Source organism: Acinetobacter sp. UBA2581 (genome assembly GCF_002339435.1).
Classification (GTDB): domain Bacteria; phylum Pseudomonadota; class Gammaproteobacteria; order Pseudomonadales; family Moraxellaceae; genus Acinetobacter; species Acinetobacter variabilis.
The window spans coordinates 1-57671 of the sequence record NZ_DDLD01000121.1; the positions used below are offsets into that span (position 1 = coordinate 1).

General features: G+C 42.6%; 56 protein-coding genes and 1 pseudogene (1 of these 57 running past the window's edge). 16 read left to right on the forward strand and 41 right to left on the reverse strand.

The annotated features are described in order from the left end of the window. A partial coding sequence (locus tag B3Q46_RS15635) for a putative nucleotide-diphospho-sugar transferase (protein ID WP_286716661.1) occupies positions 1–670 on the reverse strand: 670 nt, incomplete at its 3' end. Between the two features lie 287 nt (positions 671–957). On the opposite strand from B3Q46_RS15635, the gene B3Q46_RS15640 reads away from it, so the two are divergent. Both B3Q46_RS15640 and B3Q46_RS15645 read left to right on the forward strand, forming a co-directional pair. Continuing rightward, positions 958–1857: a glycosyltransferase gene (locus B3Q46_RS15640; protein WP_004278322.1), complete on the forward strand. Its 900-nt coding sequence runs from the start codon at positions 958–960 to the stop codon at positions 1855–1857. 92 nt (positions 1858–1949) lie between these two features. Further along, a complete protein-coding gene (locus tag B3Q46_RS15645; protein ID WP_071850414.1) occupies positions 1950–2852 on the forward strand; it encodes a lipopolysaccharide biosynthesis protein in 903 nt (300 codons plus the stop codon). Positions 2853–2882: 30 nt separating this feature from the next. Here B3Q46_RS15645 and B3Q46_RS15650 read toward each other — a convergent pair whose 3' ends face one another. From B3Q46_RS15650 to mazG, 16 genes are all read right to left on the reverse strand, one after another. After that, a complete protein-coding gene (locus B3Q46_RS15650; protein ID WP_175966678.1) occupies positions 2883–3821 on the reverse strand; it encodes a glycosyltransferase family 32 protein in 939 nt (312 codons plus the stop codon). 76 nt (positions 3822–3897) lie between these two features. Further along, complete coding sequence (locus tag B3Q46_RS15655) at positions 3898–4659, reverse strand: glycosyltransferase family 25 protein (protein ID WP_175966676.1); 762 nt, start codon at positions 4657–4659, stop codon at positions 3898–3900. Between the two features lie 9 nt (positions 4660–4668). Then, entirely contained in the window at positions 4669–5640 is a 972-nt protein-coding gene (locus B3Q46_RS15660; protein WP_175966674.1) for a Stealth CR1 domain-containing protein, read from the reverse strand. A 41-nt stretch (positions 5641–5681) separates the two neighbouring features. Further along, on the reverse strand, positions 5682–6404 hold the full coding sequence (locus tag B3Q46_RS15665; protein WP_175966672.1) for a glycosyltransferase: 723 nt from the start codon (positions 6402–6404) through the stop codon (positions 5682–5684). 128 nt (positions 6405–6532) lie between these two features. Beyond that, positions 6533–7459, reverse strand: coding sequence for a branched-chain amino acid transaminase (locus B3Q46_RS15670; RefSeq protein WP_004278329.1), 927 nt, complete (start codon positions 7457–7459; stop codon positions 6533–6535). A gap of 24 nt (positions 7460–7483) precedes the next feature. After that, positions 7484–10234, reverse strand: coding sequence for a bifunctional [glutamate--ammonia ligase]-adenylyl-L-tyrosine phosphorylase/[glutamate--ammonia-ligase] adenylyltransferase (glnE, locus tag B3Q46_RS15675; RefSeq protein WP_175966670.1), 2751 nt, complete (start codon positions 10232–10234; stop codon positions 7484–7486). Positions 10235–10320: 86 nt separating this feature from the next. Then, positions 10321–11589 (reverse strand): sensor histidine kinase, encoded by a 1269-nt coding sequence (locus B3Q46_RS15680; protein WP_005232098.1) that lies wholly within the window; start codon positions 11587–11589, stop codon positions 10321–10323. 654 nt (positions 11590–12243) lie between these two features. Next, positions 12244–12777, reverse strand: a complete 534-nt coding sequence (gene yjgA, locus B3Q46_RS15685; protein WP_005232100.1) for a ribosome biogenesis factor YjgA — start codon at positions 12775–12777, stop codon at positions 12244–12246. 2 nt (positions 12778–12779) lie between these two features. Beyond that, a complete protein-coding gene (locus tag B3Q46_RS15690) occupies positions 12780–13049 on the reverse strand; it encodes an HPr family phosphocarrier protein (protein WP_034169914.1) in 270 nt (89 codons plus the stop codon). After that, positions 13046–13897, reverse strand: coding sequence for an RNase adapter RapZ (gene rapZ, locus B3Q46_RS15695; RefSeq protein ID WP_005232102.1), 852 nt, complete (start codon positions 13895–13897; stop codon positions 13046–13048). The genes B3Q46_RS15690 and rapZ overlap by 4 nt, the downstream gene beginning before the upstream one ends. An 18-nt stretch (positions 13898–13915) precedes the next feature. Then, positions 13916–14764 carry a pantoate--beta-alanine ligase gene (panC, locus tag B3Q46_RS15700; RefSeq protein ID WP_005232104.1) on the reverse strand — a complete coding sequence of 283 codons (849 nt, stop codon included), beginning with the start codon at positions 14762–14764 and terminating at the stop codon, positions 13916–13918. Position 14765: 1 nt separating this feature from the next. Then, on the reverse strand, positions 14766–15575 hold the full coding sequence (panB, locus tag B3Q46_RS15705; RefSeq protein ID WP_175966668.1) for a 3-methyl-2-oxobutanoate hydroxymethyltransferase: 810 nt from the start codon (positions 15573–15575) through the stop codon (positions 14766–14768). Between the two features lie 52 nt (positions 15576–15627). Then, positions 15628–16113 carry a 2-amino-4-hydroxy-6-hydroxymethyldihydropteridine diphosphokinase gene (gene folK, locus B3Q46_RS15710; protein WP_005232107.1) on the reverse strand — a complete coding sequence of 162 codons (486 nt, stop codon included), beginning with the start codon at positions 16111–16113 and terminating at the stop codon, positions 15628–15630. Next, entirely contained in the window at positions 16110–17585 is a 1476-nt protein-coding gene (gene pcnB, locus B3Q46_RS15715) for a polynucleotide adenylyltransferase PcnB (RefSeq protein ID WP_005232109.1), read from the reverse strand. Before pcnB ends, folK begins: the two co-directional genes overlap by 4 nt. Positions 17586–17721: 136 nt before the next feature. Continuing rightward, on the reverse strand, positions 17722–18150 hold the full coding sequence (locus B3Q46_RS15720; RefSeq protein WP_005232111.1) for a ComEA family DNA-binding protein: 429 nt from the start codon (positions 18148–18150) through the stop codon (positions 17722–17724). Beyond that, a complete protein-coding gene (mazG, locus tag B3Q46_RS15725; protein ID WP_005232113.1) occupies positions 18110–18922 on the reverse strand; it encodes a nucleoside triphosphate pyrophosphohydrolase in 813 nt (270 codons plus the stop codon). The genes B3Q46_RS15720 and mazG overlap by 41 nt, the downstream gene beginning before the upstream one ends. Before the next feature lie 89 nt (positions 18923–19011). On the opposite strand from mazG, the pseudogene B3Q46_RS15730 reads away from it, so the two are divergent. After that, positions 19012–19787: pseudogene (locus B3Q46_RS15730) on the forward strand (SDR family oxidoreductase). 25 nt (positions 19788–19812) lie between these two features. Here the strand turns inward: B3Q46_RS15730 and B3Q46_RS15735 are convergent. After that, positions 19813–20433, reverse strand: coding sequence for a 4'-phosphopantetheinyl transferase family protein (locus B3Q46_RS15735; RefSeq protein WP_051069686.1), 621 nt, complete (start codon positions 20431–20433; stop codon positions 19813–19815). Positions 20434–20786: 353 nt separating this feature from the next. Here B3Q46_RS15735 and B3Q46_RS15740 point away from each other — a divergent pair, with 353 nt between their 5' ends. Continuing rightward, a complete protein-coding gene (locus tag B3Q46_RS15740; RefSeq protein ID WP_228761287.1) occupies positions 20787–21266 on the forward strand; it encodes a hypothetical protein in 480 nt (159 codons plus the stop codon). A 56-nt stretch (positions 21267–21322) separates the two neighbouring features. Here the strand turns inward: B3Q46_RS15740 and der are convergent, their stop codons facing one another. The 14 genes from der to B3Q46_RS15810 all read right to left on the reverse strand — a co-directional run bounded on the left by der (position 21323) and on the right by B3Q46_RS15810 (position 36316). Next, positions 21323–22735 carry a ribosome biogenesis GTPase Der gene (der, locus tag B3Q46_RS15745; protein ID WP_005232122.1) on the reverse strand — a complete coding sequence of 471 codons (1413 nt, stop codon included), beginning with the start codon at positions 22733–22735 and terminating at the stop codon, positions 21323–21325. 176 nt (positions 22736–22911) lie between these two features. Continuing rightward, the gene (bamB, locus tag B3Q46_RS15750) at positions 22912–24060 is read right to left on the reverse strand and encodes an outer membrane protein assembly factor BamB (protein ID WP_005232124.1); all 1149 of its coding nucleotides are present in this window, start codon (positions 24058–24060) and stop codon (positions 22912–22914) included. After that, positions 24057–24755 (reverse strand): YfgM family protein, encoded by a 699-nt coding sequence (locus B3Q46_RS15755; protein WP_005232125.1) that lies wholly within the window; start codon positions 24753–24755, stop codon positions 24057–24059. Before B3Q46_RS15755 ends, bamB begins: the two co-directional genes overlap by 4 nt. Positions 24756–24785: 30 nt before the next feature. Further along, positions 24786–26081, reverse strand: coding sequence for a histidine--tRNA ligase (hisS, locus tag B3Q46_RS15760; RefSeq protein WP_005232127.1), 1296 nt, complete (start codon positions 26079–26081; stop codon positions 24786–24788). A 3-nt stretch (positions 26082–26084) separates the two neighbouring features. Further along, a complete protein-coding gene (ispG, locus tag B3Q46_RS15765) occupies positions 26085–27206 on the reverse strand; it encodes a flavodoxin-dependent (E)-4-hydroxy-3-methylbut-2-enyl-diphosphate synthase (protein WP_005232130.1) in 1122 nt (373 codons plus the stop codon). A 23-nt stretch (positions 27207–27229) separates the two neighbouring features. Further along, the gene (locus tag B3Q46_RS15770) at positions 27230–28015 is read right to left on the reverse strand and encodes a helix-turn-helix domain-containing protein (protein ID WP_005232131.1); all 786 of its coding nucleotides are present in this window, start codon (positions 28013–28015) and stop codon (positions 27230–27232) included. After that, positions 28006–28806, reverse strand: a complete 801-nt coding sequence (gene pilW, locus B3Q46_RS15775; RefSeq protein ID WP_175966667.1) for a type IV pilus biogenesis/stability protein PilW — start codon at positions 28804–28806, stop codon at positions 28006–28008. Before pilW ends, B3Q46_RS15770 begins: the two co-directional genes overlap by 10 nt. Before the next feature lie 14 nt (positions 28807–28820). After that, positions 28821–30056, reverse strand: a complete 1236-nt coding sequence (rlmN, locus tag B3Q46_RS15780) for a 23S rRNA (adenine(2503)-C(2))-methyltransferase RlmN (RefSeq protein WP_005232136.1) — start codon at positions 30054–30056, stop codon at positions 28821–28823. Positions 30057–30177: 121 nt separating this feature from the next. Beyond that, on the reverse strand, positions 30178–30609 hold the full coding sequence (gene ndk, locus B3Q46_RS15785; RefSeq protein ID WP_004782097.1) for a nucleoside-diphosphate kinase: 432 nt from the start codon (positions 30607–30609) through the stop codon (positions 30178–30180). A 109-nt stretch (positions 30610–30718) separates the two neighbouring features. After that, on the reverse strand, positions 30719–30919 hold the full coding sequence (iscX, locus tag B3Q46_RS15790) for a Fe-S cluster assembly protein IscX (RefSeq protein WP_005232138.1): 201 nt from the start codon (positions 30917–30919) through the stop codon (positions 30719–30721). A gap of 88 nt (positions 30920–31007) precedes the next feature. Further along, complete coding sequence (locus B3Q46_RS15795; RefSeq protein WP_004782094.1) at positions 31008–31559, reverse strand: phosphatase PAP2 family protein; 552 nt, start codon at positions 31557–31559, stop codon at positions 31008–31010. 1417 nt (positions 31560–32976) lie between these two features. Beyond that, a complete protein-coding gene (gene ilvC / locus B3Q46_RS15800) occupies positions 32977–33993 on the reverse strand; it encodes a ketol-acid reductoisomerase (RefSeq protein WP_005232140.1) in 1017 nt (338 codons plus the stop codon). 107 nt (positions 33994–34100) lie between these two features. Continuing rightward, a complete protein-coding gene (gene ilvN, locus B3Q46_RS15805) occupies positions 34101–34592 on the reverse strand; it encodes an acetolactate synthase small subunit (RefSeq protein ID WP_004782091.1) in 492 nt (163 codons plus the stop codon). Beyond that, positions 34589–36316, reverse strand: a complete 1728-nt coding sequence (locus B3Q46_RS15810; protein ID WP_034580267.1) for an acetolactate synthase 3 large subunit — start codon at positions 36314–36316, stop codon at positions 34589–34591. Before B3Q46_RS15810 ends, ilvN begins: the two co-directional genes overlap by 4 nt. A 682-nt stretch (positions 36317–36998) precedes the next feature. On the opposite strand from B3Q46_RS15810, the gene B3Q46_RS15815 reads away from it, so the two are divergent. The 4 genes from B3Q46_RS15815 to holA all read left to right on the forward strand — a co-directional run bounded on the left by B3Q46_RS15815 (position 36999) and on the right by holA (position 41916). Beyond that, positions 36999–37349 (forward strand): DUF4124 domain-containing protein, encoded by a 351-nt coding sequence (locus B3Q46_RS15815; RefSeq protein WP_005232144.1) that lies wholly within the window; start codon positions 36999–37001, stop codon positions 37347–37349. Positions 37350–37469: 120 nt separating this feature from the next. After that, positions 37470–40091: a leucine--tRNA ligase gene (gene leuS, locus B3Q46_RS15820; protein WP_005232146.1), complete on the forward strand. Its 2622-nt coding sequence runs from the start codon at positions 37470–37472 to the stop codon at positions 40089–40091. A gap of 283 nt (positions 40092–40374) precedes the next feature. Further along, the gene (locus tag B3Q46_RS15825) at positions 40375–40908 is read left to right on the forward strand and encodes a hypothetical protein (protein ID WP_005232148.1); all 534 of its coding nucleotides are present in this window, start codon (positions 40375–40377) and stop codon (positions 40906–40908) included. A 9-nt stretch (positions 40909–40917) separates the two neighbouring features. Continuing rightward, positions 40918–41916, forward strand: coding sequence for a DNA polymerase III subunit delta (holA, locus tag B3Q46_RS15830; RefSeq protein WP_005232151.1), 999 nt, complete (start codon positions 40918–40920; stop codon positions 41914–41916). Here holA and B3Q46_RS15835 read toward each other — a convergent pair. After that, complete coding sequence (locus B3Q46_RS15835) at positions 41913–42302, reverse strand: bacteriohemerythrin (RefSeq protein ID WP_224214010.1); 390 nt, start codon at positions 42300–42302, stop codon at positions 41913–41915. The genes holA and B3Q46_RS15835 overlap by 4 nt on opposite strands. 443 nt (positions 42303–42745) lie before the next feature. On the opposite strand from B3Q46_RS15835, the gene B3Q46_RS15840 reads away from it, so the two are divergent. From B3Q46_RS15840 to B3Q46_RS15850, 3 genes are read left to right on the forward strand one after another with little or no spacing between them, the layout of a single operon-like run. Next, entirely contained in the window at positions 42746–44101 is a 1356-nt protein-coding gene (locus B3Q46_RS15840; RefSeq protein WP_034580270.1) for a MacA family efflux pump subunit, read from the forward strand. 2 nt (positions 44102–44103) lie between these two features. Then, positions 44104–46080, forward strand: coding sequence for a MacB family efflux pump subunit (locus tag B3Q46_RS15845; RefSeq protein ID WP_005232157.1), 1977 nt, complete (start codon positions 44104–44106; stop codon positions 46078–46080). 10 nt (positions 46081–46090) lie between these two features. Continuing rightward, a complete protein-coding gene (locus B3Q46_RS15850; protein ID WP_005232159.1) occupies positions 46091–47503 on the forward strand; it encodes an efflux transporter outer membrane subunit in 1413 nt (470 codons plus the stop codon). 55 nt (positions 47504–47558) lie between these two features. On the opposite strand, the gene B3Q46_RS15855 is transcribed toward B3Q46_RS15850, so the two are convergent. Continuing rightward, positions 47559–49373, reverse strand: a complete 1815-nt coding sequence (locus tag B3Q46_RS15855; RefSeq protein ID WP_104426618.1) for a tetratricopeptide repeat protein — start codon at positions 49371–49373, stop codon at positions 47559–47561. 104 nt (positions 49374–49477) lie between these two features. Beyond that, on the reverse strand, positions 49478–50248 hold the full coding sequence (locus B3Q46_RS15860; protein ID WP_005232164.1) for a tRNA threonylcarbamoyladenosine dehydratase: 771 nt from the start codon (positions 50246–50248) through the stop codon (positions 49478–49480). Positions 50249–50446: 198 nt separating this feature from the next. Here B3Q46_RS15860 and B3Q46_RS15865 point away from each other — a divergent pair, with 198 nt between their 5' ends. Then, positions 50447–50695 carry a hypothetical protein gene (locus tag B3Q46_RS15865; RefSeq protein ID WP_005232166.1) on the forward strand — a complete coding sequence of 83 codons (249 nt, stop codon included), beginning with the start codon at positions 50447–50449 and terminating at the stop codon, positions 50693–50695. 34 nt (positions 50696–50729) lie between these two features. Here the strand turns inward: B3Q46_RS15865 and orn are convergent, their stop codons facing one another. After that, positions 50730–51284: an oligoribonuclease gene (orn, locus tag B3Q46_RS15870; RefSeq protein ID WP_004782074.1), complete on the reverse strand. Its 555-nt coding sequence runs from the start codon at positions 51282–51284 to the stop codon at positions 50730–50732. 124 nt (positions 51285–51408) lie between these two features. Here orn and rsgA point away from each other — a divergent pair, with 124 nt between their 5' ends. From rsgA to secB, 4 genes are all read left to right on the forward strand, one after another. Beyond that, positions 51409–52467, forward strand: a complete 1059-nt coding sequence (gene rsgA, locus B3Q46_RS15875; RefSeq protein ID WP_005232167.1) for a ribosome small subunit-dependent GTPase A — start codon at positions 51409–51411, stop codon at positions 52465–52467. Positions 52468–52560: 93 nt separating this feature from the next. Continuing rightward, entirely contained in the window at positions 52561–52968 is a 408-nt protein-coding gene (locus tag B3Q46_RS15880; protein ID WP_005232169.1) for a rhodanese-like domain-containing protein, read from the forward strand. Positions 52969–52989: 21 nt separating this feature from the next. Next, positions 52990–53244: a glutaredoxin 3 gene (grxC, locus tag B3Q46_RS15885; protein ID WP_004782071.1), complete on the forward strand. Its 255-nt coding sequence runs from the start codon at positions 52990–52992 to the stop codon at positions 53242–53244. A 35-nt stretch (positions 53245–53279) separates the two neighbouring features. Further along, positions 53280–53738 (forward strand): protein-export chaperone SecB, encoded by a 459-nt coding sequence (gene secB / locus B3Q46_RS15890; protein ID WP_004782070.1) that lies wholly within the window; start codon positions 53280–53282, stop codon positions 53736–53738. A 51-nt stretch (positions 53739–53789) separates the two neighbouring features. Here the strand turns inward: secB and B3Q46_RS15895 are convergent, their stop codons facing one another. The 5 genes from B3Q46_RS15895 to B3Q46_RS15915 all read right to left on the reverse strand — a co-directional run. After that, complete coding sequence (locus B3Q46_RS15895; RefSeq protein WP_005232171.1) at positions 53790–54188, reverse strand: cytochrome b562; 399 nt, start codon at positions 54186–54188, stop codon at positions 53790–53792. A gap of 186 nt (positions 54189–54374) precedes the next feature. Beyond that, entirely contained in the window at positions 54375–55181 is an 807-nt protein-coding gene (locus B3Q46_RS15900) for an enoyl-ACP reductase FabI (RefSeq protein ID WP_005232173.1), read from the reverse strand. Between the two features lie 128 nt (positions 55182–55309). Further along, positions 55310–56131 (reverse strand): TatD family hydrolase, encoded by an 822-nt coding sequence (locus B3Q46_RS15905; RefSeq protein WP_034169895.1) that lies wholly within the window; start codon positions 56129–56131, stop codon positions 55310–55312. Then, entirely contained in the window at positions 56128–57090 is a 963-nt protein-coding gene (locus tag B3Q46_RS15910; protein WP_005232176.1) for an RsiV family protein, read from the reverse strand. The genes B3Q46_RS15905 and B3Q46_RS15910 overlap by 4 nt, the downstream gene beginning before the upstream one ends. A 49-nt stretch (positions 57091–57139) precedes the next feature. Beyond that, positions 57140–57671, reverse strand: the 3' portion of a protein-coding gene (locus tag B3Q46_RS15915) for a hypothetical protein (protein ID WP_005232178.1). Its footprint extends 296 nt past the window's final position; 532 of the gene's 828 nt are visible here — the last part of the coding sequence; its start codon lies off the right edge, out of view; it ends in the stop codon at positions 57140–57142.

The window sequence follows — 57671 nt, forward strand, 5'->3', positions numbered from 1 at the left end:
CTTTCGCAAGAGATCTATTATGTCGTTTAACAATCTTTTTAGTACTTTTTGACAGTAGAGAAGAACGCATTATCCATTGATAAATTGAATTTCTTTGCTCATATTTCTGTATCCAACGCTTATCTCTACTTGCTTGTAATTGTTCAATACTAGGTTGAATCTTATCCCCATATAAATTACGAGATGTATCAAAAATAAATGTATAGTTTGGTGGTAGCTTTTTTAATGTAATAAGGCCTGCATCATGCCACTCATCAACCAAGTTTTGTAAAATAATCTGATCCCAAATAGTTGGATTTTGCAACATACGCTTCTCCCATTCATCCATCAGAGAATGTGCATTTTTAGTGTCATTTATAAAAATAGTACTACTAATTAAACGCTTATTATCTATGTAATGTACTGCAATATCTTCTTCAATTGCATTGAAGTATGGCCGGATATCCTCAAGAATTATAGCATCAGCATCAACAAATAAAAGTGGGCCATGAGTTTCACGACGCATTTGCGAAATAAACACAGGCTTAAATGCAATAATGGTTTGCCAGTCATCTTTTGAAAATTGCTTTAATAGAATATGAATATTAAATTTTTTTGCTGATTCAGCTAAAATTTGAGCATGCTTCGTATATAGTTTATCATCTGTATGAAAACCAAAAACTGTCAACATTAAGAATCCTTTTAATTTTCTACCAATTTAAGTTTAAAATCATAGATAAAAGTGTGATAAAAAACTATAATTTTAAATTTTTTTCGTAATTATATAACAATATAATACACATAAGTTATTGTAATTTATTTAAAAACCAAAGAAGTCATTGAAATAAATTCGATTATTTTATTTAAGTTTTAATTATAATAGAATAAATAAAAAACATAGTAAATCTTATGTAGTCTTTGTTTTTATATAGTCTTTGTTTTAATATACATTATCATATCACAAAATAATTGATAAAAATGAGTCTCAAAACAATCAAAATTTTTATAGGCTGTGACCCAAACAACTGTGATTTAGAACAAATGATGGTTTTAGACTACAGCATTAAAAAACATACCCAGCAGCCTGTAGAAATTATTTGGATGCAACTTTCGCGTGATCCTTCTAGCTATTGGTATTCTGATCCGAAATCGAATCAAGGATGGAGAACAGAAAACTGGGCGACACCTTTTTCCGGATTTCGGTGGGCTATTCCAGAGTATTGTCAATTTCAAGGTAAAGCCATTTACATGGATACAGATGTCATTGTACTCGATGATCTTGCACTACTCTGGGAACATCCTATTGAAGCCAATGCTATTGTGGCAGCCAAGGGGGGGGGAAGCTCAGCCCGTTTATGCACTTGTGTCTGGGATTGTGAAAAGGCCAAACATTTTCTTCCTAGAATTGAGGAATTAAAAAGTAACCCTGCCAGTCATCAAAGTCTGATGAGACAAATTCAAAAAGAACCGTCATTGGTTCAAGCTTATAATGATCATTTTAATTGCATCGATGGTGAAAATCTAAGTATCAACGAGATTAAAATTTTGCATTATTCCGATATGGGCACCCAGTTTAGTCACAAATATTCAATTCCTCGTCTTCAACACAATAATTCAACACATTGGTTTGATGGCGAAATTATTCCTCACCCCCGAGCGGACCTGACAACACTTTTTGACCAATACTATCACGAAGCCCTTTCTGCCGGATACCAACTTGAGGACTATACAATTACACCCTACGGAAAATTTCACAAAGCATCTCAAAAAAAATACTCGGGCAATAACATTACTCGGTCAGAAACATCCCAGCCTTGGTTTAAGAGGCTCCTGAGCAAGTTTAAAACCAAGCGTGATTCATTTAATTTAGATCATTAACCCTCTAAGCAACTGAATCATCTTATCAATTAGATTATTCTCAAATAAACTTGATATAACTCATAGAAATAAGCTATGAAAGAGACAAGAATATGTGTGGTTTAATTTTCAACCATTTCGTTCGAAATTTGACAAAATATACCTATAAACTTTTAAAACCGAGTACTTACAAACACAACAGACGCTATTGGCCTTTTTACCGTGTGGTTCGTAATGCATCGGGTCAAATTGATCAAGTTTTTTTTAGGAATACCTTAATTGCAGACCATACGCTTAACTTAAAGAATAAACATTCAAAATGTATGCTGATCGCAACAGGACCATCGATTAAAAAGATTCCTGATAAATTTTTTAAATATGAGAAACTGGACTATATTGGCGTCAATGGAGCAATCGCTTTGAATGAGGTCACTTTTCAACACTATGTCATTATTGATCATGATTTTGTACAAAATCGTTTTGATCTCGTTGAGCGGGTTTTAGACACAGCATGCAATTTTTTCACCACCGCACGTTGCTTAGACTATATTCTAAGAAAAGTAAAAATCGAACAGATTCGTTGCCAATTTAAAATTATTGAAATCACGAGTAACTGTAAAAATGAACTTTTTATGGGAAACACTATTCATGTTGATGAAAAAGTTAAGAGTAATTACTTCTACAATGGTTTTGGCTTTTCTACACACATGTATGACACAGTATTTGACTACTATACCGTGGCTTATACCGCATTACAGATTATGTCAGGATTAAATTACCAACATATCTATATTGCAGGTGTGGATATGAATAACTTCGACCTACCACGATTTTATGAAACTTTAGATGCAAAACAACCTACCTTATTAAACCAGCACACCCAATCAATCATAGCGGCATTTGAAACAGCAGCCTATTTCTTTGAAAGTCAAAAAGTGTCTGTTTATAATCTTTCACCCCATAGTCTTATCAAATCATTTAAGAAATTAACGCTCGAACAAGACACCATCCTCTAAGTGGTTCAGATCATCCAACCTGATAGAGCGTTAAGATAAGGTTTTACTCTGATCATCATGGAAATCTAGCAGTGAATCTTGAAAATACATTCCTTTTTCATAAAATTCGCCTATATGTTTACGCTCTTTACCGGCAAATTTAATCAATTTAGGGTATTCACCTGAATGATGATTGATTGCCATTTCAATTAATGTTTTTTCTTTGACCCATTTATTTTTTACCTGATAGTAAAAGGCATTTTGATCACAATCAATTAAAGTAATACTAGGCAATGCTTTCAGCATAATCACCTGACACACTACATAGGAAATCAGGTACTCTAAATTACTAATCTTTTGAAATATTCTCTCATAATTTGGCACAGCACGTTTAATTTCATTGATATATGTTTTAGGGCCAACCTGCATGGCGTTCACCAACTCATCAAACCAATCTTTAAAAAACCTATTGTTAGGAGCCGTTGCTAAAAGCCAATTCTCGATGACTGGAGAATCAATATTGGTAGTGTTTTTTTTACGATAATAGGCAAAACTTTCGGTCTGATTTTGAGAAACCAACTCTTGAATCCAATCTAAATTTTCATAAACGATAATACTTGCATCTAACCAGATTCCTCCATAAACATAAAGTAATTTAAATCTGATTAAATCAGCTTTATGCTGAGGTAGATGAATATTTAAAGAATCAAAATCTATCTGTATAAATTGATCAACAGTTGTTGGTGTTAAAAAATGAACCTCATAATTTGCATTTATTAGCTTTATATTTTCTATGCATTTTTCCACAAATAATGGTACATCCCCCTCCCAATACAGCCAAATCAGCTTAGGTATTTTAACTTCTTCTGGCTTTGGATTAAGCGTAATCATATTTGCGTAATTATGAATTTTTAAATTCGTGCCTCTAATCTTGTAAAAATACATGATATAAAACTTAAGCATATAATAAGTTTTTTTAAATATTTTCATCTAAATTATTTCCAACATGCTCATTGATTTATTCCTTTAATGATAAATATTCAATTATTAAGATATTCGATGAATTTTAAGAATTTAGCAGATATTTTAGTGCATGATAACGATCACGCCACATACGCTTCTGCTTTTTAAAGCCATAGGAGCTGCTTCTATTTTCAAGTGCTTTACGAGAAATCCCCTGAGTAGCAACTGTTCCCAAAATATCACTATCGACCCCTGCTGGCTTCACTAGTGGTGGCCAAATCCCTAAACCTTTGCCATTTTGACTTAACCAAGACTGGAAGAAGATATCAACCGGCATATTTATAGTTTTGCCTACCTCAACAAAAGACTGTGCTCCCTGCCGCGACCAGATTAACCCTAAGCCACGAATTGGGAAATAAAAAGCATGCCATAGACTTATATCCCCTATTTGCGTAATATCTTTTGCTAGTTTTTTCTTTTTTGCAGCAATATTAATAAGATACCAGTTTAAATCTTGATGTTGGTGCAAATATCCAATGATGCTGTCAATTTTAATCTTAAAGTCACTATTAATTTTAAGGTCATCTTCCAGAACCACTAAATAATCTGCATCAGTGGCTAAAAATTTTTCAGCGCATCCATAATGACTTAAATAACAACCTAACTCGGAATTCATTAAACTACGACCTAATACCTTATTAGTTTGATCGTCATTATAATTTATGAATTCAGAGAGTGCTTTACCCCGACCATCATAAGCAGCAAAACGTTCAAACCTCCAGCCCACACTATTAAGCTGCTGAGTTGCTGCAGCTAGACGCTCATCACTTCCGTCTAAATTAATTAAATAAGTTACAACTTTCATGATTAACTCTTAATGCTGAATAGATAGAGGTAAATAGTTTTTAAATTTAGCAATTAAAGCAAAAGATACCTTTTCTGCTTCTTTTGGATCAAATTGATCTAAACTCTGAATACAACCGAATTTAACAGCTGGATTATTCAGGTCTGATAAAAATGTAGATACTGAAGCTTCATTTTTTAAGTAAGCAATATTTATATCATTACACAAGATTGTTTTTTCTTCTCGAATTTTTAAATGATTATTCAACCCTACTGGTAAAAATTGAAAAGCACTTCTAAAACGATGCTTAATCTGTTGAGCTAATGTTGTAGGGTATTTTTGAAAATACTTTTGTAGTACATTACGATCCAATATATGGGGACGATGATGAATTTCATAATATTTATTAAATCCACATAATTCAGCACTAAGCATTTGAGCAATTGTATATTTAGGCTGTAAAGGTTTACCAAAATATTTATTAAGACCTTTACGTAGATTAAATTTTGCTTTAATTAAGGAGTTATTTTCCCAATGTCCATAGACTTTTATCTGGTCACCAACTAAAAAATCATCTAATTCAGATGAGACATTAAAAAAGAAATCATCATTCAAATAAATAAAATACTTTGATAACCCTGGAATATTCCAAAGCATGGTTTCAATACTTAAAGAATTAAATGTAGGCAAGTATTGCTCATGACCAGCAAATATTGTTCTATGATCAATTATTTTTATCTGCTCAGGAGCACATAATCCCTGTTCGAAAAAATCATGAATATGTGCAGGCTGCTGTTCATCCGTAATAATATAAATTGTTCCAAAATAGGGAACATATTTAAGAATTGAAGCAATTGAAAAATAGATTTCATCATTACTAGCAAATCGAGTTTCTTCTGCTGAACCTTTTACGATATTAGTAGATTGAAACTGTTGCCTTTTAAGTCGATGCTTTACATCATTGCCATCGACCCACGCAATAACAAAATCTATTTTTTCCATAATACTTCTAATCAATAATTAGCTTGAATAAACTCTATAACTTACTGCCAAGCATCCTTAATCCACTGCGATGGCAATACATAACGGTACCACTTCCCACCACCACCATTCACTGCATCGGGCGGATTAATTTCACCATGGAATACAATAATTTTAGCACCTTCAGGTTTTACCGGCGGCTTAAAATAAGCCATCGGAATTTTTTGCAGGCAATGATATTTATAGCTCTTGCACCAGCTTTCTGGCCAGTATGTCTGTTTACCTTCACGGTCTACGTACCAAGACAAATAGGCTTGCTCATTACGGAATTTTTTACGGATTTCATCAAAGTTTTCACGGAAATAAGGCAAAAGTCCCGGGAAAGCACCCAACTTAAACCGGTAAACCGAACTATTACCGGTAATACGCCACGGCCGTTTCCAATCATGGATAATCAGGAAGTCGCCCGGATAGGTAAAGAACTCATCGATATTATCGACAATCACTACATCAAGATCTAGAAATAATGCATTACCTTCCAAACCATACAGATCAGGCTCAAAAGTGGACAGCTTGTTCCAGCCACGCTCAGGGGCACCTTCAGGCAATGCCAGAGGTGGAATAGGGAAACATTGTACTGCAGAATCAATGCCTTCAGTACGATCCGTCAGACAGACCATTTTAAAGTCGAATGTCGTATGTCGTTTAACCATATTGTATAAACGATTGACGTATTCCGAACCGTATTTGGTTCCCCATTTCATACAAATAACGATGTTACTCATTGCGTATGCCTAAGCTCATCTTAAAATCTTCTTGATGCTGAATATGATGACATAAGTTCAGCAGAATAAGTACATCCGTTAAAAAAAACCTCTCAAATGAGAGGTTTTTTCAATCAGTAAATTCTTAATTACTTCACATACGTTAACCAGTGTGCATATTTCGGGTCTTTGCCCTGAACTGCATCAAAATAAGCTTTCTGGATTTGTGTGGTGATTGGACCACGTACACCTTCACCAATCTGACGGTCATCGTATTCACGGATTGGTGTTACTTCTGCAGCAGTGCCGGTAAAGAATGCTTCATCTGCGATGTAGAACTCATCACGGGTAATACGGCGTTCAATTACGTCATAACCCAAGTCTTTAGCAATCGTAATAATCGTTTGACGGGTAATACCATCCAGCGCACCACCTGCGATATCAGGCGTATGAATCACGCCATCACGCACCAGGAATACGTTTTCGCCTGAACCTTGGCATACATAGCCTTGTGGGTCGAGCAGCATTGCTTCATCATAACCTGAATGCGCCACTTCCTGATGCGCAAGAATCGACAAGGTGTAGTTACCTGATGCTTTTGCTTTACACATGGTCACGTTCGGATGATGGTGGGTAAATGAAGACGTTTTTACGCGAATACCCTTCGCCATCGCTTCTTCACCGAGGTAAGCACCCCAGCTCCATGCCGCAACTACGGCATGAATGGTATTGTCAGTTGCAGCGATACCGAGTTTTTCAGAACCAATAAAAATAATTGGACGTAAATAGCAAGACGCTAATTTGTTTTCACGAACAACATCAATTTGAGCCTGTTCTAATGCTGCTTGATCAAATGGAACTTTCATTTGATAAATTTTTGCAGAATTCAACAAGCGCTTCGTATGTTCTTTAAGACGGAAAATAGCCGTTCCATTCGGGGTTTCATAAGCTCGGACGCCTTCAAACACACCCATGCTGTAATGCAAAGTATGTGTTAATACGTGAGTTTTTGCCTCACGCCAGTCAACTAGTTGTCCATCTTGCCAAATGAAACCATCACGATCAGCCAAATTCATGCCACAAACTCCAATTTCTCACAATTATTCACTATCCAGTGCAAAGTCTGCACTTGGATCAATCAGTCTTTGCCATAACTTGCAAACGGTCATTCGGGTATCGTGCCAGTCGCTTGCAGACACTTGCATGGATTGATTTGCAAGGGCTAAGCGGTGGCTCTCGGCGCGTTCACGGAGATAAGCTTGAATCAGAGCAGTCGCATCGTCGCTGGATAAGCAACCTGATTTTGCGGCATCCTCAAGGATTCTTACATTGTCGGAGTAATGGGCGAGATCTTTATTCGTCCCACTCCAAGCTAACACCGCATACTGTGCCATAAATTCGATATCAACGATACCACCTGCATCTTGTTTTAAATGAAAAATCCCATCTTTTTTTTGCTCTTTGGAAGAACCCAGATGATCTTTCATTTTCTGACGCATTTTCAGAACTTCACTACGTACATGACAGATATCGCGTTTCTGGGTAAGAATCTTACAGCGTAGTGCTTCAAATGTCTCTCTCAGGCTATCTTCCCCAGCAATGGAGCGTGCACGTACTAAGGCCTGATGCTCCCATAACCATGCATTTTTCAACTGATATTGCTCAAATGCTTTCAGACTAGTGACCAGTAGCCCTGCTTCTCCAGAAGGACGTAGACGGGTATCGACTTCATAGACACGCCCATCCAGTGTTTGTGTGGTCATGAGCGACATAAACTTCTGTGCCACACGCATGGCAAACTCAAAACCGCTAATCGGCTTGAGACCGTCCGTATCTGCCTGCTCACCCATATAATGAATGAAGACTAGATCCAGATCCGAACCATAACCCAACTCAATGCCACCGACTTTGCCATAGCCAATGACGGCAAAAGCCGTATGTTCTATTGAGCAGCGCTGCCCTTCTGCATCCAGCGGAAAACCATGTCGTTTGGCCACAATCTGATAGGCCAGATGCAGCCCAGCATTCACCGAGACTTCTGCAATATCTGTTAAGGCATCCGAGACTTTCATTAAAGGACTTTCTGCCAGTACATCACTGGCAGCTACCGCAAGGACATTGGATTTTTTAAACAGGCGCAGCACTCGCATCTGGTCTTCGACTTGGTCAATTTCAATTCTGAGCAATTGCTGACGCAGGCTGTCTTCCAGATCCTGACGTTTAGGCAATTCGAAATCCATCGACAGGAACTCATCCAGCAATACCGGATAATGGGTAAGTTCCTCACAGATCCAGGGGCTGACAGTCGCCATCTTGACCAAACGCTGTAAAGCACCTTTACTTTCAATCAGCATCACCAGATACACCGTACGACGCATGACTGATTCAACCAATGGCATCAGGCGAACCAGTGCAACTTGCGGTTTATCTGATTCTAGAATCGCCTCTATCAGATAAGGCCAAAACGTTTTTAAACGTTGAATGGCTTTAGCTGGCAATTTTTTTAAGGCATGACCATGCCAGAATTCATGCACCAGATTTTTTGCATGATCATCCAAGACTTCATTCAGCTGTTGTTCCAACTGAGAAAAACTTTTGCCTTGAGGCTCTGGTCCATTTTCCTTGATCAAGTGCTCAAACTGGTAAATCACTTTAGCGCGTTTTTGATCCAGCACTTCCATAAAGGCGGACCAGTCTGCAAAGCCTAAAGTATCCACAATACGTTGACGTAAATCTGGCTCAGTCGGCAAACATTGGGTTTGTTGATCATGCAGCGCCTGAATAGCATGCTCTACCCGACGAAGGAATAAATAGGCATCTTCGAGATCAGTCACCGCCTGTTCATCCAGAAGTTCAGCCTCATCCAGATGATTCAAGCTGACCAGACATTGCCGATCTTGCAGCTCTAACTTGGCTCCGCCATAAATCAGCTGAAAAACCTGCACGATAAATTCAACCTCACGGATCCCGCCTGCCCCAAGCTTGATATCGTCTTCAATATTGCGGCGCTGTACTTCACGCTCAATCATTGCTTTCATTTCACGCATCGCTTCGAAAGCACTGTAATCGACATATTTACGGAAGACGAAAGGACGGGTCATATCCAGCAGTTCATCACCTTCTGGACTCGGATTGACGATGCGGGCTTTGATCCAGGCATAACGTTCCCATTCGCGGCCATGCTGGCTGAGATATTTTTCTAGTGCGGCATGACTGATGGCTAAAGCAGAACCATCACCCCAAGGGCGCAAGCGCATATCGACACGAAATACAAAACCTTCAGCAGTGATATGATCCAGCAGATAGATTAACTTTTGTCCCCATAGGATACAGAACTGCTGAACGTCAATGCATTTACGCCCATCCGTTTCACCCTGTTCATCAAAGGCAAAAATCAGGTCGATATCACTGGAAAGGTTGAGTTCCTGAGCGCCCAGTTTGCCCATCGCAATAATAATAAGATCTTGAACTTTACCGTTATAACCAACTGGCTGACCATATTTGGCGACTAGAGGAATACGGGCAAACTCTTTGGCAGCGCAAATGCAGGCATCGGCGAAATCAGACAGCTCGCGAGTCAGCGTGATGACATTGGTAAGTTGATTGGCATCCTGCCAGATCCAGCGAAACATCAGACGAGCACGTAGAATACGTAAACTACGCATCCACATGGTTTCATCACTGATATTTAATAAATTGGCCTTAATTAAGTTTTGAATCTGTTCAGTGCCGAGTGATCCCTGAAACTGATCAATTGCATAATCCTGATTCAATAGATCTTGATGATTGGCCAATACCTGTTCTGCATACTGACTGGCTCTTAAGGTTTTCTGCAATTGTACCGCGTCCATCACTCGGTGATTCCCTCAAAACTTTTATTTAGTTATAGCAGGAGTTCAGGCCGAGTGGGAACGGTTTTAAAAGAAATTTATGATTTTCAGGACTTTTCAGTATGCAGATCTTCAAGTACCAATGCCTGATGATCATTGGTCACTTTAGGTAAATACACAATAAAGGTGGTTCCAGCGCCTTCTTTAGAATCTACGGCAATCTGTCCATGGTTCAGATCTACAAAACGCTTACATAGTACCAGACCTAGACCTGCGCCTTTCTCATTGTCTGTGCCTTTTAAGCTCACCGTGAGATTTGGTCTAAACAGATTTTCCATCTGTTCTTCAGTCATACCGAGACCAGCATCCTGAACAGTGATCTTGACTTGCTCACCTTCCATTTCAGCAGCCAGAATCACCTGTCCACCCTGATCCACTGGAGTAAATTTCAGAGCATTCGATACCAGGTTCTGCAAGACCGAAGTAATCATGTTGATATCAGCATGTACCTTGATATCTTCAGGAACCTGGTCAATCAGCTCAATATTCTTTTTCAGCGCCAGACTTTTCAGTACATCACAGACAATTTTAGTAGACTGTTTTAATTCATAATTAATCGGATGATAAACAAAACGTCCACCCTCTGCCATCGCCCAGGTCAACAGACTTTCTAACAAGTTATACGTCGATTGAGCCGTATCATATAAATAATCAGAAATACTCTGGATACTGGATTCATCCAGAGTGTCACGTTCCTGCGCCAATACTTCCGAGAAGCCTAACAGGCCATGGAAAGGTGCACGCAGGTCATGAGCAATAATCTGGAAGAATTTGGTTTTACTAAAGTTTTGTGCACATTGTTGTTCGTATAACTCTTTTAGTTCAGTATGCTCTTCATTCAGTTTGACTCGCTTGACTAAAGTTTCAGCAAATTGCTGAACAATAATAATATCTTCCTGATCAAACCCTTCAGTCTGATCATCAAAGAAAACCACCTGCCCTAAAGACTGCCCTTGAGCTGATTTTAAATTAAATGCCACCAGCCGCTGATGGGCGACACCAAGGCTTTTTACGTAATCTGATAATTCTGCATATGCAGGATGATTTTGATCGATCACATCCATTTCTTGTAAATATTTAGGGATGTCCACATTCTGTGGTACGTGTAAACCGCGAAAACCGAGCGGACAGCTGTGCCAGATATAGGGTTCCGTATGGAATCCGATGATACAGGTCTTGGCGCCGAGTACTTTACGCGCGACTTTACAGAAGGTGTCTAATAAATTGTCAGAGGTATAGACACCTAAAATGAGAGATATACGGCACGAGCTTAACTGCTCCGTATTCTGACCGATCTCTAGCAGTTTTAGTTCCATGTCTGCCTCTCTGGATGTTATGGAATAGAGAATAAAAATTACAACCGACTAAATTGATACAATCAATAACAAAGATTCTATATTTACTCAACGTTAAAATCTCATTTATGGACCAAAGGATTTGTTAACTTATTTCTCTAAAGATACATTCATTGTTTCAATGCATTGATATTTAAATATTAAGAATTACTTGAGAAAATATTCTCCTTATAAAAAATTACATATAATTATTTGAAATTCCTGAATTCATTTCAAATTGTTTCGATATCACCTTAATATCCAAATTATACGAAGATAAAAACAGCTCACTTTTCTTCTGATCTTCAGGTAAATAAAAGCCTTTGAATTTTCAAATATATAGATACTACCTATTGTCACTTTCTAGAAAAGTAGAGCGCTGATAATATTAACTTTGACCTAAATCTATTTCTACCTTTTAAATATTCTTAACAATCATAAAATATTGAGAAATTTAAATAGTTTATTTATGCACTAAAACCTATTTCTTAAGTAATCAAAAATATTAAAAGTTTACATTTTTTTACAGTTAACAATGACTTATAGGAACATTCTTGAATTCTTATAAAAAATTAAAATTAATTAGAGTGAATAAAAAAGCGACAAAATGTCGCTTTTCTTTAATTCAGATTACAATCAGTTATCTGAAATCAGGGCAACTTGCTGCACATAGTTAAACAGCTTTTGCTTTGAGGCTGCCACTTCTTCTTCCGGTGCCTGATTTTTTAGATCACGATGCACACGTAAATAATGCTGACGTAAGGTATGACGCTCTGTCGCATTATAGGTTTTGGTAAATTCGTTAATCGCAGGATCACCATCTTTCACGATACGGTCAACCCAACGCTGCAATTGTGCTGTCTTTTTCAAACCCTGTTTCGGAGTCAGATAAGACAGAATCACGGTTTCATTTTCATTACGGAGTAATTTACCAATACGTGAAAATTGACGACGGCGTGCTTCATGTGAACTGATTTGCTGGACATCCAGCAAAGCTTCAATCAGACGCTCTTCAACGGGTAAATTTTTAATTTGTTTCGCACTCAGTTCTGCCAACTGTGCGCCTAAAGCAGCCATACGCTGAACTGCTTTTTTCTGTTCGGTTTTACTTGCGCGTCCCTCTAAAGATTCAAAGTCTTCTTCAGTTAAACTGCTCGGTCGACGTGCCACGATTAATCTGCCTCATAAAATTTTGCCGCAAACAGTGCCTGAATTTCAGATAAAGCCTTTTCCTCATCTGCACCTTCAATCACTAAGCGTAAAGTTGTTCCTTTGCCCGCACCAAGCATCAGCAAGGACATAATATTTTTGGCATCAACCAATTTGTCCGACTTGCCAATCTGGATACTGGAACGAAATTTGGTGGTAACTTCAATGAGTTTACCTGACGCACGCGCATGTAAACCTAGTTTATTAATTACGTCAACAGTCGTATCAATCATGACCAGTGCTTCATTTCTCGGTGGAGGACTTGAATAGACCATTTTGCCTCAAGCGCTTTTTTTAGTCTATCCACAATATAAACAGAACGATGTTGGCCGCCAGTACAACCAATTGAGATGGTCATATAATGACGATGACCCTCAGCAAAGGTCGGCAGCCATTTGTCTAAAAAGTGATAAATATCCTGAAACATGTCTTCGACCTGATCACTTTTCTCCAGGAATTCCTGTACTGATTGATCGAGGCCTGAGTATTTGCGCAGTTCGAGTTCCCAATGCGGATTCGGCAAATGACGGACATCAAAAACATAATCAGCATCCAAAGGAATTCCATGCTTATAGCCAAAAGATTGCAGAATCACAATCAGGTTATCGGTCTGCCCCAGCTTGTACAGCAAGGTATGTTTCAGATCATGCACGCTTTTATCGGTGGTATCGATATGCACTGTGGAACGGAGTTGGATCGGCATTAGCAGGACTTTTTCTTCCTGAATACACTGATGCAGGCTCTTAAAACGAGCAGCCAAAGGATGCGGACGGCGTGATGCACTGAAACGGGCAATCAGCTCCTGATCCTGCGTGGTCAGATAGATGACATCTACCGTACCATGCTGTTGCAACTGTTCAAATACATGGTCGAATTCCTGCAAATCTGCACGGGTACTACGTACATCCACCCCAAGCGCTAACTGTTCCAGATTATTTTCACAATCCAGCTTCGCCACAATTTCAGGAAGTAAGGCCAAAGGCAGATTATCAATACAGTAATAACCCAAGTCTTCAAGTACCTGCAATGCAGAAGATTTACCTGAGCCAGATTGTCCTGTCATAATTAAAATGCGCTTCATGCCTTACGATCCTTTTACTTATCCAGCTGCGTATTTGATCTGCAGATTATCAATCAGACGAGTTTTTCCTAATTTTGCCGCGATCAGAATCACGACATCCTGATTAAACTCATCAATTTTCTGTAATTCCGGTGTACGGGCTTCTACATAGTCCACTACCAGACCTGCATCTGTCAAAGTTTGGCGGATACCTGCCAGTGCTTCCTCCAAAGTTTTACCTGCATGTAACTGCTGCTCAGCAGTTTTCAGACTTTGAAAAATAACCGGTGCTGTCGCACGTTCCTGCTCGCTTAGATAGCCATTGCGTGAACTGAGTGCCAGACCATCTTCAGCACGGGCAATTGGTACACCAATCACTTCCAGCGGAATATTGAGGTCTTGAACAAACTGACGAATCACAGCCAGTTGCTGATAGTCTTTCTGACCAAAGAAGGCATAGTTGGGCTGAACAATATTAAATAATTTAGTCACCACGACCGCTACACCATCAAAATGACCTGGACGCTGTAAGCCGCACAGGTCATTGGTGATACCAGACACACTGATATTGGTTAGACGTGGCTTGTTACCATACATCTGCTCTACCGTTGGGGCAAAGACAATGTCACAACCTACATCTGCCAGTAACTGCTGATCCTGTTCTAAAGTACGTGGATAATTATCAAAATCTTCATTTGGTCCAAACTGGATCGGATTAACGAAAATACTCACAACAACGACATCACACAGTTTACGCGCCTCACGCACCAGATTCAGATGCCCCTGATGCAGGTTACCCATGGTCGGGACAAAACCAATAATTTTACGCGCAGAACGTGCAGGATTGAGCGAAGCAGATAATCCTTGGATGGTTGTTTCTGTTTTCATGTTACAACTCGACTTGGAATGTTTGTTCAGGTGCTGGGAATGAACCATCTAACACAGCCGCATGATAGGCCTTAAATGCATCCAGAATTGCAGTCGCACCAGACTGTTCTTTCATAAAGTTACGTACAAATTTTGCGGTGTGGCCAAAGGTCAGACCGAGCATGTCCTGAACGACCAGTACCTGACCATCAGTGGCTGCCCCTGCTCCAATGCCAATCACCGGAATATGCGGGAATAGTTCAGTAATTTCCTGACCCAATTGTGCAGGCACACATTCCAGTAACAACACTGCTGCACCGGCTTCAACCACCGCCTTACAGTCAGCAATCAGTTGATCGGCCGCTTCACGGGTACGAGCCTGTAGCTTATAGCCACCAAAGACATGCACCGACTGTGGAGTGAGACCCAAGTGAACACAGACTGGAATCCCGTTACGGGTTAGAATCTGAACGGTTTCCGCCAACCAGGTACCACCTTCCATCTTGACCATTTGTGCACCGGCTTGCATCACCGTTTTTGAGCTTTGTAACGCATCATTCAGAGTGGCATAACTCATAAATGGCAGATCAGTCATAATCAGTGCATGCTGATTGCCACGGCGAACCGCTGCGGTATGGTAAGCCATATCTTCTACAGTCACAGGCAAGGTTGAATCACGACCCTGAATCGACATACCCAAAGAGTCGCCAATCAGAATACTGTCAACTTCAGCAATTTCCATGGCTTTGGCCATACTGGCATCATAGCAAGTCAGGCAAGAAAATTTGCGTCCTTCCGCTTTATATCGTCTTAAATCACTGAGACTGATCATGAAGATGTTCCTCTATTATTGAAGTTCTCTCGAACATGCCAATAATTAAAAATTAAATATTTGCCCAATTCGTGCGATCAAAAACCCTTAAGGTTGATTGCTTGACGATGTCCAGGTCTTTTAATGTATTTCCATTGAGCTGCAAGTTGGCATCAATATCCAGTAATGGCACCAATACAAAATCACGTTCCAGCACGCCCACATGCGGTACGGTTAACCGTTCATTTTGAATCTGCTCATCACCGTAAATGAGCAGATCCAGATCCAAGGTACGCTCACCCCAATGGCGTAGACGTACACGCCCAGCCTCCTGTTCGAAGGTTTGCAAACGATCCAGCAGATCCAGCGGTGCTAGATCCGTAATTAACTGTACGACAGCATTAAAATAATTGGGCTGATCTTGTGGCCCCATAGGTGGGCTTTGATATAGATGCGAGGTTTTGACCTGTCCCAGACTTGCCAGCTTTTGCACGGCTTCAGCCAGAATCTGGCGTGAATCGCCCAGGTTACTTCCTAAACCGATATAGGTCACTGTCATTGTGTAGGCCCAAAAATAACCTGGCTTAAATCACGCTGCACCCGTTTACGCTTGGTAATTGGATGGTCTGCACCAATGTCACCGCTGGCACCGGCCGCCACATGAGAAACCGGTTTGCTACGCTCATTCTCAAATTTGGCTTTACGCGCACGACGGCTACGTGGTTCCGGCTCATTCACCAGAGGTTCAATCTCGGTTACTACATCTTGTGCAGCCAGACGCTGTTCCAGATGTTCTTCCTGAGAAGCCTTGCGACGGCTCTTGGCACGCTGACGATTATATTGGGCAATGGCACGCTCTTTTTCATCGCTGCTCATTTGCTGATAGGCTTCCCACCAACTTCCCATGCCCTGTGCAGTTTCATCGCCTGATTTTTCACGCAGCAACAAAAAGTCAAAGCCGGCACGGAAACGTGCATGACCTGATAATGCTTCAATTTGCTGTGGTTTTGGATTGAGCAAGCGGGTTTGCATTTCCCAGACTTCACGAATGAAAGTTTCCGCAAAGCGTGGAATCACGGTACGAGTGGCCTGACGTTTCAGTACATCCAGTCCTGCCTGCGCACGTGCTTCCGCCGGCACTACACCTTTGGACAGATAGAAATCACAGCGCTCCAGGAACGGTTGCCACAACAATACCGCATAGAAGAAAGCCGGGTTGATGGTCTTGCCAATTGAAATACGCTGATCGGTATTTTTCGCTGCCAGTTCAATAAATGCAGTAATGTTTGGTTTGATATCCGCAAACAGCTGACGCCAGATGCCAAAATCGATCAGCATTGGCATCACACGATTCAGATGTCCCATAGTGAATAGCTTTTGCGATTCATCATAGAGACGGTGTGGAGACACATCACGTAGAAGCTGGGTCATTTCCGGAGTGAAAATATCCAGAATGGCTTCATCAATACTGAAATTGAGTTTGGCTGCAAAACGTAAAGTTCGCAGCATCCGAACCGGATCTTCCTCAAATCTTAAAGTCGGATCACCCAGTAAACGCAGTGTTTTATGTTTAATATCATCTACTGCATTGCAAAAATCCAGCACGATACCTTTGCGTGGCTGATAATACATGGCATTGATTGAAAAATCTCGACGAGCAAAATCCTGCTCAATGGTGCCCCAGTTATTATCGCGCAGGATCATCCCTGCTGCAGAGGTCACCGCTTTTTTAGGAGGCGCACGGAAAGTTGCCACTTCAACCAGTTCACGGCCCGAATAGACATGCGCCAGCTCGAAACGTCGTCCGATAATCCGACAACGCCGTCCGAACACTTCTTTAACCTGAGCTGGTGTAGCATTGGTCACTGCATCGAAATCTTTGGGATTTAAACCCAGCATCAGATCCCGGACACCACCACCTACGATATAAGCTTCATAGCCTGCCTTAGTTAAGGCATCAATCACATCGAGAATATAAGAAGGTAATTGAGCGGTTGATAAACCACATTTTGACGCGCGCAAAGTTTGCAAAAGACGCTGTCTCCTACGTCTGAACGTAAAATTCTAAGATGACGCTAATCATATCGCTTACACCGCTAAAGGGCAATTTGATTATGTCATTCTCATGGTTCAGATGGATGGCTTATTTACGCTAAATTCAGCAGGGTTACAAAGCCAGTCTATCCTTGTTTTTGGCAAATAAGGCCGGCCCGATTCCTTTGACCTGTTGAATATCTTCAATTGTTTTAAATTTACCGTTTTTCTGCCGGTATTCAATGATCGCTTCCGCTTTCTTCTGCCCGATGCCATTTAACTGCTGTAACTGCTCGATACTGGCCTGATTCAAGCTAATTTTATCAGTAGCTGAAGAGGCGGATAATGCAGGTTTAGCCAGATAATGATTGTTTTCAGAAACGGGGGTAGCAGCAGCAATTTTCTTCTTCAGGCGTGCATCATGCTGCTGCTGACGTACTTTCCATTCTGCATAATCGGTTGCAGTTGCATGTACTGTTTCAATTGAAGTATAGGCCAGCCAAATGCCTAGCAGGACAGTATTAATCCATGCCGGACCTATGCGATGTTGTACTTTGTTCATGAGCGGCTCTTTGTTTTAATTCTAATTTGGCCTGTTCCCAGAGCTGATCCAATTCAGCCAATGACAGGCTTTCCAGGTTGAGTTGCTGTTGTTCTGCCTGATCTTCCATCAGGGCAAAGCGGGTCCGGAATTTATGGATTGTGCCCAATAATGCCATCTCGCTTGAGACACCAAGTTTACGACCAACATTCACCAGTGAAAATAAGCAGTCGCCAAATTCTTCGAGTATTTCATCGGAATTTTGTCCAGCAACGGCTTCTTTTAGCTCATCCAGTTCTTCTTCCAGCTTGCCATAGGCACCCGCGACATCTGGAAAATCAAAGCCGATTTTGGCGACATTTTTCTGGATCTCATCCGCCTGTTGCAGTGCGGGTGCATGCTTAACCTCATCCAAACGTGAACGTGGCTTACCCTGTTTTTCTTTCTGCTTGATTTCTTTCCAGAGCACCGAGACATCTTCAGGGCTCAGCTGTGCAAACTGTTCCGCCTGAAACACATGCGGATGACGACGGATCAGTTTATCGGTAATCGCCTGCACCACATCCTGAAAATCAAAAGCGCCCTGCTCGCTATACATTTGTGACTGAAATACGACCTGTAAGAGCAAATCACCCAGTTCATCCCGCACCTCATCAGCTTGGCCAGAACGCACCGCTGCTTCAACTTCATAGGCCTCCTCAATCGCATATTTGGTCAGAGATTCGGGAGTTTGCTGCCGATCCCATGGACATTTTTCACGTAACTCACGCATGACTTGGAGTAATTGTTCCACTGTAAAACCTCTTCTTTACCAAATAGCCGCATTATTTTGCCTGTTTCTTGCTATGCTCAAGAAAAAAAGACAATAAGGAGATCAAGCACATGCACAGTATATTGATTAGTGGTGCAGCACAAGGAATTGGTGCCGCGACAGCTAAGCTATTTTACCAGCAAGGTTATAAAGTCGGAATTTATGATATTAATCATGAACAGGCAGAACAATTGGCCCAGCAACTCGGTGAACATGCCAAAGCCGGCTTTCTGGATGTAACCGATTATACTTCATGGGAAAGAGCCTTATCTGAATTCGCATCCTGGGCCGGTGAAATCAATATTCTGGTAAATAACGCCGGAATTTTATATTCCGGTCCTTTTGAAGAAACCAATATTACAGATCACCATCGTACCCTTGACGTGAATATCAAAGGCGTCCTGAATAGCTGTCATGCTATGCTGCTTTGCCCTATTTAAAGCAGGCTTCCTTTGCTCGGGTCATTAACCTATCTTCAGCATCAGCGATTTATGGCCAAGCGGATCTGGCTTCCTATGCAACCAGCAAATTTGCGGTTCGTGGTTTGACTGAAGGCTTGGATATTGAATGGCAAAAATATAGCATTCGGGTATTCGATGTGATGCCGCTTTTTGTTAGCACTGCAATGGTGAAAGATATGCAGGCTGAAAGTATCAAAAAAATGGGCGTGCATCTAAAAGCTGAGGATGTAGTGCAGGATATTTTCAAACTGGCACAGCTAAAAGATTCAATTTGGCAAGTGACGCATCATCCGGTCGGATTCAAGAGTAAGTTTTTATTTCACTTATCTCGAATAAGTCCACAGTTCGTTAACCGGCTGAGTAATTTAATGATTGCCAAACAATAAGAAATATTTTGGGCTTACTCTACTTTTAAACAGCTTGATGAATCTGAATCGCTGGAAATCTTAGGCCTTTACAGGAATGCTCGCTTTGCCAGGCCACAGTGAGCATGCAACCCGCTAAGATATAGTTTTGATAGGCATAAATTCCAATTTCTGGATGTTCACAACGTCCTCCATCCTGATGTGGATGAATCTGGGTATTCAGCTCATTCAGGTTTATCCGGATTCCAAGTCCTGACGCTTTTAGGACTGCCTCCTTGGTGGTCCAGACTTTAAACCAGTATTCAGGATCATAATGTAATGCTTGCCACTGTTTCAGCTCTTCAGGATGAAAAGCATGTTGGGCTAAGGCTTCAAAACGTACATTTCGATTAAGTTCTTCGATATCGATCCCCAAATTCTGAATACTTTTGCTTGTTGCTAATGCATAGAAGTTTTGGCTATGAGTATGATTAAAGCCAAAGTCTGGATAGGCCGGAAGATAGGGTTTGCCGTATTCGGTGGCAGCAAAATCTGAAGACTGGACCGGTCGATTGAGTTGTTTTGAAAGTAACTGATTACGATAGTTATAAATTAATTGTTTACGCTGCTGAATATAGGTTTTCCGATCTAAGTCTTGTAAATGTCTAAATCGTGGTGCCAGCGCAATCCAATCAATATGAATAATAAACTTCAAAAATAGTCGCCCTTATAAAAAATGTTACTTTTAGGGCTTTCAGTATAAATCAACCTGATTGCCTCTCTGACAAACTATAGCTAATATCTTAAAATATATTTTAATAAAACTTAAATAAAACAATAAAATATACTGTAAATCAAAATAAATAATTGAGCTTTCAAGCTATTTTTAATTGAATAAAAAATAGTTACAATCCAACTACAATTTTATACATAGAAAAAACAGAGGGTCATATCTTTAAGCAAATCATACTCAGTACTGCAATTGCTGCACTATCATTTTCAACACAAGCTGGCTCTTGGCTAGAAGCTGCTACTGCAGTTATGGGAGCTAGAAACGGCGCAATCATGGATCAGGCTGAAGCAAATATGGAGCGTAGCCGCGCACAGGCGAATGCTGCTGTTGCACGTGCAGACCGTGCTTATGCTTCCAATTATAATAATGCTTCAAATCAAAATAACGGTGTCTACTCAACAACATACTTAAAAGGATTAGATTGTACAGATTTGGCAGTAGAAGCGCGCAGCTTTGAACGCACCTTAGAAGCAAGTCAAAATGCACTCAACCAGGCGAATGCTCAAGCCAATAATCCTGTTTCTAAATTGGCAGGTATTGCAAGTGGTGCATTATCTGCTTTTGCAGGTCAATCACAAACAGTTGCGCACGCAACTGAAATTACCAATGCTTTTACTGGCAATAACAATCAAAATAATATTGCTGCTTCTCAAGCCGATGCTGACGTAGCTTTAGCTAATCTTGAAAATATCCGTATTTATCAAAAAGCAAAAAAATGCTCAATCTAAAATATGAATAAATAAAAAAGCCTGCTTTTGCAGGCTTTTTTATTTAAATATGGCAATTAACCACGTTTAAATTTTTTCTCGGCTTTCTTGAATTTTTGTACATAACGACGGCGACGCGCAGCAGTACGTTCATCCAATTGTGACTTACGGCCTTCAAACGGGTTCTCTGAGGTTTTAAATTCAATTTTTACCGGTGTACCTTCAAGTTTGTACACTTTACGGAATACGTTTTCTAGGTAGCGGCGATAGTCCGCAGGTGTCTTATCTACCTTATTACCGTGAACCACGATGGTCGGTGGATTCTGTCCGCCCATATGCGCATAACGCATCTTGATACGACGACCTTGTACAGTAGGTGGTTGGTGCGCTTCAGTGGCATCATTCAGGATCTGGGTCAACTTCGCTGGTGATACTTTCAGATGTGAAGAATCATAAGCACGGTGAATCGATGGATACATCTCCCCGACCCCTGTACCATGTAACGCAGAAATCAGGTGGATTTTAGCCCAAGGAATAAAGTCAAAACGACGCTCTACATCGAGCTTACATTGTTTACGATCATATTCAGACATGTTGTCCCATTTATTGATCGCAATCACCATGGCACGGCCAGCTTCCAGCGCATAACCGATCAGGTGCAAGTCCTGCTCTACAATGCCTTCACGAGCATCCACCACGATCACCACTACGTGCGCGTCTTTCATCGCCTGTAAGGTTTTCACAATTGAGAATTTCTCAATCATTTCATCAACCTTACCTTTACGGCGTACCCCAGCGGTATCAATCAGGGTGTATTGACGACCATCACGCTCAAAAGGAATATAGATCGAGTCACGCGTCGTTCCTGGCTGGTCAAACGCTACAACACGCTCTTCACCCAATAGACGGTTTACCAGTGTCGATTTACCTACGTTTGGACGACCAATAATTGCAAGACGTAGACCAGTATTCTTGTCATGTTCTTCCGGACTTTCATCTTCAGGCACACCTTCAAGTACTTCTTCCAGCATTTGCTGTACGCCACGGCCGTGGCTGGCAGCAACCTGCATAGGCTCACCCATACCGAGTTTATAAAACTCAACCAGAGCAGCTTCAGCATGTACACCATCAACTTTGTTAGCTACAAGGAAAACTTTCTTGCCCAAAGTACGCAGTTCACGAGCGATCTGTTCATCAGATGCCAGTAATCCGGCACGTGCATCGACCACAAAAATGATCATGTCAGCTTCATGGATCGCGGTTTTAGACTGCTCAGCCATGTAGGAGTCAATACCACCTTCATTTTCACCGATACCACCGGTATCTACGACAATGAAAGATTTGTTTTGATAGATCGCATCACCATATTTACGGTCGCGTGTCAGACCTGCAAAGTCTGCCACCAATGCGTCACGGCTCTTGGTTATCTGGTTAAACAGAGTTGATTTTCCGACGTTCGGACGACCAATGAGCGCAATTACGGGTTTCATAGATTAACCTTTATTCAATATCAGGCTGTCTAAAAATGGCCTGAACATCAGAAAGTTTTGGAAGAAAAAGGGAATAGGATTAAAGCCTAAAATAAATAAAAACACGGGGCATTGAATATTCAATCACCCCGCGTAAAAAATACGGTTGGCTTATTTTAGCATAAGCCAAACAAAAATTAACGATTCTGCCAGATGCTTAATGCACCCTTGCGAGTCGAAACATAGAGCTGGTTGTCAATTACGCGTAAATGACGCACTTCACCAGAAGTTTTAGCACGGCCAATAATCTGTCCTGTTGATGGATCTAACAGGTGCAGTACTCCGTCCAGATCACCTACGACAAGTTCAGTTCCAAGCATTACCGGATTGCTCAGCTGACGATTCAACAACTGGTCATTTTCCCATAAAGGCTGGCCAGTGGTAATTTCATAAGCGCTGATTTTACCATCGGTTTGGGCAACAAACACGCCATTACCAACCACTTCCGGTCGCTGGATACTGCTAGCATCTTCACTCCAGATTACCTGTTGTGAAGCCAGATCAAATACAGTCACCTGACCTTGATAGCTAGTGGTCACAATAAACTGACCTGCTACGACAGGATCACCGTCAATATCGATCAAACGCTGAATGTCCGAACGACCATCAGAAATCGCAACACGGCGCTGCAATTTAGGCACACCACTTAGGGCATCGATTGCATAAATATAAGCATTTGAAGTCGCAATCAATACATTACGTGCATCTAAAGGCACTGGAGCCGCCATGCCACGCAGGCTAAACTGGACATTCGGTAAATCGTAGGTCCATACCTGAGCGCCTGAAGCCACTTCGTGGGCATATACAGTACCATCATTAGTAACAGTAATTACGCGACCTGCATGAACCAGTGAAGGCGCCAAAATGGCACCAGTCAATTGTGCAGTCCAGCGTTGTTCACCAGTCTGCTGATCTAGTGCGATCAGTTGGCCTTTATTACTGCCAACCACCACGATCCCATCAGCGGCTTCAACGCCAGAGCTTAAAGTATCTTTGCTGACTTTTTTCTGCCACAGGCGCTGCTTGCCATTAAAAGCAGTGACTTCACCCTTAGGGTCGATCGCAAATACGACTCCGTTATCCGCATCCAGACGTAAACGTAGCGGATCAGCCTTCTCTGTTGAAGAAACACTGGTCGAAAATACAGGAACAAGTGTTTTAGTCTGACTGATTTTTGGAAGTGGATTCGGTTTTACTTCTGGTACTTTATTGGTCTTACCCGCACAGCCAGCGAGTGCAAGAGTTAAAACAGTTAAAGCACAGGTGATTTTATATGTTCTGTTCATTCAGCTTCTTCCACTTGTGTTTCTATAATTGGGCGTTCGATTTCCGGGTCATCGACCAACACGCCTACGCTTTCGAGCTTAATTTGTAAAATTTGACGTTCTTCTTTACGTTCAATCAAAGCATCCCATGCACTTTGATATACTTTTTTGGCATTTTCAATATCATTTTTGGCAACATAGATATCGCCACGAGCTTCATCAGCGGTTGCTTTAAATGCAGGTTCAGTGACTGCATCTAAAGTTTTCAGGGCTGCATCATATTTTTTCTGTGCTAATTGTGCATAAGCCAGACGCAATTTAACAACCTGAACTAGGCCTTTATCGTCAACTTTAGAGTTTTCAACTTTTTGCAATGCTTTCTCAGCGGCAGCATAATCTTGCTTGTCATAAGCCAGTTTCGCCATGACCAGCTGGGTTTGAATCGCTTGGGCCGAATCCGGTGCTTCTTTAACAATCTTGTCTGCAGTTTCAGACAGCTTGGCAAAAGCATCACCATCTGCAGCCTGTGCTTCATCCATCAATTGCTGAACCTTGGCAGTCTGCATTTGCGATTCTGCCAAGTTTTTCTTCTGCCAATATTCCCATCCGAAAAAGGCAATCAGCGCAACCAGAATCCCGATAATGATCGAAGAACCATACTTCTTCGTGAAGGATTTCAAACTTTCAAGTTGTTCATCATCAGTCATTGCGCTCATGCGATTACCTTTTTCCTAATGTTTTATCGATTATTTTGAAGAAATTTTAGTACTGAAAAATGCGACAAAGTCAGCAAATGGCACAGTAGATTGCTCTGCAGTCGCCAGCTCTTTCACCGTAAAGCTTTGTGTTTCAAGTTCACGCTCACCGATAATGGCTGCATATAAAGCACCGGCCTGATCGGCTTTTTTCATTTGCGATTTCATTGAACCCTGAGAGCCGACTTTCAGACGAATATTACTGCCTGCAGCTTCCAATTGATCACGAATCTGTTCAGCCAATACCAGTGCTTTACCTTGAGAAGCAGGATCGGCAACCAGGAATACTTCGCAATCACGTACTGGCGTATTGTCTTCCACCTGTTCCAGGAGAAGCAATAATCGCTCCATCCCCATCGCGAAACCAACTGCAGGCACAGATTGATCCGCTTTGCCTTTCAATTGACCGACCAAGCCATCATAACGACCACCAGCACACACAGTACCTTGCGAACCTAAGTGAGTAGTGGTCCATTCAAATACGGTTTTGTTATAGTAGTCCAGACCACGTACCAGTTTCTGATTGATGACGAAGCTAATACCGGCATCTGACAAATACTGTTGTAACTGGTTAAAGTGTGCCAGTGTTTCTTCACCCATAAAGTCGTGAAGTTTTGGCGCATTTTCTAGAATGCTTTGAGTTTTGGCATCTTTGGAATCCAGAATACGCAGCGGATTAGTCGTCAGACGACGTTGAGAATCTTCATCCAGATCCGCTTTATGCGCTTGCAGGAACTCTACCAGTGCCGCACGATACGCTGCACGTTCATCAGACTCGCCCAGTGTATTCAGTTCAAGTTGAACTTTGTCAGCAACGCTCATACGTTTCCAAAGGCGCGCAGTCATCAGAATCAGCTCTGCATCTTGATCAGGTGTTGCCACACCAAAGGTTTCCACACCAAACTGGTGGAACTGACGATAACGGCCTTTTTGCGGTTTTTCATAACGGAACATCGGTCCGATATACCACACTTTCGGTGTTGCACCACGAAGCAGGTTATGTTCCAGCATCGCACGTACACAGCCCGCTGTTCCTTCAGGACGTAAAGTCAGAGACTCAGGCGGATTACCTTTGTCCAGGAAGGTGTACATTTCTTTTTCAACGATATCTGTGGCATCACCGATCGAACGTTTAAACAGATTGGTCTGTTCAACCATCGGCAAACGGATCTGTTGATAGCCATAGGCATCCATCAGACCTGACAGATGCTGTTCAAGACGTCTCCAAGCTGGGGTTTGCGTTGGGAGAATGTCATTAAAACCTTTGATTGCGACGATTGAACTCATGATCTACTCAGAAAAACTTGTGCGAATAATTTCTTTTGATTTGGCTTCTTCAAGCTCGGAAACACGTTGACGAACCATTGATTCGATTTCATCAACCAGTTGATTGGTATCGATTAAATGACTCTTTTCACCATTACGATACACCAGTGAGCGCGGACTTGCACCTACTACACCAATATCGGCTTCTTTGGCTTCACCCGGACCATTCACTTTACAGCCAATCACAGACACATCCATCGGAACACGGACATCTTCCAGACGTTCTTCAAGGGTCTGCATTACTTTAATCACGTTAAATTCCTGACGTGAACAGCTTGGGCAGGCAATGAAGTTAATTCCATTAGAACGAAGACCCAGCGATTTCAGGATATCAAAACCAATCTTGATTTCTTCTTCAGGCTCGGCTGCCAGAGAAATACGCATGGTATCGCCAATGCCTTCCATCAGTAGACCGCCAAGAGCAATCGCTGATTTTACTGAACCGGTACGATACACACCCGCTTCAGTCACACCCAAGTGCAGTGGATTATCAATCTGTTTAGACAGCAGACGATAAGCATCCATAGTCAAAAACACATTTGAAGCTTTAACCGATACTTTAAATTCATGGAAATTCAGACGATCCAGAATGTCGATATGACGCATCGCAGATTCCAGCAATGCTTCACCTGTTGGCTCGCCATATTTTTTCTGGATATCTTTTTCCAGTGAACCGGCATTCACGCCAATCCGCATAGAAATGTCATTATGACGTGCTGCTGCCACGACTTCACGAATCTTGGCTTCCGAACCGATATTCCCCGGGTTAATACGCAGACAGTCTGCACCCAGATCAGCAACAGCCAGCGCAATTTTATAGTCGAAGTGAATATCTGCGACCAGTGGTACGTCAACTTGCTTACGAATTTCACCAAATGCGGCCGCTGCTTCCATACTTGGAACAGAGACACGCATGATGTCTGCGCCTGCATCCACACAACGCTGAATTTGAGCAACAGTTGCTGCGACATTGCAGGTTTCAGTATTGGTCATTGACTGAACAGTGATCGGTGCATCACCACCGACATAGACAGAACCGACACGGATTTTACGTGTTGGACGGCGCTGAATTGGATTTACGATCATGATTTCGCCCTATCTGCTCACCATTAACGTGATAAACGGAAATCTGCTTTTCCGTTAACCGTATAAGGTGACAATGCAATACTTTCATTATTTAAACTGAGTGATACTGCTGTCGCATCATCCAGTCGGATCTGGAATGGCGCTTCACCGTTCAGCTCTATAGTAGACGCCTGACGACCAGTGGCCAGCACGTTACCACCTGCATCTACAATATGCACAGAGGTCGGACGGCTAAAATCAAGCTTGAGCTGATCACCGGACATGGCAGCACCGGCATCCAGATTTAAAATTTCGACATCAGAAGAGGTGTCCGCAACTTCGGCACTATTCTCGCTGCTCTCTGACCAGTTCTGGATCATGGCGACCAGTGCACCCAAGATCAGTACTATAACCAGTGCAATCAGGCCACGCTTTAACCATTTGCGGTTACGATCACGTTTTGAACCTGGCAATTTACCCATGATCTTGATTGGAGAATCTTTCAGGGCGTGCGTTGCAACCATACCGGTATCATTGGCATAAATTTCATCAAAACGCTGAATCAGGCTAGAAGCATCGACACCGAGATATTTGGCATAGGTGCGGTAATAGCCCTTGATAAAGGTCGCTTCAGGCAAAGATTTATAATCATCCTTTTCCAAGGCATTCAGGGTCTTTACCGGAATATTGAGTTCTTTGGCAATGTCTTCAAGCTCACGTTGCTGATTAATACGAATCTTGCGTAAGTACTCACCTGGACGCTGAACATTTCCTAACGCGTTTGGAGCTACGCTCGAATTATTCGAATCTGAATTAGGATTTACTTCCATACGGCCTCAGTACTGTACTGTAATTGCAAATAACGTTGGTATTCCGGGCTTTCAGGGAACAATGCACGTAATTGATTGACCAATACCTGCATGCCTAACTGATCGCCACTGGCACGCGCAGTGCGAATGCCAATCCAGAGCGCACGGGCACTCTGGTTTTTCTGCCCCGCGCCACGTACAAACTGTTCATACATTTGAGTCGCGGCCGGGAACTGCTGGTTCAGATAAAAAATTTCTGCCAACTCTAACATTGATATATACGAAGCGCGATTAGCCTGTAGTGCCTGTTTGAATGATTTTTCAGCATTCACCAAATCACCCTGTTTCAGGTAAATCCGTCCCATATTTTCAAGGGCACGAAATCGCTGGTCATAACCTAAAGTTGCGCCGGCAATTTCGAACTGCTCGATCGCATCTTTATAGCGCTCAAGCTGATATAAATAGGTGCCGTAGTTATTTCGTGCCTGGGCATTTTTGGGATCTGCCGAAATTGCACGCTTGAAATAACCTTCGGCCTTTTCAAGATTAGGTTTGCTGCCTTCCTGCTGAAGCAGCACGCCCATCATCATATTGGCTTGCGAATCACGCGGATTAGTTTCCAGTGCCTGATCCAGCGCACGTTTAGCTGAATCCAGATCACCGTTTTTAAGATATTCAACCGCCAACTGAGTACGAACCTTGGTGGCTTTTTCCGGGTCCTTCTGACCCAGATCTGGCGTTTGACACGCAGTTAAAACCAAAGACCCACATACTACTGAAACCAAAGCAAGTTTAGATGTCAGATTACTCAATTGGCGACCTCTTGTTATCCTTGTGAGCGCATAATCTCGTTGGACTGCGCAATTTTCTTTTTCCACTGTTCCGCACGACGGGTACGGTCAGCGACTTGTCCTACCAGTTGTCCACACGCAGCGTCGATATCATCACCACGTGTCTGACGAATCGTACACACAAAACCGGCATCAGACAAAGTTTTTTGGAAAGAAATAATCCGGTTACGGCTTGAACGGCCATATGGCGCATGCGGGAACGGGTTAAATGGAATCAGGTTAATCTTGCTTGGCAGATCTTTGAGCAGCTTGATCATCTGCTGGGCATGTTCAGGCTTGTCATTTACGCCATCCAGCATTACGTATTCGATGGTTACGTGCTTACGCGCACTTTCATTACCATCTTTAGTGATATAACGCTGACAAGCGGCAATAAGCTGCTCTAGCGGATATTTTTTGTTGATTGGCACCAGTTCATTACGCAGTTCATCATTGGTTGCGTGTAATGAGATCGCCAAAGCCACATCAATATCTTGTGCCAACTGGTCAATTTTCGGCACGACACCAGACGTTGAAAGCGTCACGCGGCGTTTAGACATGCCATAAGCAAAATCGTCCAGCATAATGCGCATAGAATTTAATACAGCGTCATAGTTCAGCAATGGCTCGCCCATACCCATCATCACCACGTTGGTCACTGAACGCTCACGCTCAGCCACAGGCACTTCTTCCATATAGGAGTAGTTTGCCATCCACAACTGACCGATGATTTCAGCTTGAGTCAGGTCACGCTGGAAACCTTGCTTACCGGTTGAACAGAATGAACAGTCCAGGGCACAGCCTACTTGTGAAGAAATACACAGGGTCTTACGTGAGCCGGTCTTGTCTTCTGCCGGAATCAGGACAGTTTCAACCAGAGAGCCGTCACCATCACCGACACGGAATACCCATTTACGGGTACCGTCTTTGGAATAGTTTTTATGCACCACTTCTGGCGCTTTAATTTCACAAATCTTTTCCAGTTTTTCACGCAGCTTGCCTGAGATATTGGTCATCTCGGCAAAATCAGTCACGAAATACTGATGAATCCATTTCATCACCTGACCGGCACGGAACTTCTTCTCGCCCATATCTTCGAAGAATTTTTCCATTTGCGGACGTGACATGCCTAGTAAGTTCACTTTTTCCACAGAATTTTGCTGTGCAGGAGTGGACGGAGATTGTTGCTGTGCATCAGAAACTGCTGATGTAGCGACCACTTCAGTACTCATGTGTATACCTAAACCATGTCTAAAGATGAAAGGAGAAGCTCAATATCTGAGCAAAGAATTATTCAGAGAATAAAAAAACCAGATAAGTATAATAACACTTATCTGGTTTGAATACTGCGTATTAACGAGTACGTGGAGCAATCTCAGTTTGCGCGAAGAAGTAGTTAATTTCGCGGTCAGCAGATGCTACAGAGTCAGAACCGTGAGCAGCGTTTTCGTCGATGCTTACAGCGAAGTCTGCACGGATTGTACCAGGAGCAGCTTCTTTAGGGTTAGTCGCGCCAAGGATGTCACGGTGAGCAAGAACAGCGTTTTCGCCTTCAAGAACTGAAACAACAACTGGACCAGAAGTCATGAATGCAACTAGGTCACCGAAGAAACCACGTTCTTTGTGCTCAGCGTAGAAGCCTTCAGCTTCAGCTTGAGTCAGGTGTTTCATTTTAGTCGCAACGATTTTAAGACCTGCTTTTTCGAAACGAGCAAAGATGTCACCGATGTGGTTTTTAGCAACTGCGTCTGGTTTTACGATAGATAATGTACGTTCAATAGCCATGATTGGCTCCTTAAGTCAATTGTTGACATGAAAATTTGCCGCATTATACCGAATAATGGACTTTTTTCTGCCTTTAAACTGTAAAAAAATTGCTTTTTTCAATTGGCAATTAACGTGCTTCGTCAATCCATGCCATTTGAATGGCTTCCAGAAGCCCTTCGGTTGATTTGGTTGGATCATCTTCAAAATCAGGAAGTGCACATACCCAGGCATGCAGGTCAGTAAAGCGAACCCATTGCGGATCCACGTCTGGATGCGCTTCATACAATTCAATCGCGATATCGAGGGTATCAGTCCAACGTAAACCCATGTCTATTCCTAAGCCTATTTACTGTGATGTAGTACTTTAGCAAATCTGCAAATTTCTGCGAGCCTTTGCCAGATCATCTCGTAATTTTTTACAACATGATATTAAAAAAAGGTGCCGTAAATACAATCATGGTGGCTACCAGTGCGCCCAATATGGCTCCTACCGCCACATCACTCGGATAATGCAAGCCTAAAACCATTCGAGAGATCGCCACCAGAATGGCAAATGGCAACATTAAAAACAGCAAGAAAGGTACGATATAACCCAGTACGATTGTGACCATCACCGCATGCAAGGTATGTCCCGAAGGAAAACTAAAATGGTCCAGCGGATGCTCACAAAGCCGAATCACCTGATGCACCTGGTAAGGACGTGGCCGTACTGTTTTGGTTTTTAAGAGTTTATAAATCAGGGTCCCAACCATACTGCCAAACACCAGATAAACAATCTGTAAGGTATACATCAGACCCTGAATCAGCCAGACGGCAATGAGCATCAAATACCAGAATACGCCATTGCCCAACCGGCTAATGATTTTAAAAAAAGCCGCAATGCGTTCTGAATGTGAAAAATGATTAAGATAAATACAGCCTTTTAAATCAATTTCTAAAAACTTTAATTTTGCATTCTGAAATTTCATTGTAGAGCTCTTATTGTTTTATGCCCTGCATTTCAGGTTTTGTACGACTGAAAAATAGAGCTTGTTCAAATTGACGCATGAGATAATCGCTATTCACCTTTTTTAGTTTCTTAATACCTGCATCCTTCTGTAATCGTTATAAATCGCCTAATTCAAACATCTAACAGATGAATTCTTACTACTATCCCAACCTACTCAGCCAACTTTTCCGATCATGTTGCAGCTGTAAACAAGTACATCCATGATCATTAGCGATCATTGCTCCACCGCTGGCCATCGCCTCCTGCACTATATTTTCTAAGCTTTCAATCCGACCTATCCCTGAACTGTTAATAGATAATTTATTTATACTGGTATTCAGTGAAATAAGTCTGAATTACCACATTCAATTCATTCTTTGAGAATAATTATCTAGCCTTTAACAAAACCTGAGAAGGATCGAATGTGCTTCGAGTATAGTGCAGTTATAGCGCCCAAGACTTTGGTGAAAATGTATCTGGAAGCCGCTTCTTGCCTTGCTCTTACTCAAAATTTGGTTATTTCAAAGCATTTAAAAGTTAAAGAGATATAACTATCCATACTTTTGATCAAGTATGAAATTAAGGTGTGACTGTTTTATGAATTGATTTATGGGAGCTGAATATTTCTTACATTATTAAACTTGCTGATGCTTTACGCCTGTTCTATCTGCCTTTTCAATTTCTTTACTATACTTCTGCTCAACTAATAACCGATTAAATACCTGATTCATGCCGATGGATTCAACTTATAAAATAATTGCCATTTTGGGATATGATTTATTTTTTGAGATCACCTTTTATCCTCAAATTCCCAGTCAGGCAACAAATCTACTCCAAACAATAAACATAAAATTGGAATTAAGACAGCTAACAATAAACTTAATGAAAACCAGCTAAATCCCCAATACATCACGATAAATAATCGTTTGGATTTGTTGCTATAAAGTTTCGGTATTTTTAAATTCGACTCCACATTGCTCAAGCTCTTAATCACCTACTCCCACTTCAGTCCAAGCATAGATATGATTTTCCATATTAAAAATTCAGTTCGATCTTTCATCTTATCTTCTTATATTTATTTAAATTATTATTTGACTATATAAAAACCCACTCTAGTGAGTGGGTTTTCGCATTCAAATCAAATGATTCAAGAAATTAGTTTTTTTCTTTATCTATGATTTTGTTTGCTTGAATCCAAGGTATGAACGAGTACAAAACACTGTTTTGTACGAAGTGCAAGGAAGCAAAGCATTGCTTTGAATGAAGCGCAAGGAATGAAAACCACTGCTTTCCTTTCTTTGAGACACACAATTTTAACTAAGGATGTCAGTCATTTTTACAAGATATAAAAAAGCCCCTGTTATAAAACAAGGGCCTTGTAACTCAGAAATTAGAACTTAGTTCTTTTCTTTGTCTACGATTTTGTTTGCTTGAATCCAAGGCATCATCGCACGCAGTTTAGCACCAGTTTGTTCGATACCGTGTGCAGCGTTTTGACGACGACGAGCAGTCATAGATGGGTAGTTCAACGCACCTTCCTGGATGAACATCTTCGCGTATTCACCAGATTGGATACGTTTAAGCGCATTACGCATTGCTTCACGAGACTGTTCGTTGATTACTTCAACGCCAGTTACGTATTCGCCGTATTCAGCATTGTTAGATACTGAGTAGTTCATGTCCGCGATACCGCCTTCGAACATCAAGTCAACGATCAGTTTAAGTTCGTGTAGACATTCGAAGTAAGCCATTTCAGGCGCATAACCAGCTTCAACCAGAGTTTCGAAGCCCATTTTAACCAGTTCAACAGCACCACCACAAAGAACTGCTTGCTCACCGAACAAGTCAGTTTCAGTTTCTTCACGGAAAGAAGTTTCGATGATACCAGTACGGCCGCCACCTACACCTGAAGCGTAAGAAAGCGCAACATTACGAGCATTACCAGAAGCATCTTGGTGGATCGCGATTAAGTCAGGAACACCTGAACCACGTTGGTATTCAGAACGTACAGTGTGACCAGGAGCTTTAGGCGCAACCATGATTACATCTAGGTCTTTACGTGGAACAACTTGGTTATAAAGAACAGAGAAACCATGAGCAAATGCAAGAGTCGCGCCTTCTTTGATGTTTGGCTCGATCACGTCGCGGTAAAGTTGAGCTTGGAACTCATCTGGAGTCAAGATCATTACTACGTCAGCTTGAGCTACAGCAGCAGGAACTTCAGCAACTTTAAGACCAGCGTTTTCAGCTTTTTTCCAAGAAGTAGAATTCGCGCGTAGACCAACAGTTACGTCAACGCCAGAATCTTTAAGGTTAAGCGCGTGTGCGTGACCTTGTGAACCGTAACCAATGATTGCTACTTTCTTAGATTGGATAATAGATAAGTCGCAGTCTTTATCGTAAAAAATTTGCATTGCTGTCTCCGCTTAAATGCTTGTGTGTCCGTTTCATCAGGCAATGATCCTTGATCACATTGCCTGAAGCCCCCTTCTTATTAGAATGAGGAAATAATTTAGAAAATTTAGATGGTTAGTACTTTTTCGCCGCGTGCGATACCTGATACGCCTGAACGCACCACTTCCAGAATCGTGTTTTCCGCTAATGCATCAATAAAACCGTCGATTTTCTCAGTCGTACCCGCGATTTGAATCGTGTAAGTTGTTGGCGTTACGTCAACCACCTGACCACGGAAAATATCGGTCGTACGTTTGATTTCATCACGGGTTGCGCCTAAAGCTTTCACTTTGATCAACATCAATTCACGTTCAATATGCGCACCTTCAGACAGATCCACCACTTTAACCACTTCTACCAGCTTGTTCAGCTGCTTAGTGATCTGTTCGATCTTGTGATCATCACCATAAGTCGTCAAAGTCAGACGTGAAAGTGTTGGGTCTTCAGTTGGCGCAACGTTCAATGTTTCAATGTTGTAGCCGCGTTGTGAGAATAAACCTACCAAGCGAGAAAGCGCGCCTGCTTCGTTTTCTACGAGTACAGAGATAATATGTCTCATTTCGTGCGCTCCCCTTTTGCTAACCACATATCCTGCATCGATTGACCCGCAACCAGCATTGGATATACGTGTTCTGTACGGTCAACCATTACGTTAATAAATACGCACTTGTCATTGATCGCCATCGCTTCTTCAAGCTTAGACTCAAGCTCGTCTGCATGGTCAATCTGAATACCTACATGACCATAAGCTTCCATCAATTTTGCAAAGTCAGGTAAAGACTCTACATAAGAGCTAGAGTGACGGCCTTCGTAGTTCATGTCTTGCCACTGTTTCACCATACCCAGGGCACGGTTGTTCAGGCATAGAATTTTAACGTTCAAGCCATATTGCTTACAGGTAGAAAGTTCCTGGATACACATCTGAATAGACGCTTCACCAGTAATACAAACCACTTGCTGATCTGGGAATGCAAGCTTAGCCGCCATTGCATATGGCAGACCCACACCCATGGTACCTAGACCACCAGAGTTGATCCATTGACGAGGACGCTTGTAGCGATAATGCAATGCACCGAACATCTGATGCTGACCAACGTCAGAGGTAATGATCGCTTCGCCATTGGTGACTTTGTCTAGAGCACGAACCACTTGCTGAGGCTTCATCGAACCATCAGTCGGTACATCGAACTTCAAGCCATGAACCTGACGCCATTCATCAATCTGTTTCCACCATGCCGCAATCGCTTCAGGATTTGGCTTGGACACATTCATTTGCTTCAACTGGTTCAGCATTTCGTTCAGCACAGGTTCTACTGCACCCACGATTGGAATGTGCGCCATGATGGTTTTAGAAATGGTCGCCGGATCGATGTCAATGTGAATGACTTTCGCATTCGGGCAGAATTTCGCCGGGTTATTGGTTACACGGTCATCGAAACGCGCGCCTACACACAGAATCACGTCTGCATTGTGCATGGTCATGTTGGCTTCGTAAGTTCCGTGCATACCCAACATGCCGATGAATTGTGGATCATCGCCCGGGAATGCACCAAGGCCCATCAGGGTATTGGTAACCGGGTAACCCAATAGATGTGCAAGCTCAGTTAATTGTGCTGAAGCATTGCCCTGAACCACGCCGCCGCCTGAGTAAATCACTGGGCGTTTCGCATGAATCAGTTCATCAATCGCTTTACGGATTTGACCTGAGTGACCACGATATGGTGGTTGATACGAACGCATCTTCACTTTTTCAGGATATTCGTAAGCAAATTTCTCTGCCGGGTTAGTTGCATCTTTAGGAATATCAACAACCACCGGACCTGGACGGCCAGATGACGCGATATAGAATGCTTTTTTGATAATTGCCGGAATTTCGCTGGCATGGCGAACCTGGAAGCTGTGCTTAACGATTGGGCGAGAAATACCGACCATATCAGTTTCTTGGAACGCATCCTCACCGATCAAATGGCTTGCAACCTGACCAGACAGGATCACCATTGGAATGGAATCCATATAAGCTGTTGCAATTGGAGTTACGGTATTGGTTGCGCCCGGACCTGATGTCACAAGCACGACACCAGTTTTACCTGTTACGCGCGAGTATGCATCTGCCATATGGCCGGCAGCCTGTTCGTGACGTACGAGGTAATGATTAATTTTGTCTTGTTGAAATAGCGCGTCGTAGATATGTAGAACTGCGCCGCCTGGATATCCAAAAACATGTTCAACGCCTTCATCCGCTAATGCGCGAACGAGCATTTCACCACCAGATAAAAGTTCCAACGTGATTCACCCTAATATTATTCACTGCACAAATGGGAGGCATTTGCAGTGTTCATTCATTAACTGTCTGCACTGTTATAGCACATAAATTTCATAGTTTTCATAGCAATAGGAAAAAAAATCTGGTCTCTTTACTGTTCGAGCAATACAAGACCTAAAACATGTTGGGATAAACATATTTTGCTTAGCTTTGTTCAATTTCTCGGCTAGAGAAATCGCCCACTGCATGAAATGACACTTGTTCGAAGGGTGATCGATCTAAGGCATATAAAACTACTGCAGCATTCTTGTGTTTTCAGTCTGTAAAGTCAAGTTTAAAAAACAGGCTATTATTGTTTATACGTCTAAAATTTGCTGCTTTTACAGACAATTTCGACTTTAACTGTGGTTTTTAGCTTTAAAATTTTAATTTAAATCAATAAATTTCATATACTTAAAACTTTAATTTTATAAATTTTTAATATGTCTTATATAAAAAAATTGAATGAATTTTTAAGAAATTCAATGCAACTGTTTATAAATAAATTTCTTTTTATATAAAATTACTCTTTTTTAGCATTAGCTTGAAACATAAAACCACTACTGATCACAAAATTAATTGAATTAAAAATCATCTTATGGCAAAAAACTCTCTACAATAAAAACTCTATTTAACCGCTTGAAATTTTCAGGACTTTTACTGATGAAAAGATCTTTCCTGACCGCATTAAATTTTGCTACTACGCTTGTTTTAGGTGTAGCGAGCAGCTCTGCTTTAGCGATTGAATATTATAAATGGGTAGATGCCAAAGGCGTGACTCACTACACTAAAACCCCGCCTCCTAAAAATGCCAAGCACAAAAGCAAAGTAGAAACCTATGGCTGGACCAATTCCGCGCCTACACCATCAAGAACAACCGAAAATGAGAACCAGACCGAAACGGGTAACTCAAATTCATCTGCACCTGTGCCTGTCGTTTCTGAAAATGAGCAGCAACAGCGTGAAGCCAATGAAGCTTTACAACGTGGTCAGTCTGAGCGTGTAGCTTTCTAATCATACTCGTCTGTCAATTTAGATTTTTCCTGCAGAATCCCATCCGCAAAATTCACTATAAGTGCATTTTGCGCTATGCTGTGCCTCATAATTTTTTAACCGTTCTCTTGTATTACGTATATGACTACTCACATTGACTCAGAATACCAAGCCAGTGCGATTGAGCCTCAAGTCCAACAGGACTGGGAATCTCGCAAAGCCTTTAAAGTTGCCGACACTATAGAAGGTCCACGTCGTTATATCCTCTCGATGTTCCCTTACCCAAGTGGCAAACTGCATATGGGTCATGTGCGTAACTATACTATTGGTGATGTAATCAGTCGTTTCCACCGTTTAAAAGGTGAAACTGTATTACAACCAATGGGCTGGGATGCTTTCGGTCTTCCTGCAGAAAACGCTGCTATTGCACACCAGGTCGCTCCTGCAAAATGGACGTTCGAAAATATTGATTACATGCGTAATCAGTTGAAGAAACTTGGCCTGTCTGTAGATTGGGATCGTGAATTCGCAACCTGCACACCAGAATACTATCGCTGGGAACAATGGCTATTCGTTCAGCTTTATAAAAAAGGCCTGATCTACCGTAAACTTTCTACAGTCAACTGGGACCCAGTAGACCAGACCGTTCTTGCCAATGAACAGGTTGAAAATGGTCGCGGCTGGCGTTCAGGTGCATTGGTTGAAAAACGTGATATCCCAATGTACTACTTCCGCATTACTGACTATGCGCAAGAATTATTGGATGACTTAGACACACTCAAAGACGGTTGGCCACAACAAGTCTTGACCATGCAACGTAACTGGATTGGTCGCTCACAAGGGATGGACATTACCTTCCCTTCAGCGAATCCAGACATCTATGCAGATGGTTTAACAGTATTCACCACACGTGCTGACACTTTAATGGGTGTAACTTATGTTGCAGTTGCAGCAGAACATCCAATGGCATTGAAAGCAGCAGAAAATAATCCTGAGCTTCAAGCATTCATTGAAGAATGCCGTATGGGTTCTGTGGCAGAAGCGGATCTAGCGACTGCCGAGAAGAAAGGCATGGCAACAGGTCTTTCTGTAAAGCACCCTGTAACAGGTGAAGAAGTTCCTGTTTGGATTGCAAACTATGTATTGATGTCTTATGGTTCAGGTGCGGTGATGGCGGTGCCTTCACACGATGAACGTGACTTCGAATTTGCCAATAAATATGGCTTAACCATCAAGCAAGTGATTGATGCCAAAGGTGCTGATGATAGCGAGTTTGATGCAAAACAATGGCAAGAATGGTACGGTTCTAAAGAAGGTAAACTGGTTAATTCAGGTGAATTTGATGGTTTAGATTTCCAAGGCGCATTTGATGCTTTCTTGGCAAAACTAGAACCACAAGGTCTTGCCAACGTGAAAGTTCAATTCCGTTTACGTGACTGGGGTGTTTCTCGTCAACGTTATTGGGGTTGTCCAATTCCAATGATCAACTGTGACACGTGTGGTCAAGTTCCAGTGCCTGAAGACCAGCTTCCTGTTGTACTGCCAACTGACGTGGTTCCAGATGGTTCAGGTAACCCACTGAACAAAATGCCTGAATTCTACGAAACCACTTGTCCTTGCTGTGGTGGCGATGCGCGTCGTGAAACAGACACGCTAGACACATTCGTAGAATCTTCTTGGTACTATGCACGTTATGCATCTCCAGACTTTACCGATGGCATGGTGAAACCTGAAGCGGGTCAAACCTGGCTTCCTGTCAATCAATACATCGGTGGTGTTGAACACGCGATTCTACATTTGCTTTATGCACGTTTCTTCCACAAATTGATGCGTGATGAAGGTGTGGTACAAGGTAACGAACCGTTCACTAACTTGTTAACCCAAGGTATGGTGCTTGCTGATACGTATTACCGCGAAGCGGAATCAGGTAAGAAAACATGGTTCAACCCTGCGGACATCGAGCTTGAAAAAGACGAAAAAGGTCGTATCACTTCTGCGAAATACAAAGAAGATGGTCAAGACGTTGTCGTTGGCGGTCAAGAGAAGATGTCGAAATCGAAAAACAACGGGATCGACCCGCAAGCGATTATTGACCAATACGGCGCAGATACTGCACGTGTGTTCATGATGTTTGCTGCACCACCTGATCAATCACTTGAATGGTCTGATGCCGGTGTTGAAGGTGCAAACCGCTTCCTGAAACGTGTATGGCGTTTGGCAACAGGTTTCCTTGAAAAAGGTAATACTGCGACTGAATTCGATAAAGCCGCTCTTTCTACAGCTGCGCAAGACTTACGCCGTAAGACTCACGAAACCATTCAGAAAGTGGGTGATGACATCGAACGTCGTCACGCATTCAACACTGCGATTGCAGCAATGATGGAACTGTTAAATGCGAACAACAAGTTTGAAGCGAAAGATGATAATGACGTTGCTGTAGCACGTGAATCGATCACTACGCTTTTAATTTTACTTGCGCCATTTGCACCACATTTAAGTCAGACTTTATTGGCTCAGTTTGGAATCGAGTTAACTCAAGCGCAGTTCCCACAAGTGGATGAATCTGCATTGACTCGTAATACCCAAACCATCGTGGTTCAGGTCAACGGTAAACTTCGTGGCAAACTTGAAGTGTCTGTGGATGCATCTAAAGATGACATTCTTGCGCAAGCGAAAGCCTTGCCTGAAGTTCAACAATTCCTGACTGGTCCAACCAAGAAAGAAATTGTGGTGCCGAATAAGCTAGTGAACTTGGTGGTTTAATTTAATCCCCCTAAATCCCCCTTTGCAAAAGAGGGACTTCCCACTTCAAATAAAAAATGAAGTCTCCTCCCTTTTTTAAAGGGAGGTCGGGAGGGATTAAATTTAACCTATCCTTAACCATCTCCTTGTAGGAGAGGGAAATTCCTTCTCCCTTTGGAAGAAGGTTAGGATGAGGGAAAGGATTTCACAATTCCAAACAAAGCCCGTTGCCAGCCAACGGGCTTTGACTTTACAATCCGGTTCAGGATTTCAAATATTTCCCTGAGGGAAAAAGAGGATACTCATGCATTTAGGCAAACGTTTAGCAGCAATTGTTTTAACTTGTGGTCTAAGTGCAGGCCTCGTTGGCTGTGGCTTTCATTTAAAAGGAACCAATCCGAGTTCCGCACCTGTAGCTTACTCAGTCATGAGTCTGGCCTTGCCTGACAATACTGAAGATCTTCAGGAAAAACTAGCCGTTTATCTGGGTGCTGCCGGAGTACAGCTGAGTAATGCACCTAATGCTTATGTCTTACGTGTCCTAGATTACACCCCTCGCCGTCTAGAATTGAATGGCAAACTGGTAGAAACCTTATTGCGTCTGAATGTTACTTTCCGAATTGAAGATGCACAAGGCAATCCGGTGACTGAACCTCGTACAGTAATCGCGACCCGTACCTATCAATATGATATTGAAACCGTGAATACGGATGACCAGGAACAAAAATTCTTAAATCAGGTCCTGATTGATGATGTGGCCCAGCAGATTGCCCGTCAAATTTCATCGAATCGTTTGCCATTGGCAAAACCAGAAACTTCGACTCAACCAGCCAAATAAGACGACCCAATGAAACTTGATTACCTCCAGGCATTAAAACGTGTCAATGAAGCTCGCGGTGCCTGGGTGTTGCATGGTCAGGAACCTTTGCTGGAACAGAATCTGGTAGATGCCTTTCGTAGCAGCTGGCAAAGCCGTGAAGTTGAACGCCAGCGTTATGATATTAGCTCTGCCTCTGACTGGAAAAATGTCTTCAATGCTTTAAACAGCCTGTCATTATTTTCTAGCCAATTGGCAATTGAAGTGCATGGCAATATCAAACCTGATGCCAGCGGTCTCAAACTGTTAAAAAACTATCTGCAACAGGACAGTGATAACCTGCTGTTGGTGGTCATGCCGAAGCAGGATTCCAGCAGTCTGAAATCCAGCTTTTTCCAGACCATTGATGCCAATGGCGTGAATGTATCACTGGTAGCGAACTACCCAAAAGATCGTCAACAGATCCTCGGGATTGAAGCGGAAAAACTGGGAATTAAGCTGGCCAATGATGCCTGGCAATGGTTAGAGCAGCATCATGAACACAATTTACTAGCTGCCAAAAATAGCCTGATGCGAGTGGCGGATACCTTTGCTGAAGTAGATATTATCCAGATTGACCATCTGTATGCCTGCTTGCAGGACCAGTCCCGTTACAACACCTATGACCTGAGTGATGCCCTGCTCAATGGGAATCTAGCGCAATCAATTAAGATTTTCCAGTATCTGATTGCATCAGGCGAGCCAATGAGCCTGATTTTGTGGAGTATCAGCAAAGAAATGCGTCTATTGATGCAATTATTTGAACAGCCACAAAATGCCTTACAAATCGGTATCTGGAAGACTAAAGTGAGCTTATATCAGCAAGCCTTGCGTCGTTTAAGTCCACAGCGCTTTTTAAGCTGGCCTCAGCTTTTGATCCGGATCGACGCTGCAATCAAAGGGATGTCCAGAGAGAACCCTGAACATCTGATCTTGCAGGCCATTGCTGAAATGTGTGGTCAAAGCTTGTTTACATCCCCGAGTGCCTAACTAAAGAAACGCGCGAACCAGCCTTTGCCTTTTTTCTTTTCCTGTGTTCGCAGATAACTCAACATATTGTCCCGTACTGCTTCGACATAATCCTGATCATCGTGCTGAATATGGTTGATGAGCCATTTGGACAGAAGACAATGCAAATCTTTTTCAATGGACTGACCTTGCTCAAACTTCAGGCGATAATCATTTAATTTTTTGACAAATAATTCATGTATACCGCGATGTGAAGTCAAATATTGATAACTCACCTGTTCCAGCAGGTTTTCTTCAAAGCTGAAATGTGACTGGGTATAGTCGATTAAATCGTCTAAAACCTCCCTGATTTTATCGCGATCTCCGGTACTTTTGACCTGCTCTAAAGCATTTATATAGTCCAGAATCTAGCGATGTTGATGATCAATCACCTCAATTCCAATATTGTAACTTTCATTCCATCTATGAACCTCATCAATTTTCTTAGTAAAGTCGTATTATTTTTTCGCTCATTAGCAGCATTATGGCGTATTTTTATCAGCAGTTTAGTGGCCAGGTTTTTGCATGTAGTCTATCTAAGACGTACTTTATACTCCCATGAAGTTTTAATTGATTAATCATATGATCAATATTTTTCAGATAACTAAATCGTATAAAATTTCATCTAAAAAAGATGATTTTAATAGGAGTAGTTCAATGAATCCCTTATATAAAATCAGGTTTTATCTTATATGTTTTTTTAAACCAGGCAGTGGAAAATAGTTCTCATTTTAAATAAAAAAAATTCACGTTTTATCCTAATTTCGCTTTTATAATCAACTGTTATCCTACGACCCAAATCTGAATCCATATGCCAAAAATAAAACCTACGAAACTCATTATGGCGATTGTAATTGCCATCCTGGTGGCAGCCACTGCCTGGTATTTTCTGAAACCTAAAGAGCAGCAGCCACAATACATTACAGCTGAAGTGACCCAAGGGGATATCGAAAATTCGGTACTGGCAACTGGTGTACTTGAAGCCACCAAAATGGTCAGTGTCGGTGCCCAGGTTTCGGGTCAGGTTAAAAAAATGTATGTGCAACTTGGCGATCAGGTCAAACAAGGCCAACTGATTGCCCGAATTGACTCTGTTCGTCAGGAAAATGATTTAAAGACTGCTGAAGCCAGTATTAAAAACCAGATGGCACAGCTTGCCGTGAAACAGGCCAACCTCGCTAAGGTGGAAGCCGAGTATAAGCGTCAGCAAGCCATGTATGCCCAAGATGCAACCTCGCGTTCAGAACTAGAATCTGCATTAGCCAGCTACAAAACCGCTCAGGCAGATATCACCGCGATTAATGCACAGATCGAACAGTCACGTTTAACTCTAGCCACTGCGAAAGAAGATCTCGGTTATACCCAAATTGTGGCGCCAATGGACGGAACCATTGTAGCGATCGTGACTGAAGAAGGTCAGACTGTAAACGCCAATCAAAGTGCACCAACGATTGTGAAACTGGCGCAGCTGGATACCATGACCATTAAAGCGGAAATTTCTGAAGCCGATGTGATGAAAGTTCAGGAAGGTCAAAGTGTTTACTTCACCACTTTAGGTGACAGTGAAACCAAACACTATGCAACATTACGTCAAGTTGAACCTGCACCGGACTCGATCAATACCGAAAGCAACAGCACATCGACTTCATCATCAAGTACTGCGGTGTATTACAACGCCCTATTTGATGTACCGAATGAAGATGGTAAATTACGTATTGATATGACTGCTCAGGTCTACATCATTTTAGATGAAGCGAAAAATGTGCTGACTATTCCTGCCGCAGCGGTGCAAACCTCAAACCGTCCGCAGCGCCGTGCACAAAGTCCCGATAGCGATAAAACACAAGCCAATAATGCTGCCGCTCCTGCTGATGCGAAACAAGGTGAAAATAAAACGGATCGACCTAAACGCTTAGAACTCACTGAAGCAGAAAAAGCCTTGGTTAAACAAGGAAAAGCAACTGTATCGATGGTTCGTGTATTACAAGCAGATGGTTCTGCAAAACCTCAACCTGTATTAATTGGTCTGAATAACCGCGTCACAGCTCAAGTCATCCGCGGCTTAAATCAAGGCGATAAAGTGGTGATTGCAGATGGTTCAGATACTTCAAATGATTCAGCTAAACGCAGCAATCGTGGTGGTGCTGGCGGCCCAATGAGAATGTAATTATGAGTCAAAATCAAACACCTCTACTTGAGGTTAAGAATCTGACTCGTGAATTCCCCGCCGGTGAAAGCACTGTTCAGATTCTTAAAGGGATTAATCTTGAGATTTATCCCGGTGAATTAGTGGCAATCGTAGGTCAGTCGGGTTCAGGTAAATCAACCTTAATGAATATTTTAGGTTGCTTGGACAAACCCACCAACGGTAGCTACAAAGTTAAAGGACGTGAAACCCGCGAGCTTGAGCCTGATGAATTAGCTCAATTGCGTCGTGAGTATTTCGGCTTTATTTTCCAGCGCTATCACTTATTGGGTGATTTAAATGCTACGGGCAACGTTGAAGTACCCGCAATTTATGCCGGTGCCGATGCGACCGAGCGTAATGCTCGTGCCAAGCAATTACTGACCGATCTAGGACTGGGAGACAAAACCCAAAACCGTCCGAGCCAACTGTCTGGTGGTCAGCAACAACGTGTATCGATTGCTCGTGCCTTAATGAATGGTGGTGATGTGATCTTGGCCGATGAACCCACCGGGGCATTGGACAAAAACAGTGGTATTGAGGTCATGCGCATTTTGCGTGAACTGAATGCCAAAGGTCATACCATTATTTTGGTTACCCATGATCATAACGTTGCTAAAAATGCCACGCGCATTATCGAAATTTCAGACGGGAATATCATTTCAGACAAACCGAATGTGCCTGAAGTTGATGATGGTTTCGAGAAAGAAAATCTGGTTCGAAATGAACAAAAGAAAATCTCGAGCTGGCGTTCTGCAGTAGACCGTCTCGGTGAAGCTTTCCGTATGGCCTTATTGGCCATGAATGCACACCGGATGCGGACCTTCCTGACCATGCTCGGCATCATTATCGGGATCGCGTCGGTGGTTTCAGTCGTTGCCCTCGGTAATGGCTCACAAAAGCAGATTCTGGAAAATATCAGCAGTCTTGGGACCAATACCATTACCGTGTTCCAAGGCCGGGGCTTTGGGGATAATTCCCGAACTGCACAAGTGAAAACCTTGATTCCTGATGATGCTACTGCCCTATCGGAACAACCTTATGTCGATGGTGTCAGTCCATCGGTCAACAGTAGTGTCACCGGACGCTTCAAAGAGATCGAAGCATCGACCACGGTCAACGGTGTCAGTGAAGACTTCTTCTATGTCAAAGGTATGAACTTCGAGTCAGGTCAGCCCTTTGATAAAGAAAGTGTGACCGAACAAGCTCAGGACGTGGTGATTGATAGCAATACCAAAAACACTTTCTTTGCGGATGGCACTAATCCTGTCGGTCAAGTCATTCTATTGGGTAGTGTACCGAGTCGGGTGATTGGCGTCATTGAAGAACAAAAAAGCATGATGGGCAACTCAGACAGCCTGAATGTGTATTTGCCTTATTCAACCGTCATGAGCCGTATGCTGGGACAATCCAATGTACGCAGTATCATTGTGCGTATTAAAGATGAATATCCAAGTGCGGCTGCGGAAAATGCCATTTTAAGCCTATTGGTACAACGCCATGGTGCTCAAGATGTGTTTACGCAAAACTCCGACAGTATTCGTGAAACCATTCAAGAAACCACTCAGACCATGACGCTTCTGGTTTCGGCTATCGCCGTCATTTCCCTAGTGGTCGGTGGTATTGGTGTGATGAACATTATGCTGGTTTCGGTGACTGAACGTACGCAAGAAATCGGGGTACGGATGGCGGTCGGTGCGCGCCAAAGTGACATTCTGCAGCAATTCCTGATTGAAGCTGTTCTGGTTTGTATTCTGGGCGGTATCTTAGGCGTATTGCTGTCACTCGGTATCGGTCAGCTGATTACCCATTTTGCTGAAGGAACCTTCCAGATGGCATACTCAACCACATCGATTGTCGCGGCCTTTGTCTGCTCAAGTCTGATCGGTATTGTGTTCGGCTTTATCCCGGCACGTAATGCAGCCCGTTTGAATCCGGTCGATGCACTTTCTCGAGAATAAGGAATCTGATATGCATACTCTTACCAAACTTGCCAGTGCCCTGATTCTAGGGAGTTCATTGGTCGGCTGTGCGGCCGTGGTGAAAACGCCGTATGAACAACCTGCTGTACAGGTACCTAATAACTTTCAAAACAGTAAAGCTGTAAGTCAGCAAATTCATGCTGATATTCTCGCAGATCAATGGTGGACTCTATTTAAAGATCCCCAATTAAATAGTCTGGTGAATGACGTACTGGCAGCCAATAGTGATCTGGCCGTGGCCGGGATCAATTTGCAGCAAGCCCGTATTCAAGCCAGACAGACACAAAGCCAGCAAGGTGTACGTATCAGTGATGCTGGTTTAACCACACGTAGAAGCTTTGATCTGGAAGATGGCAGCAGTTCATCCGGTTTTGGGGTTAATTTCCCTGGCTTAAGCTATGAACTGGATCTGTTCGGTAAACTGGCCAATCAGACTGAAGCAGCGCGTTGGGAGGCCCTGGCATCTGAAGAGGACTTACAGGCGACTGCACAAAGTCTGATTGGTACGACTGCTCAACTGTACTGGCAGCTGGGTTATCTAAATGAACGTTATAGCGTGGTTCAACAAAACCTGGCGACTGCACAGCGTACGTATGATCTGGTCAATGTCCAGTATCGTGCCGGTGCAGTGTCTGGTCTCGATCTGACTCAAGCTGAACAGGCCATTCAAAGCCAGCAAGCGACCTTAAGCCAAATTGAACAGCAGCGTGTGGAAACACGTACGGCACTGGCAGTACTCATGAATATGCCTGTGCAACAGCTTTCGATTCAGGAACCTCAACGTTTACCGAATATTGCCTTACCGTCGATTGAAGCTGGCTTGCCTGCTAGCCTTCTCTCCCGCCGTCCTGACTTGAGAGCCACTGAACTGCGTTTGCGTAAAGCCTTGGCCAACAAGGATGCCAACAAGGCCAGTTATTATCCTTCGATCAGCCTGACTGGCAGCCTAAGTACTGGCGTAGGCACCAGTTCATCATTGTCAGATGCACTTAAAAATCCGGTGGCGACCTTAGGCGCAGGACTCAGCCTGCCATTCCTGCAATGGAATGATATGAAACGTGATTTACAGGTGAATGAACTGGAATACGAAAAGGCAATTATCCAGTATCGTCAGACCATGTACGAAGCTTTTGCCGATGTAGAGAATGCCCTGTCTAATCGCACTGAACTCACCAAACAGGTTGCGTTACAACAACGTAATGTTGAACTGGCTGAACGTACAGAACGTTTGACTGAAGTGCGTTATCGTAATGGTGCAGTGGCATTGAAAAATCTGCTGGATGCACAAGAGACTACACGTAATGCCCGTCTGTCTTTGGTGCAAACCCGACAAAGCCAATACAATGCTTATGTGACCCTGATGCAAGCTTTGGGGGGTAGCCCGATCAAGCAACTGCCTTAAGCAATACATTTAACTCAATAAAAAACCGCTGTTAGTCAGCGGCTTTTTTTGAAGTTTACATATGCAGATAAGCATTTACATTGTTGAGCTGTTCAATAGAAGGCTCATGTCCTAACAGACTGCCTTTTTCCAGCCATTGACGGGCAATTGCAATATCACGTTCTACACCAATGCCTTTGGTATATAAGCACCCCAGATGACTATAAGCATCGGCATTCACCTGCGCAGCCGCTTTACGATAGCACTGGATTGCCTGATCCAAATTGGCTTCAATACCAATTCCTTGTTCCAAAGCTTCACCTAAAGCATTTAGTGCGAGACCATTATGCTGGCTCGCAGCCTGTTGCAGATACTTCAGTCCTAAAGCCGTATCTTGCTCCACCTTCTTGCCCTTTAAATGCATCATGCCCAATTCGGCCTGTGCTTGTGCATTTCCCAATTGAGCTGCCTGATGCAGATAACGTTTGGCCTGTTCCTCATTCACTGCAAAGACTGGATAAAAATCACTATAAGCCTGATACAAATACCAGGCAGCCTTACTTGAACCTTTCGCCACCGCCTGATTCAAATATTGAATTGCTTTTTCTCGTGTCGGTAGTGGATATTCAGGCAAGCCATAAAAACGTCCCACTATATAAATCAGATCAGCTTCAGACTGTGCTGCAAGTTGCTCTTGCTGTGCGATTGCCTGAATCATTTGGGTAGCTTTAGTCGTATCTTTGGCTACCCCCACTCCGTTTAAATAGCAGAGTGCCCGACCCATATGACTAAATCGATGACCAGGATCGCTTTGCAAGGCATGTTGATAGAGTTCAAATGCTTTCTCCGGTTCATGTGCGACCAGATAGGATTCAAAATATAGTGCGGCAATCAGACTCAAGGCCTGAGGATGCTGAGTTTGTGCTGCTTCAGACCAGTAACGAAATGCCATGGTTTCATTTTTTTGCACATACCAACCATGAAAATAGGCCAGACCGATCAGAGTTTTGGCCTGTGCATCTTTATGTTCTTTGGACTGCTGTAATAGATGCTGAAACACCCGTTGACGTTGATCAGGATCAATAGTGCCGAGTAACACGCCAGCATAGTAATCATATAAACCACTCTGATCACCAAGATGAATACAGCGTTTAATGAAACTCAAAGCCTGCTGTTGATCTTTGGGCAAGATTTTGCCATTTGCATAGGCTTCGGCAATATCCTGATTGGCCGCCAAGTGATCCTGCTGTGCTGCCAGAAACAGATAATGGATCCCCAAACTTAAATCTTGCGCTGCACCATCTGCCAAATAATATTGGGCTAACTGATACTGTGAATTGGCATGTCCCTGCTCGGCATTTCGAATTAACAGTTGCAGACGTTGCTGTTCTGCAGTGTCATGATCAGATTCGGACAGCTCAGTGATGCGATACTGCGCATCCAGATGACCGCGCGCGACCGCATACCGATACCAGTACAAGGCTTTTTCAGGATTATTTAATTGGTATTGATGACCATCATAGATCTGACCTAAATGATAGGCTGCATCTTCCCCACCTAAACTATAAGCTTTTTCAAGAAAGCTAATCGCTTTTTCCGTGCTCTGCTCACGCCCCTGTCCGTTTAAATGCATCAAGGCCATACCCACATAAGCCTGTGGCAATTCCTGCTGCTGGGCCAGCCCCTGATAAATTTGATAGGCGCGTTCATAATCCGGATAATGTGGATCCGTACTTAGACGGGTTGCATATTTCAATTGAGCATCAATCTGCTCAATCCATAGATCATGATGCACGGCTTTGGCCTGATCACGTTTCACCGGATCAGGACGTTTCCACATCCAGATTGCTAAAGCCCCAATCCCCAAAACCAGCACTAGCAAAAACCACATAGCTGCTCCAAAACCAAAAGATTGTTTTTGTTATATGTATAAAAATTCATTTTAAACTTAGCATAAAAAAAAGCACAAATTGTGTGCTTTTTTTGTTGACTTAATTAGGCTTTCAGTCTTTTGCTATCAAGCTTTTTCAATACTTCCGATACCGCAACCATGGCGAAGCTAGAAGTCACTACCACTGCAGAACCATAACCACCACAGCGCAAGCCTGCGCTTGCACAAACATCTGCACTCGAGAATGGATTATCGATAGAGTAGACGCAAGTGATCCCAAATTTTTCTTTTGGCTTTTTACAGATGCCTTTAGCACGTAATTGCGCACGTAATTTTGCAAGCATTGGATCCTGTTCGGTTCTGGATAAATCGGCTACCCGGATTTTTAACGGATCCAGTTTACCGCCTGCTCCACCGGATACAATCAATGGAATCTTGTTAAAACGGCAATGCAGCATCAAGGCAAACTTTGCTTTGACGTCATCGATACAGTCCAGAATGATGTCAGGATTTCCTGACAGAATTTCTTTCACATTTTCTGGCGTCAGATAATCATCAATCAGATTGATTTTAATTCGAGGATTAATCGAGCGGCAGCGTTCTGCCATGATCTCGATTTTTTCACATCCCAGTGTTGCGGTCATGGCTGGTAACTGACGGTTAATATTCGATGCTGCGACCACATCCATATCGACCAGTGTGAGCTCGCCAATCCCGGTACGTGCCAGTGCTTCGACTGCCCATGAACCAACACCACCAATTCCGATCACCATCACATGACTGTTTTCATAATGATGAAAGCTATCGTCACCATAAATTTTGGCTACACCCGCAAAGCGGCGGTCATACTCATCATCTTGAAGCAGATCAGTCATAGGTCATCAATAGCAAGAAAAACACCAGAGTATTTTAGCAAAATCATGGGCACTTTACTGCCACTAAAATCCAGATACAAAATCAGTCAAAAAAGCCTTCTTGCGCCATCGCTAAAACACGTAAAATCGATCAAATTACAACCATAATAAACTTCACAATATTTCAATTAGGATTACCTTAAAGGGAGTCAGATCAGCATGCTATTTAACGCCCTTTTTGCCCTGATGGTTTTACTGTTCCTGCTCTATCTTTACGGTTTAACCTTTAAAAAGCAGAAAAACTATTATCTTAGTATCATGATCCGTATCCTGACTTTGGGATTATTTGCCTTGATTATTTTGGATCAATATGAAACCCAGACCCATCTTGCTCTGGTGCTTCTGACCTGGGTACTGTTTGAGAGTAGTGAAAACTTTTATCGCAAGAAACTTTCTGCGAGCAAATAAAAAAGAGGCTTTCGCCTCTTTTTCACTGTTCGGATTATTTATTCATAATGAAGAAATATTCACGATAATATTTCAGTTCAGCAATCGAATCACGAATGTCATCCATGGCTAGATGCGAAGCATTTTTCTTCAGGCCACTCATGATTTCAGGACGCCAGCGTTTTGCCAACTCTTTTACTGAAGATACGTCCAGATTACGGTAATGGAAATACTGTTCCAGTTCAGGCATTAAACGGTGCAGAAAGCGACGATCCTGACAGATCGAGTTACCACACATAGGCGATACTTTTGGATTCACCCATTTTTTCAGGAATTCAATGGTTTCACGTTCTGCATCCTGAGCAGTCAATTTACTGCGGCGTACGCGCTCAATCAGGCCAGACTGACCATGCTGGCGAGTATTCCACTCGTCCATCGCATTCAGGATACGGTCAGATTGATGCACAGCTAGCACGGGCCCTTCGGCAAGAATATTTAGGTTATCGTCCGTTACAATCGTGGCAACTTCAATAATCTGGTCATTGTCTGTATCCAGACCTGTCATTTCCAGGTCAATCCAAATCAGGCGGCTATCCGGGGTGCTGCTCATAAATGTGCAATCTTATTAGGCTATAAAACATTTATAGTAGCAAATTTATTACGTCGATGCTGTAACTGACACCCCGCTTCATGCTATTTTTGCCATCTCGCTCCCATGGTTTTTTAGGATTTGAATGGCTTTAATACGTAAACGTCGTTTAACTGAACAACAACAACGTCGTATTCAAAAACAGCATAAAACGCGTCAGGAAGAGATCGATACCTCTCAAGACCTGGAAGGGCTGGTCGTGCAGCATTATGGCCGCCAGCTTGAAGTCCAGGCCTTGTCCGTACCTGAACAGCATCCTGAAAAACCGGTCGTGGCTGAAGGCGAACCTGAGCCCTTCTGGAAGCCGATTGAACTGGGTAGTGTCTGGCGCTGCCATACCCGAACCAACCTGGAATTGCTGGTAACAGGCGACCGAGTCAGATGGCAGGCTGATCCAAATACCGGACTCGGCATTATTACGGCGATTCATCCGCGCACTTCTTTGCTGACCCGTCCTGACCGTTACCACAAGGTTAAACCGGTTGCCGCCAATATTTCCCTGATTGTGATTGTGTTTGCACCATTGCCTGAGCCAGCCCCGGGTTTGATTGACCGTTATCTGGTGGCTTGTGCAGATGCAGAGATTCCAGCACTTTTAGTGCTCAATAAATCAGATTTGCTTAAGGAAAATGATCCGATTCTGGATTTGTTTAAAGAATATAAAGATTTGGGTTATGAAGTCATGCAAACCCAGTCCGATGGCGATCTGACAGAACTGTCCGCTCGTCTGAATGAGGAAACTGTAGCGTTTGTCGGTCAGTCTGGTGTGGGTAAAAGTACGCTGATTAATGCGATCGTTCCGGATGCTGCACAGAAAACCAATGTCATTTCTGAAAACTCAGCACTGGGGCAACATACCACGACCTCCACACGTCTGATTTCCTTTGGTAATGACGCTGCTCTCATCGACTCACCGGGAATCCGTGAATTTGGTCTCTGGCATCTGACCTTGGACAAAGTCCAAAGCGGTTTTCCGGAAATTGAAAACCTGCTCGGTCACTGCCAGTTCCGTAACTGCACACATAAACATGAAAAGCAGTGTGCCTTACGTCAGGCAGCCTCGACAGGGGAAATTTTGCCGCGCCGACTAGACAGCTATTTACGTTTAATTGACGAAATTAACGAAGCGCAGCAAAAAAATTAATTTTCTTAAGGCTTAGCCCTTGAAGCGGTGATTTTGATCACCATATTTATGAGCTATACTCTTGGCAATTTTAAAATTGTAATTAGGTGAATTGTGGAACGTTGGTTCGAGTTTATGGGGAATCACCCCTTCTTGTTTGGAACACTCGCGGTACTCGTGGTTGTATTCTTCATCATCGAAGGTCAACGTAATGGTCGCAAAATCTCTCCGCAATCGCTGGGAATTTTAGTTAAAGCAAAAAATGCCATGCTGATTGATTTACGTGATGCCAAAGACTTCCGTGAAGGTCACATTAGTGGTAGCCGTAACATTCCATATAGCCAAATTACAAAACACGTTGATGAGTTAAAAGCATCTGATCGCCCGTTGGTGTTCATTTGTAATCTTGGGCAAGTTGCAGGTTCTGCGCTTCAACAGGTAGGTCATGCAGATGCCTACCGTCTGGATGGCGGCATTACAAACTGGAAAGCTCAAGGTTTACCTTTGGTGAAAAGCAAATAATCTGCGAACAGGAGATTGATCATGGCTGAAGTTACTATCTATTCGACGACAGTATGTCCGTATTGTATCCGTGCAAAACAGCTCCTTGAGCGCAAAGGTGTTGCATTTAAAGAAATTAATTTATCCAATGAAGCCCCTGAAGTACGTCTTGAATTGATGCAACGCACCAATCATCGTACCGTGCCACAGATTTTTATTAATGAACAATTTATCGGTGGTTTTGATCAACTTTATGCCCTAGAGCGTGAAGGCAAACTAGACGAATTATTGGCTTAATCTACTAAAACCTACCTCATATCAAGGATTAAAGAATGAGTGAAGAACAACAAGCTCAACCACAATTGGCATTAGAGCGTATTTACACTAAAGATATTTCTTTTGAAGTTCCTGGGGCACAAGTTTTTACCAAGCAATGGCAACCTGAGTTAAACATCAACCTTTCTTCTTCTGCAGAAAAAATTGATCCGACTCATTTTGAAGTGGCTTTAAAAGTTGTGGTTCAAGCGACCAATGAAGGTGATACAGCGTTTATCGTTGACGTGACTCAAGCAGGGATTTTCCTGATTGATGGCGTTGAAGAAGAGCGTCTGCCATACATTCTTGGTGCTTACTGCCCGAACATCCTGTTCCCGTTCCTTCGTGAAGCGGTGAATGATATGGTGACTAAAGGCAGCTTCCCGCAATTACTGCTTACACCAATCAACTTCGATGCTGAATTTGAAGCGAACATGCAACGTGCGCAAGCTGCTGCTGTTGAAGGTCAAGCTTAATCACTTGATCTTGAAGTTAAAAAAGGCCGCAATAGCGGTCTTTTTTATGGCTTATTTAAAGGCTTGATGCCCCTGCTTTTTAATCTGATCCATTTTCACTGTGAGAGTTTGGGCTTTGGTTAGCTGATTGGCTGCAACAAATTGTTCAGCTTGTTTAATCTCTTTCAATAAGTCAGTTAACAATCCCTGATAAGCCGTAACTTTCGCATCTTTGGATTTTAGCTTTTGCAGACCTGAGGGTAAATTTTTCTGGCAAACTTCCACAGATTTTTGCATACCTTGCAATGCTGCCCGCGCCTCTTTGCTATCTTTGGCAGATTTGAAATTTTTTAAATGATGGTCAATTTCATGCATATTGTCATGATAGTGATTTTCTTCTGCCATGCTCGACGTGGTGATCCCCACTGTGTCCATCACAAAAATCATGCTGATTAAAAAATTTTTAAACATCCTTATTATCCTGTATTGTTTTTATATTAAACATCTTAGTGGGAAAGTCCTGAAAGATAAATTATTTTGATCCGAATTCTTGTATCCCTTGTCATCAGACTTACATCATTAACAATTAAAGTTAAAAATAAAAACCCCTCAATAATGAGGGGTTTTCTTTGCTGAAAATTGATCTTTTAAAAAGACTTATTCTGCATCCAGCATCAGTTCAGCACTCATGCCTACTGTGTTATAACCCGCATCGACATACATGATTTCACCAGTGATCCCGTTTGCCCATGGTGAGCACAGGAACAAGGCTGCATTACCGACATCTTCAATGGTCACATTGCGTTTTAGTGGAGCCACTTTTTCATTCAAATCCAGCATTTTACGGAATGATTTAATGCCAGACGCCGCCAATGTACGGATTGGACCTGCTGAGATCGCATTCACACGGATACCTTCTGCACCCAGGCTAGATGCCAGGTAACGTACACCTGCTTCTAAAGAGGCCTTCGCCAGACCCATCACGTTGTAGTTTGGCATCACACGCTCAGAACCTTGATAAGTCAGCGTTAACAGGCAGCCTTGACGTACAGCCAGTAATGGCTTCGCAGCACGTGCCATCGCGATAAAGCTGTACGCACTGATGTCATGGGCAATCTTGAAACCTTCACGGTCGGTTACATCAGTAAAGTCACCATCTAGGGTATGTGCTGGCGCAAAACCGATTGAATGTACGACGCCATCCAGACCATCCCAGTGTTTTGCCAGTTCTGCAAATGCATTGTCAATTTCTGCATCTACTGCCACATCACAAGGAAAAACCAATTCAGAACCGAATTGTGCAGCAAAATCATCTACACGTTTTTTCAGCTTTTCATTTGGATAAGTAAAAGCGAGTTCTGCACCTTCACGATGTAATGCCTGAGCAATACCAAAAGCAATTGATAATTTACTTGCAATACCTGCGATCAAGAAGCGCTTACCCGCCAATAGTCCTTGTGCCATGTGAATCTCACTCAAAATAATTTATATGCATGATGCCAAGTCTAAAGCATTTTAGAAATTGCATAATGCGCCTTTTTTCACTGGATCATAAATTGGAATCCAGTTTCCGACCGATGTAGGGTTTTATCTTAAATCGCCAGATGTAAAGCCTGATGGGTATTTTTCCAGAGCTGCTGTGCTAGTTCATCTTGATCCATGTGCAGACTCTTGGCCAGGCCTTGCAGGACATAAGGCAGATTGGCAGGCGTATTGCGAGTTCGCTGCTCAGTAGAATGCTGGCAACATAAAGGCGTCATGTCCGGACAATCGGTTTCAAGCACCAGATATTCCGGCCCTACCTGTTGTACCACCTGATGCAGTTTTTTAGCATTCGGATTGGTGATTTGTCCTGTTATTCCAAGCTTGAAGCCCAGCTTGATAAAGGCTTTGGCTTCTTCAATCCCGCCACCAAAGGCATGGGCAATACCGCCCTGTTTAAACTGATGCTGTTTTAGAATCTGTAAAACATCGGCATGAGATTTACGGATATGCAGTAACACAGGTTTATCAAACTGCTGCGCCAGTTCCAGCTGTGCAGCAAAAAAATCTTTCTGTTTCTGAAAAAGTTCCGGCTGTTTATGCCGTTTATCGAAAGTATCCAGACCAATTTCACCAATGGCAATACAAGGCTCTGTGCTTAATAACTGCTCCAGATCCTGTAAATGCTCAGGTTGATGCTGCTCAATATAAAATGGATGCAGGCCGGGTGCCAGATGACTTTGAGGCGCATTGTCTAACTGATTAATAAAATGATGCGTCTGCAATAAATCCTTAAACCGGCTCTGTAAAAAACCAATTAAGACCAGATGCTCCACCCCTGCTGCTTTGGATGCATAAGCCAGCTGTTCCCGATCATGATCGAAATCGGGAACATCAAAATGGGTATGGGTATCAAATAACGAAACCATCAGCGTGCTTTGGCAGGAGTTGCAGGCTCGGCTTCTGAAGCAGCGTTCTCTGTTTGAGGCAGATATTCAGGTTTCAGAATGCCATTCAGCTGTTCATAAGGAATGACCAGACGTGGCAAACCCACCACATAAGGACCAATCTCATATTCGGCATATTGCAGCGCCAGTCCCTGTTTAGACAGGTAAAAATTATCTGTCAGCTTAAATTTCCAGGCCTGTTCATATTCAGCTACATCATTGGCCAGTTTGGATTCCATCACCCAGATTTTAAAAGCCTCATAAGCTTTGGCTTCGAGCTGAGCCTTTTGTTTAGGCAGAATGATATCATCCAGCTTAATCAGCTTTTTCTGCTCAAGATCAAAATTGTAGTAGGTTTGAGCAGAAGCGCCATGCGCACCACCGAGATAATGGGTACTGTTTAAGACCACAGTCGCGAGTGGATCACCAGATTGTAGAATTCTCGGTTTGATCATCAAGCTGATACTATGGCTGGCACTGAGTGCTTTCAACTCCTTATCCAGATTCAGGAAAGTCTGCATATGCGGCTGAATCTGCTGTTCAAGCTGCTGTTTTGGAGTTTTGACATTGGCTAATGCAGTTTTTGGTTCGGAAGCAGCGGCTTCAGCTTCACTTGCTGCAGATGCTTTCGCCGGTTCAATCGCATCAATAGACAAAATGCCCTGTAGCTGCTGCAGAATCTGCTGATCTATCCATTCATCGATAAATGGCTGATTGCTTTTCAATCTCTCGATAGAAATCTCAGGACAGTTTTTTCCTTCACATTCAGGCAAGGCCAGTTTCAGCTTCTCAGTATCACCACTCAGCTTCAGCACTTCAGGCTGAGCCTGTACCACTTCAGGCGCAGCAGGCTCTTTCGGCTCTTTTTCCTTAGGCTGGCAGGCACTCAGCAAAACCGCTGATGCCAATACTGACAGACATAAAACATTCTTATAATTTGACATGCATTAACCTTTGTTCAACATCATTATTTATCCTTGCAGGACCTACCTGTTAGAACATATTCTGATAAATATCCACTTTCAAGACTTGTTGTGTTTGTTCTTTGGTTAAATAGATGTCCAGTTGTTTGGCATCTTTGCTAATTTCCTGACTACGATAATGTAAGCCAATTCCTTCCTGATCGAAGAACCAGTCCGCCTGCCCCCAGTACAGTTTTTTTGGTGCTTTCTGCTGGACTTCTGCATTATTGTCCTTTAACCATTTTTGGTAAGCCTGCTGCACAATCTGATCCATCTGCAATTGCTGCTCAGGATTGATAATATCTAGCGGACTGAGTATTTTTTGCTGCACACGGTCAGCCACAAAGAAATAATAGCGTTCATTGACGCGGATATTTTCCTGAGTGCTGTCTACCCCAATTTGCATTAACACAAATTGATTGCGCTGATAAGGAATACGGGTATACAGCGATAACTCATAGGCTTTATTCAGTTTGAGCTGGGCTTGCCAGGCATCTGATTTTTTTACATACGCATTAACCGCCTGCTGCAGACTCATATCCTGCTTTAGGCCAATCTGATCC

Excerpts from the sequence above, each read along its gene's own strand:
- B3Q46_RS15845 (WP_005232157.1), top strand. The coding sequence starts at position 44,104 with ATGAGTCAAAATCAAACACCTCTACTTGAGGTTAAGAATCTGACTCGT.
- B3Q46_RS15690 (WP_034169914.1), bottom strand. The coding sequence starts at position 13,049 with ATGATTGATACGACTGTTGACGTAATTAATAAACTAGGTTTACATGCG.
- B3Q46_RS15815 (WP_005232144.1), top strand. The coding sequence starts at position 36,999 with ATGAAAAGATCTTTCCTGACCGCATTAAATTTTGCTACTACGCTTGTT.
- ilvC (WP_005232140.1), bottom strand. The coding sequence starts at position 33,993 with ATGCAAATTTTTTACGATAAAGACTGCGACTTATCTATTATCCAATCT.
- B3Q46_RS15665 (WP_175966672.1), bottom strand. The coding sequence starts at position 6,404 with ATGAGTAACATCGTTATTTGTATGAAATGGGGAACCAAATACGGTTCG.
- B3Q46_RS15680 (WP_005232098.1), bottom strand. The coding sequence starts at position 11,589 with ATGGAACTAAAACTGCTAGAGATCGGTCAGAATACGGAGCAGTTAAGC.
- B3Q46_RS15850 (WP_005232159.1), top strand. The coding sequence starts at position 46,091 with ATGCATACTCTTACCAAACTTGCCAGTGCCCTGATTCTAGGGAGTTCA.
- iscX (WP_005232138.1), bottom strand. The coding sequence starts at position 30,919 with ATGGGTTTACGTTGGACTGATACCCTCGATATCGCGATTGAATTGTAT.
- B3Q46_RS15660 (WP_175966674.1), bottom strand. The coding sequence starts at position 5,640 with ATGGAAAAAATAGATTTTGTTATTGCGTGGGTCGATGGCAATGATGTA.
- glnE (WP_175966670.1), bottom strand. The coding sequence starts at position 10,234 with ATGGACGCGGTACAATTGCAGAAAACCTTAAGAGCCAGTCAGTATGCA.
- B3Q46_RS15895 (WP_005232171.1), bottom strand. The coding sequence starts at position 54,188 with ATGTTTAAAAATTTTTTAATCAGCATGATTTTTGTGATGGACACAGTG.
- rlmN (WP_005232136.1), bottom strand. The coding sequence starts at position 30,056 with ATGAGTACTGAAGTGGTCGCTACATCAGCAGTTTCTGATGCACAGCAA.
- B3Q46_RS15755 (WP_005232125.1), bottom strand. The coding sequence starts at position 24,755 with ATGAGCGCAATGACTGATGATGAACAACTTGAAAGTTTGAAATCCTTC.
- B3Q46_RS15825 (WP_005232148.1), top strand. The coding sequence starts at position 40,375 with ATGCATTTAGGCAAACGTTTAGCAGCAATTGTTTTAACTTGTGGTCTA.
- B3Q46_RS15865 (WP_005232166.1), top strand. The coding sequence starts at position 50,447 with ATGCTATTTAACGCCCTTTTTGCCCTGATGGTTTTACTGTTCCTGCTC.
- secB (WP_004782070.1), top strand. The coding sequence starts at position 53,280 with ATGAGTGAAGAACAACAAGCTCAACCACAATTGGCATTAGAGCGTATT.
- B3Q46_RS15910 (WP_005232176.1), bottom strand. The coding sequence starts at position 57,090 with ATGTCAAATTATAAGAATGTTTTATGTCTGTCAGTATTGGCATCAGCG.
- holA (WP_005232151.1), top strand. The coding sequence starts at position 40,918 with ATGAAACTTGATTACCTCCAGGCATTAAAACGTGTCAATGAAGCTCGC.
- B3Q46_RS15655 (WP_175966676.1), bottom strand. The coding sequence starts at position 4,659 with ATGAAAGTTGTAACTTATTTAATTAATTTAGACGGAAGTGATGAGCGT.
- B3Q46_RS15670 (WP_004278329.1), bottom strand. The coding sequence starts at position 7,459 with ATGAATTTGGCTGATCGTGATGGTTTCATTTGGCAAGATGGACAACTA.
- rsgA (WP_005232167.1), top strand. The coding sequence starts at position 51,409 with ATGGCTTTAATACGTAAACGTCGTTTAACTGAACAACAACAACGTCGT.
- B3Q46_RS15770 (WP_005232131.1), bottom strand. The coding sequence starts at position 28,015 with ATGGAAGTAAATCCTAATTCAGATTCGAATAATTCGAGCGTAGCTCCA.
- bamB (WP_005232124.1), bottom strand. The coding sequence starts at position 24,060 with ATGAACAGAACATATAAAATCACCTGTGCTTTAACTGTTTTAACTCTT.
- der (WP_005232122.1), bottom strand. The coding sequence starts at position 22,735 with ATGAAACCCGTAATTGCGCTCATTGGTCGTCCGAACGTCGGAAAATCA.
- folK (WP_005232107.1), bottom strand. The coding sequence starts at position 16,113 with ATGACAGTGACCTATATCGGTTTAGGAAGTAACCTGGGCGATTCACGC.
- B3Q46_RS15840 (WP_034580270.1), top strand. The coding sequence starts at position 42,746 with ATGCCAAAAATAAAACCTACGAAACTCATTATGGCGATTGTAATTGCC.
- ilvN (WP_004782091.1), bottom strand. The coding sequence starts at position 34,592 with ATGAGACATATTATCTCTGTACTCGTAGAAAACGAAGCAGGCGCGCTT.
- B3Q46_RS15855 (WP_104426618.1), bottom strand. The coding sequence starts at position 49,373 with ATGTGGTTTTTGCTAGTGCTGGTTTTGGGGATTGGGGCTTTAGCAATC.
- B3Q46_RS15640 (WP_004278322.1), top strand. The coding sequence starts at position 958 with ATGAGTCTCAAAACAATCAAAATTTTTATAGGCTGTGACCCAAACAAC.
- B3Q46_RS15645 (WP_071850414.1), top strand. The coding sequence starts at position 1,950 with ATGTGTGGTTTAATTTTCAACCATTTCGTTCGAAATTTGACAAAATAT.
- B3Q46_RS15650 (WP_175966678.1), bottom strand. The coding sequence starts at position 3,821 with ATGAAAATATTTAAAAAAACTTATTATATGCTTAAGTTTTATATCATG.
- ndk (WP_004782097.1), bottom strand. The coding sequence starts at position 30,609 with ATGGCTATTGAACGTACATTATCTATCGTAAAACCAGACGCAGTTGCT.
- rapZ (WP_005232102.1), bottom strand. The coding sequence starts at position 13,897 with ATGAAGCGCATTTTAATTATGACAGGACAATCTGGCTCAGGTAAATCT.
- B3Q46_RS15900 (WP_005232173.1), bottom strand. The coding sequence starts at position 55,181 with ATGGCACAAGGACTATTGGCGGGTAAGCGCTTCTTGATCGCAGGTATT.
- B3Q46_RS15860 (WP_005232164.1), bottom strand. The coding sequence starts at position 50,248 with ATGACTGATCTGCTTCAAGATGATGAGTATGACCGCCGCTTTGCGGGT.
- ispG (WP_005232130.1), bottom strand. The coding sequence starts at position 27,206 with ATGATCGTAAATCCAATTCAGCGCCGTCCAACACGTAAAATCCGTGTC.
- B3Q46_RS15740 (WP_228761287.1), top strand. The coding sequence starts at position 20,787 with ATGGGAGCTAGAAACGGCGCAATCATGGATCAGGCTGAAGCAAATATG.
- B3Q46_RS15795 (WP_004782094.1), bottom strand. The coding sequence starts at position 31,559 with ATGAAATTTCAGAATGCAAAATTAAAGTTTTTAGAAATTGATTTAAAA.
- orn (WP_004782074.1), bottom strand. The coding sequence starts at position 51,284 with ATGAGCAGCACCCCGGATAGCCGCCTGATTTGGATTGACCTGGAAATG.
- grxC (WP_004782071.1), top strand. The coding sequence starts at position 52,990 with ATGGCTGAAGTTACTATCTATTCGACGACAGTATGTCCGTATTGTATC.
- B3Q46_RS15720 (WP_005232111.1), bottom strand. The coding sequence starts at position 18,150 with ATGAACAAAGTACAACATCGCATAGGTCCGGCATGGATTAATACTGTC.
- panC (WP_005232104.1), bottom strand. The coding sequence starts at position 14,764 with ATGAAAACAGAAACAACCATCCAAGGATTATCTGCTTCGCTCAATCCT.
- hisS (WP_005232127.1), bottom strand. The coding sequence starts at position 26,081 with ATGAGTTCAATCGTCGCAATCAAAGGTTTTAATGACATTCTCCCAACG.
- panB (WP_175966668.1), bottom strand. The coding sequence starts at position 15,575 with ATGATCAGTCTCAGTGATTTAAGACGATATAAAGCGGAAGGACGCAAA.
- leuS (WP_005232146.1), top strand. The coding sequence starts at position 37,470 with ATGACTACTCACATTGACTCAGAATACCAAGCCAGTGCGATTGAGCCT.